Here is a 57,671-nt window from a genome sequence, read left to right on the forward strand (position 1 = left end):
CCTGAAGACCCCGCAGCGGCGGTTTTTCCACTTCGGAGGCTGAAGCCGTGCCCGCGGAAAGCGAAGTATTCTGCCGGAGCGAAATGCAAGCACTCAATCATCATTAGAACCAAAGAAAACGTCACGAAGAAAATTTTCACTATGTCGCATTTTATAGAAATAGCAACAAACTGTGTAAATAGAACAAAATAGCATCTATAACGATTGCGATGATATTTTGTTATTTAAATTGATATAAACGTTATTATACCAAAGAAAAAATGGGTACTAATCGATGTGCGATTGGTACCCTAATTCGTATGCAATTTATTATTTTCTATTCGATAACTGATCCTGTCGCAATAACACCAAGACTGGTTTTCGAAACTATTAAACTGGTACTGGTGGTGGAACATCACTTTCTTGGTAACGGTGGTCCAAGTCAACGAACTTGTTATATTGCTTCACAAACGCGAGCTCAACTGTTCCAACTGGGCCGTTACGCTGTTTGGAAATAATAATTTCAATAATATTTTGCTTCTCTGATTCCTGGTCATAATAATCATCACGATATAAAAATCCAACAATATCAGCATCTTGCTCAATACTTCCTGATTCACGTAAGTCAGACATCATTGGACGCTTGTCTTGGCGTTGCTCCACACCACGTGATAACTGTGATAAGGCAATAAGCGGGACATTTAACTCACGTGCTAAGCCTTTGAGTGAACGGGAAATTTCAGAAACCTCTTGCTGTCTGTTCTCTCTAGAGCCCGCACTTCCTTGAATGAGTTGTAAATAGTCAATTAAAATCATGCCAAGCCCATGTTCCTGCTTCAAGCGCCGGCATTTTGACCGAATTTCACTTACACGTATGCCTGGTGAATCATCGATGTAGATCCCTGCATTTGAAAGGCTCCCCATCGCCATTGTTAGTTTACTCCAGTCATCTGACTCCAAGCTTCCTGTACGTAAACGCTGGGCATCAATATTTCCTTCCGCACAGAGCATCCGTTGAACAAGTTGTTCGGCGCCCATTTCCAAACTAAATATCGCTACATTTTCATCCGTATTAATCGCCACGTTTTGCGCAATATTCAACGCAAATGCTGTTTTACCAACCGATGGACGGGCAGCAATAATGATTAAATCGTTACGTTGGAAGCCAGATGTAATATGATCAAGATCACGATAACCTGTTGGAACGCCTGTCACATCTTCTTTATGATTATGCAGTGTTTCAATATCATCGTAGACTTCAATTAACACATCTTTTATCGATTTGAATGCTCCAGAGTTTTGTCGATGGGAAACTTCTAGAATGTTTTTTTCCGCTTCATTTAGAACATCCTCAATCTCATCTTCCCTTGTAAAGCCAGTCGTCACAATATCAGTTGCTGTACGAATTAACCGACGTAATACTGATTTTTCCTCCACAATTTTACTATAATATCCTATATTAGCAGCGGTCGGTACACTTCCTGCCAAATCTGTTAAATAAGATACCCCTCCAACCTCGTCCAATGTCCTGGCATTTGATAAGGAGGTCGTTACGGTAACAAGATCAATCGGCTCACCAAGATCAGAAAGCTTCATCATCGTTTCATATATACGCTGATGGCTGGCACGATAGAAATCCTCGGGCATCAACAATTCTGATGCTTGTGAAAAAGCATCCGGTTCAAGGAAAATAGCACCGATTACCGCCTGTTCCGCTTCGATATTATGTGGTGGTGTACGATCATTCCAATTTTCATTCATTCTTTCTTCCTCCCAGAGAGGTTTATACTAAGAAAAGCGCAAGCGCCCTTACAGACTAAAAAGCGGTGTCCCGGGTCTGCAATTACTTGACCCACCGAATTTGCCATAAGCATAATAGCGCCTCAAATTTTATACGTTCTTATACTCGTAATTTAAAGAAATCGGCTTATCACCGATTTCCTTAAGAATTTTGTTTACTTTTCTGTTACATGTACTTTAATCGAACCAGAAACTTCCGGATGAAGCTTAACTGGAACTGTTGTATAGCCTAACGCCCGAATTGGTTCATCTAATTCAATTTTACGTTTATCAATCTTATATCCATGTGCCTTTTCAAGTGCCTCTGCGATTTGTTTACTTGTTATTGAGCCAAATAGCCGGCCACTATCCCCTGACTTTGCTGTTAACTCTACCGTTAGGTCTGCCAAGGTATCTTTTAATTCAATAGCATCTTCTTTTTCTTGTTGTTCTTCCTGCTCAGCTTTCTTTTTCTGTGCATCTAACGCCTTCATGTTTCCTTTAGTTGCTTCTTCGGCTAACTTATTTTTTAATAAATAGTTACGTGCATAACCGTCAGATACATTTTTCACATCGCCTTTTTTCCCTTTTCCTTTTACATCTTTTAAGAAAATAACCTTCATTCTGTTTCTCCTCCTCCGAAATATTCCTCTAGTATATCTTTTAATAATGCTTCTGCATCGTCAATTGTTGTGTCTTCAATTTGTGTAGCTGCATTTGTTAAATGACCGCCGCCATTCATTTTTTCCATGATAATTTGAACATTGACGTCACCTAGAGACCTGGCACTTATTCCAATTCTACCATCTTCCCGTTCAGAAATAACGAATGAGGCATTAATTCCACTCATCGTTAAAAGTGTATCAGCTGCTTGGGCAATTAGTACAGGACCATATATTTCCTCTGGTTTCCCCTTGGCAATCGCAACCGAATGATTATATGTCTGTGCACGTTCAATTAATTTACTCCGCTTAATATATAACTTCAAATCTTCTTTCATAAATTGTTGTACTAATACGGTGTCAGCACCCTTAGAACGTAAATATGAAGCAGCATCAAACGTTCGAGAACCTGTTCGCAATGTAAAGCTTTTCGTATCGACAATAATACCTGCGAGCAATGCTGTGGCTTCCAGCATTTTAAGTTTCAATGTTTTCGGCTGGTATTCCAATAGTTCTGTTACCAATTCAGCAGTTGATGACGCATATGGTTCCATATAAACAAGCGTTGGATTGTCAACAAAATCCTCAGCACGACGATGATGGTCAATAACTACCTTGAATTCCGTTTTATTCAATAAGCGCTCATCCGCTACCATAGAAGGTTTATGGGTATCAACAACAACTACCAGGCTCCTGCTTGATACAAGTGCCTCCGCTTCTTCCGGCTCAATAAAATGTTTCCATAGGCTTTCCTCTGCTTTAATGGCATCAACCATCCGATAAACACCTGTGTCCACATCGTCAGGATCAAAAACAATATAGCCTTCTACTTCATTTGCCTTTGCGATATTTAAAATACCAATAGCTGCGCCAAGTGAATCCATATCAGGGGATTTATGACCCATGATAATGACATTGTCACTCTCTTTCACAAGTTCTTTTAATGCGTGGGAGATAACACGTGCCCGTACCCTTGTGCGTTTTTCCATTGGATTTGTTTTACCACCATAGAAACGCACCTTACCGGAATCATCTTTAATTGCTACCTGGTCGCCTCCACGGCCCAATGCCAGGTCAAGACTTGATTGAGCAAGTTCGCCAAGAGTTGGAAGACCCATATTCCCATACCCAACTCCGATACTGATCGTAACAGGGATATTTTGTTCCGTATTCAATTCCCTTACTTCATCAAGAATATCAAACTTAGTCTTTTCTAATTTCTGTAGAATCTCTTTCGTCCCAACCGCTAAAAATCGTTCCTGTGATGTCCGTTTCAAATAGATTCCATATGCGTGTGACCAATTATTCAAAACAGATGTAACTTTTGAGTTTAACTGACTTTTGAAGGTATCATCCATATTTTGTGTGATTTCCTCATAATTGTCTAAAAAGATGATCGCCAACACGGTTTGCTCATTCTGATAAAGTGTTTGAATTTCATTTTGCTTCGTCCGATCAAAGAAATATAACAAACGCTCTTCTTTCCTAACAACTGTTTGGAATTTATAACCCTCTAACTCGAAGCCTATTTCATCTTTCGCTTCTTTAATCATCGGTACTAAATCCTCTGACAACAAGTTTAGTGATTTCCCGACCAGTGTATCTTCCTCAGCAAAATTGTTCATATATGGATTCGCCCATTCGATGAAAAAATCGTCATTGTAAAGGACAATTCCAATCGGCATTTCTAATAACGCCTCCTCACCAACTTTTTTAATTCGGTGGGATAGCGTCGAGATGTATTCTTCCGTCTCATTTATAATTGTTTTCTCTGTTTGGATACTGTAGTAAAACGATGCTGCTAGAAAAAGCGTCATTAACAGCCCCAATATCCATTGGTAATACCATATAACGCCTAGCAAAATGATTGATAATAAATAAATAATCCATAAATGTCTGCTAAGCGCGGGCTTTTTTTGTAAGTCTGGCATTGAATTCACTCCACAACCTAATCCGTTCTATTTTCCATTTTGTGAGATCCGGTCTCGTAGATTGAAACCTATATCAATTATACCTAAAATCCGCACAATATAAAGGAACAGAAATGGCATAAGTATTGTCAAAACAACACTACCTATTGGCAATGCCTTTGACTTGTTTTTCTGATATGCGTAGAAAAATATCAATGAAAATCCTTGGATCACCATTAACATCCCTACTAACATAAGGACATTATTTACTGCTAGATATAACATACCATTTTGATCTAATTCAAAAAATGTAAAAATCAATGCAAAAAAGTAGATCCAAACAAGCGATACCGGCAATTTTAGTTGACGAAACGGTGGAAAGTGAAAATTCTTATTTTCTAATCGATTAATAACTTTGTAACTAACCCATTGGCCAATAAGCGCCAGTAAAATACCAATAACTGCGATCCCAACCGGAATCAAATTTTTAAGCATTTCCATTTGTTCCTCGACAAGCGCCATTTGCTCCGCCACCTGATCGGCAAAACCAAATTGCTCCATCGTATTCTGACTCATTTGCATGGATTGGTCAATCATCACATCAATTTCTTCTAACAAATTCACGTCAAACACTAACTGACTAAGTAAAATGACAAATACCAATCCAACTACAAATCCGACTGCACCTCGCGCCCATGTTTCATAAGCAGATAGACCACTATACATTGCACTACCAATCATAATACCGCCGAGCCCCATTAGTATCGTAACTGGCAACGAAAAGATGGTGGCAAATAAAGAAGATAGTATAAGCGCTACCGCCAACATTAATAGTGACGGTTTCCAATCATATCTAGAAGCAAAGATAATAATTGGTACCGGCAAAAGAAATGTAGCGACAAATTCAATTAATGGAACAAACATTGCGATTAATAATAATACGATGTAAATGGCTATTAATAGTGCCCCATCGGTAAGTAATTTTGATCGATTCATTAACTGCACCTCTTATATTTTGTTGCAACAAAAGTAAAAAAGTATAAATTTAGTTTCTATTTAGCTAACAATACGTAAACCATGACTACCATCACGCAAGTCCCAAAACACGACCTGCTCATCGACCAGCAACCCAAATACTTCTTACAATAGGAATGTTCGATTATAGTTGCAGGCTTACGTCATATTTATCCTGTTATAATATGATAACATTTTTCATAAGCAATTTGGTGTTGAAAATTGTAGAAAAAGTATTTCCCGGGCAATTGTTAGTATGCTCAGATCTCTTCTCAAGTCACTTTTCGTAATGTTTGCTGCTTTTTAAATTTCGTAATTTCTATATTATGCGCAGTAACTTTTATGTGACTTCCTCTCATTCTTTAGAAGATGAGTGGAAATCGCGGCTTGGGGGAAATACTCGCTTTCCGCGGGGAACGCTTCAGCCTCCAGCCTCCTCGCGAGCAAAAACCGCTCACTGCGGGGTCTTCAGACAGTTCCTTTCCCACAGGAGTCTCGCATTTCCCCCAAGCCTAAGTCTGATTTTCTGTCCGTGGGAGAAGAAAGCCACTTAATATTAAAATCATTAACAACTACTCACAATCCAGAAAATTCTTATCAGCGGAGATAGAATACGAAGACTCCTGCGGGAACAGCACGAGCTGAAGACCCCGCAGAGTGGTTTTCTCGAGGAGGCTGAAGTCGTGCCCGCGGAAAGCGAAGTATTCTGGCGGAGCGTATTCAAGCACCTCTGTTAATTAGAACAATTGAAGTCCTTGTAATATTCACTATTGCACATAATATATCTATTGAGTAAGAAAACCACAATCCTTTTGAAGACAGCTTTTTAAATAGATAAAAGACAACTAGCGCATTTTCCGGCGTTTTTTATTATAATGGAAGAGATCGTATATTTTTACTCGAAGGATGAATATGCATGACTTTTTTTGAAGCATTTAAACATAGTATTAAATTGCCGACCAAAAACGCAATGTTTAAATTAAATAGGATTGGAATGGACGTTACAGTAGTCTATATGTTTATTCTACTGCTAATTGTCTCGCTTCCATCGTTAATTGATCAGCTGACAACCTCTAGTGGAGCTGGAGCCAATCTGCAATTGTTTTTCTTGCTGGTCTATTTTTTTATTTTTTATTATCTCCCATTAGTGATATTTGTATTTGTCATGCTCTCCGCAGTTGCCTATATTGGTACATGGATCAGTCGAACATTACATCGTAAAATTCGCTTTGCAATTCTTTGGAAAATGTGTGCCTATACGACAACAATTCCCTTCCTTCTCTATACACTTATCGCCTTCATTTTTCCAATAAGCGATAAGTGGCTATGGTTGTTTTTAGGATATACATTTATTTTAATGGTGAAAATTATTACGATATATCCTAGACGCAAAAAACGGCCGGGGAGGATTCGATAATGAAACGCATATTGCTTTTGTTAACCTGTTTACTTCTTCCGTTTCTTGCTAGTTGCGATCAGACAGATTCCGCTGATTCCGATACCGGTACGACAGAAATTTTTGTCTCAGCTGCAGCTAGTTTATCAGGTGCGATGAAAGAAATTAGTAAGGAATATGAGGAAAAGAACCCCAATGTGACGATTTCATTTAATTTCAGTGGATCAGGCAAACTGGCCCAGCAAATTCAACAAGGGGCTCCTGTTGATGTATTTCTATCAGCGAACCAAAAATGGATGGATGTTTTAGAAAATGAAAAACTTATTTTACAAGATACAAGAATAGATTTTGCCAAGAATACGCTCGTGATGATCGGAAAAAAGGATGCTCATTTGCAAATGGATTCATTCACATCTATCCAACCTACTATTGGTCAAATTGCAATTGGAGACCCTAAAAGTGTACCTGCTGGGAGCTACGCAAAAGAAGTTCTCCAACATATAGATAAGTGGGATACGCTTACCGATCAATTTGTTTATGCAAAAGATGTGACACAAGTTCTCTCCTATGTAGAATCAGGCAATACAGCGATTGGTTTTGTTTATGGTAGTGATATCTTGCGTTCAGACAATGTTAACATACTGGCAGAGGCTAAGGCTGACTGGTACACGCCTATTGTTTATCCAGGTGCTGTCACAAGTACAAGTAATAATACCGAGGCTGCAAAGGACTTTGTTACATTTTTAACAAGTGACCACGTTCAAAAAACATTAGCCGATTATGGATTTACAAATAACTAGTTATAAACGAGGTTGGTGTAAATGAATTATACTCCATTTCTATTATCCTTAAAGATAGCGGGTATAGCGACCTGCATTGTCCTTGTCTTCGGCATCGTATTTGCGAGGATCTTGGCACGCAGTCATTTCCCAGGTAAACGCATAATTGAATCGGTGTTAATGCTGCCATTAGTATTACCACCTACTGTTGTTGGCTTTGGCTTACTATATTTGTTTGGCAAAAATGGCCCGATTGGCAGTATTTTATTGCAATGGTTTGATTTCCAGATTGTGTTTACATGGGTAGGCGCAGTGGTTGCAGCAACGGTTGTCGCATTTCCATTAATGTATCAAAGTGCGTCTGCTGCTTTTCAAAACTATGATCAAAATATTGAAAATGCCGCATTGACGATGGGAGCTTCCAAATGGAAAGTATTCTGGACAATATCCTTTCCTTTAGCATGGCCCGGGCTTCTAGCAGGATTAGTATTAACCTTTGCCCGTGCATTAGGCGAGTTTGGTGCTACACTTATGATTGCGGGATACATACCAAATAAAACAGAAACCATTCCACTAGCAATCTACTTTGCGGTTGAAAGTGGAAACTCTGATACAGCGGTTTTTTGGGTGATCAGTATTATTATTATAGGATTTAGCGCTATATTATGGTTAAACTGGTGGAGTGGACGAAACATACTAAGATTAGACAAGTGATTGGCGGGATACATCATGCTTTCTGTAGCTATGACGAAAAAGCTGAAAAACTTTTCAATTGAGTTGGAATTTACTATTGGCGAGGAAATTGTTGTGCTATTCGGTCCATCTGGTGCCGGAAAAACAACGATTCTCAATTGTATCGCCGGACTCTCCCATCCAGATTCAGGTAAGATCATATTAAACAATCGATCTCTTTACGATGAAAAAAGGAAACCAATCCCCGTACAAAAGCGAAATATCGGCTATTTATTTCAGGATTATGCCTTATTTCCGCACATGACAGTTGAGAAAAACATTAAGTATGGCATGAAAGATGAAACATTACTTCATAAACTGGTGGACGTAATCGGTATTGAACGGCTATTAGATAGCTATCCACGGCAAATTTCAGGCGGAGAAAAACAACGTGTTGCTTTGATACGTGCACTAGCTACAAAACCAGAAGCTCTTTTACTGGACGAGCCATTTTCAGCACTGGATGATAAAACACGACAAGAATGCCAAAACGAATTACTCCGACTACACCAAATGTGGAAAATACCAATAATCATGGTTACACATGATTATGGAGAGGCTGAAAAGTTGGGTAATCGTATTTTACAGATTGAGCAAGGGAAACTAGTATGAGTAATTCAGAAACCATCCCATTCACAAACCTCACCTATTATGCAGGAAAACACTCTTGACGTATCGAAGTGTATACGTATCATAATATAAGCAGGTGAAAACATGAAGGCATTATTAGTTATTGATGTTCAGAATGGTATTGTTAATCAAGGCAATTTTCAAGAAGAACTAGCACGAATGGAGACTATTATTAAGGACTTTAAAGAAGACGGTAGCCCGGTAATTTTTATGAAGCATCTTGATGATATAGAAGAAAGTCCATTATACAACGGATCTAATGGTTCAAAGCTTCATCAATCATTAAAGGATTATGCGGACTATACATTAGAGAAGAATACACCAAGTTCTTTCTTCAATACGGAATTAGCAAATACATTACAAAATTTAGATGTAGATCACCTATTTATTACAGGATTTAATACCGAATTTTGCTGTATGTTTACCGCTATTTCAGCATTCGATCGTGGGTATAAAGTTACATTCATTGAAGATGCAACAGGCACAGTCAATACTGGTGAAACATATGAAATGAAAGGATTGGACATTAGGGATTTTGTCGGAACAGTTCTGCATTGGTCGGATGTTATTGAGGTATTGGACTTTGATGAATATGTGGAGATGTATAATCTTATTAAATAACAAGCAAAAATGCATTAATGATCATAATCCACCACATTATCACGTTATTAGGAGGTGTCAATTATGGTTCTAATCAAAAATGCAAAGGCTATACCCGGATTACAGGGATGGCTATTCATTACATTTGATAACAACGTCCAAAAACTAGTTAATATAAATGAGGAAATAGCGTATTAACAAAAAACCTTTTCGCATGTAAAAGCATACTGCGAAAAGGCTTTTTTAATTACTCTGATACATAAGGCAATAATGCCATTGTACGAGCACGTTTGATTGCTCTAGTCAATTTACGTTGATATTTTGCAGATGTTCCTGTAACACGACGAGGAAGAATTTTTCCACGCTCTGAAATGAAACGTCTTAGTAAATCAACATCTTTGTAGTCGATGTGTGTGATTCCGTTCGCTGTGAAATAACACACTTTACGACGTTTTGCACGTCCGCGACGAGCTGCCATAAATACCCCTCCTTATTCTCTAGAATGGTAAATCATCGTCTGATATATCGATGGGTTCTCCACTATTACCAAATGGGTTCCCTTGGTTTTGATTTTGATTCTGTTGGTTCTGATTTTGATTCTGATTCGGTTGGAAGCTAGGTGCCCCTTGACCTTTATTCTGAGAAGATCCTTTTGATTCTAAAAATTGTACACTATCTGCTACAATTTCTGTAACAAAAACTGTTTTTCCATCTTGTCCTTCAAATGTACGTGTTTGAACACGGCCGTCTACACCTACCATACTACCTTTTTTCATATAGTTGGCAAGATTCTCAGCTGGTCTACGCCATACAACACAATTAATGAAATCCGCTTCACGGTTTCCTTGTTGATTGGAAAATGGTCGATTAACAGCTAACGTAAAATTGGCTACTGCCACGCCGTTTGGTGTATAACGTAAATCCGGATCCTTCGTTAATCTGCCGACAAGTACGACACGATTCAACATCAGAACCACCCCTTATTATTGATCTTCTTCTCGAATTGCCATATGACGAATAATATCATCCGTGAATTTCGCTTGACGATCAAACTCATTAATTGCAGTTTCATCACCAGAGAAATTAATCACTACATAATATCCATCACGAAAGTCTTGAATTTCATATGCAAGGCGTTTTTTGCCTTTTTCATCAACTTTTGCAATCTCCGCGCCATTATCAGTTAGAATTTTGTTGAAACGCTCAATCAAAGCTGTTTGCGCTTCCTCTTCTATGTCTGGGCGGATGATGTACATGATTTCATATTTAGTCATCCGTTACACCTCCTTTTGGTCTTAGCGGCCCCTATTTATTGTAAAGCACAGACATTGATGCATGTACTTTTCTCAATAAGAGCAAGGAGTAATCCGTTAGTAATTACTCACAATAGTGTATTATACCAAACCTTCTATGAAAAAACAACTTTTCGAGAGAATCCAAATTATACGTTATACCGTTTATTACAGAACCAAAGCACACTTCCGCCTTTTACACATTAAACCGGAAATGAATAACATCCCCGTCTTGCACCAAATACTCCTTGCCTTCCAATCGAACTTTCCCATTTTCACGTGCATGTGCCATTGAACCAGCATCCATAAGATCACCATATGATACGGTTTCTGCACGAATAAATCCACGTTCAAAGTCTGTGTGAATAATCCCTGCTGCCTGTGGTGCTTTTATGCCTTTACGAAATGTCCATGCTTTCACTTCCTGCTCACCAGCTGTAAAGTACGTTGCTAAGCCTAGTAAGCTATAGGAAGCTTTAATGAGCTTGTCCAGACCTGATTCCGTAATCCCCAAATCTTCAAGAAACATTTCCTTTTCATCCTGATCTAACTCGGAAATTTCCTCCTCAATTTTCGCACAAACAACGATTACCTCCGCACCTTCTTTGGCAGCATAATCTTTAACCTTTTGGACATATTCATTTCCTTCAGTATCGGCAACTTCATCTTCACTGACGTTTGCTACATATAGCGTTGGCTTGCTTGTCAGCAAATGTAGACCTTTCACAATTTTCCATTGATCTTCCGTAAGTTCCAATGCGCGTGCAGGCTTTTCTTCTTCAAAACCCGCTTTTAATTTAGTAAGTACATCATACTCAAGTACAGCTTCCTTATCCTTTTGTCTAGCTAGTTTCTCCACTCGTTGATAGCGTTTATTGACTGTTTCTAAGTCAGCCAAAATTAATTCCAAGTTAATAATTTCAATATCAGAAATTGGATCAACCTTGCCAGATACATGAGTAATGTTCTCATCTTCAAAGCAACGAACAACTTGACAAATTGCATCAACTTGGCGAATGTGGGATAAAAATTGGTTCCCCAATCCCTCCCCCTTACTAGCGCCTTTCACAATACCAGCAATATCGGTGAACTCAAATGCTGTTGGTACGGTTTTTTTCGGGTTTACTAATTCAGTTAATTTATTTAAGCGATCGTCTGGAACTTCTACAATCCCTACGTTCGGGTCAATCGTTGCAAATGGGTAATTCGCCGCTTCTGCACCCGCTTGGGTAATTGCATTAAATAACGTGGATTTCCCAACGTTTGGAAGTCCGACAATTCCTGCTGTTAAAGACATTCAACTTTCACTCCTTAAGGATTCCATTCAATGAACGCGTTCCATACCAATTATAATACAAGCACGTATTTTGACAAGTAATCAAAAAGCAAAAATAAGCATTCCGATATGCTCATTTTTGCTAATAGTTAGACCAAATTTCCGTTTTCTAATCTAAACTACGGCACAAAGTTAAACTTTCAAGCAAAAAAATTAATTTTACTGTTTTATTCTTCAGCCTTTTCAAGTACCTTTTTAAGTTTCTTAGAAAATTGCTTGCGAGGGATAAGTACACTATGATCACAGCCTAAACATTTTATCCGAATGTCCATACCCATCCGAATAATTTTCCAGCGGTTTTCCCCACATGGATGTTGTTTCTTCATCTGAACAATATCATGCAAAGCAAACTCTTTATCTACCATACAATCAAAACCTTCTTTCTAATTTGTCTCTTGATCTCGTCTCATTTCTCCCTCTGCTTCTAATGCAGTCGGTGCTTCATTTCGTGAATACATAACTAATCTTGGTGAAGGAATTTCAATACCTTCTTTATAAAGTCGTTCTTTTACCTCTTTTCGGATGATTCGAGCTCCAGCCCATTGATATACCGGTAACGTCTCAGCAATAACACGAATCACGAAATGGGATAATTCTAATGTCTGTACACCGATAATTTCTGGAGTACCAACTATTTCTTCATATTTATCAGGTAATTCTAATGCCATGTCTTCAATAATTTTTTCAGCAGTACCTATATCACTCTCATATGGCACGTTTATATCTACAACAGCTAACCCATTATGAACAGAGTAATTGGTAACCTGTGTCACATTACCATTTGGAATCACATGTTGTTCGCCTGTCCAACTTATAATTTTCGTGGTTCTTATCCCAATTTCCTCTACTGTGCCTTCCACATTAGACGTATTGATATAATCACCTACCGAAAATTGATCTTCAAAAATAATAAAAAACCCAGAAATAATATCACGAACTAGGTTTTGAGCACCAAACCCAATCGCAAGCCCGGCTACACCAGCACCAGCTAATAGTGCTCCTACTCTAAACCCAAATACATTATCAAGTATCATAATTAGGGCAGCAAAATAAACGGTATATGTTAGTGTGTTTTGAACTAACTTTTTAAGCGTTGTTTCTCTTCGTTCTGTTATTCTAAAAGGACCGCGTTGTTTATTTTTGAATAATCGCTCAATAACATTTTTCCCGACCCGAACTACTAACATGGCCAACACAATTACAAGAACAATTTTAATAAAGCCTTCTGCTATGGTTAGCCATAAATCAGGACCCGTTATATACTCCCAAAATTTGTTAACTTCATCCAAATTAAGACCTCCAAAACCTATGAATTCGTAATGGATACCTTTCCATATATGAATAAAGTTTACAACAATATACGCTAATTTGAAAGAGAGAAGCAAACTCATGAGCATCACGACCTATTATCTATTTTTCCACATTGGATATAATAAAAGTCGGGTTAAAACATACAAGTTAAGCAGTCCATAAATTGGATAAACATACGTAATTAATGTAGAAAAACCCAACGTCGTTAACGGAACCATTACAATTAAAATTAATAAGACTAACAGCCATAAGGGGATATTTAAATAGCTCTGCAGCCTAGTAACTATCCCCAATACTCCTGAGGCTGCTGTTGTAAAAATAGCAAACCATAGCAAAATTGACATAAGGATGAGCATTCCAAATGGATAATGTTTTAAAATAGCAAACAACGGAATTTCATATAAAAGAAGCTCATCAGCAATTTGTATTAAACTATTATTATATACATACGAAATAACCCCTAAGATTAGACCGCTACCAATACATGCAATCCATATTTCCCCTTTTGTGCGAACCTTGTTACCGATCGCACCCAATACAGCAATTAATGGAAGGATATTTAAAGCTGTAAACGGAAAAGCAGCTGTCCAATTCCGCTGTTCATGCCAATGCGAGAAAAGTGCCAAGTCCTGGTCAAATGTAAACAAAAACAATATATATAACAAACCACCGAGTAAAAGCGGTAATATAAGTTGATTGATAGATAAAATACCACTGATATCTTTAAGGAACAAAAGAATAAGTGCAATTACAATGAAAAAGACACCCCACCAATAAGAAAAGTTAAATGCCTGTCCTGTTGCCCCACTTCCAGCAATCATCACAACAGTTGTCGTAAACAAATACAGAAATATCATGACATCGTAAACACCTGTCAGTTTACTTCCAACAATATCGCGAAGTATTGGCAAATAGTCGGTTGACTTCCGCTCATGACTTAAATTTAATATCACAAAGCATGACATTGAAAAAAACACTGCAAACAAGACAATAGCAAGTCCACTTTCATGTCCGAAAAATTGCCACAATTCCCTCCCGGATGCATATCCAGCACCAATTGTTGTTCCAATAATTAAAAACATCCACTTAAGTCCAGCTCTGAGCATTCGATTTCCTCCAATAAATTGTAGTGTGTATGTATACTTCAAACTTTTAATCCGTATACTAATACCAATATGTTTGTGGAGGATAAGCTATGAATCTAAAAAAGCGTTTTGCAGGAAAAAATGAGGATTTTAGGATGGCATACACAGACCCCGACTTACTTGAGACAATGTGTGAAAAAATTACCTCATGGCTCCCAGAACTTCCATTTGAGTATGTCGTTGTTTGTATCGGAACAGATCGTTCAACTGGTGATGCATTAGGTCCGTTTATTGGAACTTTTTTTTCGGAGTTAAAACCAAAACATATAACTGTATATGGTACTCTTAATGACCCGGTTCATGCCACAAATCTAAATAGTTATATCCAACATATTAACCAACAACATAAAAATCCTTATATCATTGCAGTAGATGCTTGTTTAGGAAAAAGCAATTCCGTTGGGTCACTAATCACCGGAATTGGGCCAATAAAGCCTGGAGCAGCATTGAACAAACCATTACCACCAGTCGGTGACATACACATAACCGGTGTTGTTAATGTTAGTGGATTTATGGAATACTCTATTTTACAAAATACTAGATTGTCAATTGTCGTTGCAATGGCCAAAAAGATCGTTGCTATTTTAGACCAGATCGATCAACAATTACACTGCAACCAACCAATGCCTGCCATTCTTTCACCACGAGAAATCACACAATCAACTGCGGATATTTAAGAGTTAACAATGCTTCATAAACAATGGGATTTTAATAAAAAGGTCCTTTCGCAATGTAAGTAGTTCAGATAACGTGGAGAAAATGTTAAATAACAACGTCGAATATCATATAAAAACTCAGCAGTATTAACACACTAAATAACACACAAAAACGCTTGGATTTTATACCAAGCGTTTTCGTTTATCCTTATTTTGTTATTCAGTTTTTTAATTAATTTTCTCATTATTTTTATCCCTTATAATTATTTCATAAGGAATTTCTTCAATAGATAATTCCTCTAATTTCAACTCAATTATTTTATCTACGTATTTTTCAATTTCCTTAACTTTTTCATCAGAATTCCCGAACCAGCTATTATTTATTTTTGTTTTGATAATAATTTGTAATGGTTGCGGATGGAATGAAGAAGCAAATCCTCTATATTCTTTAAACTTCTTATTTATTTCCTCTCTTATTGCAGTAAATATGGGATGCCATTCCTGATCTCTTATCTCACTTTCACTTTTCTTTGTTAATTGAACTGTAAAATTCATATTTGTATCTGACAAAATGGTATTAGAAATGAGTTTTTCAAGTTCAGCATTACCTACAAAATTATTATCTGTTCCTTCAATTATGATTTCCTTCTTCGGTTTAACTGATATTGAATAAGAATGGTTATTATATCCCTCATTCTTTAGTACATCCGACACTATATTTGAAACATTATGTATTGACTCATCCTCTTTATTTTGGGAAATATTCCTGTCTACTATCCTAAACCTTATATCAAAATCATTAAAACCTACCTCTTTTGTAGTATTAGATATTATATTTTCAATTTGGCTCTTATTTGACTCTAAAAAATCCTTATCCTTAACTTGAACGGTTAAAATACGATCTTCATTAGAATAACTTAGTCCTACCTCACCGTATCCTTTGTCCATTAATTCTTTTGAACTTCTTGTAAACAATTGTTCTAATTTGTCTTTTTCTTTTTTAGTTTCTTCCATACTTTTTACTAATTCACTTTCTATTTGTTCATCAGACTTAGCGTTTCCCGATTCACTTGAGTTGTTTGCAAATACCAAAGTAGCACAAAAAATAATTATTATTAAGGCAATACCAATAACAATTTTTTTGACCATAACCATGCCCTCCCTTAATTAGAGGATATGGTCAGTTTTTCACATTATTCTTATTGTTAGTCTTCTAAAGTTATTGATTAACTGTCCCTTTAATTGATCAAGGTGCAATTCTTTATTTAAGTAACGCACTCTTTTGTTCAATATCTTAATCAAACTTTGATTGGTTCTTTCTAAAGTAACAGCTCAACTTTCGCACCTCTAAAAAAGTAATGCACTTAGTTTAAGATTGTACTTAAAGTCACCTAAGATAGTATTTTTGACAATAAAATCCTTAAGAACCTACTGAAAAGGTTCAATTTTTATAGAAGTAGGTTGTCGAAATACCGCATCTTGAATATACTTCGCTTTCCGCGGGCGAGTGTCGAGCCTCCTCGGACTGTCGTCCTTGAAAAAGAAAATCGCTTTTTCTGCGTGCGGTGTAGTGCTGACGTAGCTTTCCTTGTCCTGCGGGGTCTCGCCGATCTCTTACTTCCCACTGGAGTCTACGTATATTCAAGATGCTAGCATAAGCGGTCATAATTTTTTTCAGCAACGAACTCTTTTCAGTACTATATTTATCTTAATGGTTGCTGGAGTATGTGCAGTTAATCATATGACTTTTCTTGCTTCGTCTTTATTCTTTATACATGTATGACTAATAAAGCATTCACTATTATAAAGCACTACACTAGTTGCCTGGAACGAAAGGTGACTGACTCCTGCGGGAAAAGCACGTGTCTGAAGACCCCGCAGGAAGTGGGTTTCTTCCGAGGAGGCTGAAGCCGTGCCCGCGGAAAGCTGTCACCTTTCGTGGAAGGCAACGGCCGCATAACTCTTATTACATTTGTACAATACTGAAGTCAAATACAGCAATGAATTCCGTACTAACCCAATTTTACAAAGGGTTATATCTTTATTTTGACCTGCGAAAGTTGAGTAACAGTTAATAAAATAGTGACATGAGTATGAAGTCATTTATTAACGACATTTTGCCATATAAAAACATTCATACTAGCTGATAAATATAATAAATAATTCCTACTGTTACTAGTGATGGTAATAGATTGCCAACCCGGATATTAGTTAGTTTTAGTAGATTTAAACCGATTGCCAAGATAAGAAGGCCCCCCACTGCAGTTATTTCAATAATAAATCCATCTAAAAACGCCTCGGGTAGCCAATTCTCTATTTGTGTTGCTAACAATGCAATTGATCCCTGATAGATTACTACTGGTAACACTGAGAAAATAACGCCATATCCTAATGTTGTTGTTAACACAAGCCCGACAAAGCCATCAATGATTCCTTTTGTGATTAATATCTCATGGTCGCCTCTTATCCCACTATCTAATGCCCCAATTACAGACATCGCACCAATACCAAAGATAAGTGATGCAGTTATAAATCCTTGAGCAACACTGAAATCATCATTTGTTGTCGTGAATTTACTACCTATCCAATTACCTAAGCGGTTTAATCCTTCTTCAAGGTGAATAAGCTCTCCCAAGATTGCACCACTTAATAGACTTAAAAGAACAACAACAATATAATCTGCTTGGAAGGCCATTTGTAACCCTATTAAAATAACTGCCAGTCCAATTCCGTGCATAACTGTTTCCTTATAACGTTCAGGTATTTTCGTAAAAAATAAACCAATTAAACTTCCGACTATTATACAAACCCCATTTACTAGTGTCCCGAATAAGACCATTGCCACATCCCCAACCTGTTAAAATTCACTATAAGCTGCTGCTATTTCTGCTATTGCTTCGAGAAAGCTATTAACTTCTTTTTCCGTATTATATATGCTTAGGCTTGCCCTTACAACACCCTGGCTCATCGTTTCCAACATTTCATGTGTCAATGGACTGCAATGTAGCCCAGCCCGTACTGCAATATTATAATGAGAATCTAGAATCATTGCTATTTCCTGTGAATCAACATTAGATACATTGAAAGCAACGATTGGCATTCGCTGTTCATTTTCATCCGGCCCATAACATGCTACACCTGCTATTTTTGTTAATCCTTGATACAGTTGTTTTGCTAAGATTGTTTCACGTGGAACATTTTCATTTTTTCTTCGTTCATAGATACATAACGCTTCGTAAAGTCCTGCTATACCAGGTGTGTTTAATGTTCCACTTTCCAATTTTTCTGGCCATTGTTCCGGCTGATTTGGACTTTCTGAAAAGCTCCCTGTGCCACCATGGTGAATGGGCGCTAATTCAATGTCACCTTCTACTAGCAACATCCCTGTTCCTTGTGGTCCTAACAATCCTTTATGACCTGGAATTGCCAACATATCGATCCCTTGTGTTTTCATGTTTATCGATAAATGTCCAGCTGTTTGTGAGGCATCCACTAATGTCAAAATACTATTCTGTTGCGCTAGTTCCATGACATCAGTAAGTGGCATAAGTGTACCCGTAACATTAGATGCGTGTGTCATAGCAATTAATTTTGTCTCTGGTTGTATTGCTTTTGCAACATCATGAATAAAGTCAGTTTCGTTTCCCCTCCACTCCAAATAGGTTACGTGAACCCCATATTTATTTTTTATGTATTCAAGTGGACGGCGAATGGAATTATGTTCAAATGACGTTGAAATAATATGGTCCCCTTTTCGCCATCGTAATCCTTTTATCGCTTGATTCAACGCTACAGTAGCATTCTGGTAAAATAGTGCTTTTTTCGGATCACTGCAGCCAAATAAGGAAGCAGCTTTCATTCTTGTTTGATCAATATATGTAGCAGCTTGCCTTGCTAGAGCATGTCCTCCCCTCCCAGGATTTGCCCCACATTCATTCATAACACGAACCATTGCCTCAGCCACTTCTGGCGGTTTTGGAAAAGACGATGCAGCCTGATCGAAATAAATCATACCAATCCCTCCTAACTATATTTGCATTAGGATATAGAAAAAGACTGACATTCGTATACTACACAAGTCAGTCTTTGTAATTTCCCTGATTAAACTTCCAATGACTCAATAATTCTTTCCAAGTCATCATCTGAATAAAACTCAATTTCAATCTTACCTTTTCGTTTTCCACGTTGTATTTTTACAGAGGTGCCAAATCGATCACGTAGCATTGACTCCCGTTCTTGTAAAAAGATATCCTTTTTTGGTTTCTCCTTTTTCTTCACGGGTTTGCTATTTAATTCCATAATTAGCTTTTCAACTTGACGGACATTTAGTTTTTCTTGACGTATTTTGTTCACGAATGGAATAACCTTGCTTTTATCCTTTAAACCAAGCAAAGCACGACCATGGCCCATCGAGAGTTCGCCATTGTTAATATAAGCAATGACTTGATCAGGTAACGAAAGCAGTCGAACGATATTAGCTATATGTGACCTACTCTTCCCTAGCCGCTGTGATAAAACTTCTTGGGTAATGTTTAATTCATTCATTAAATTAGCGTAGGCATGTGCCTCTTCAATTGGTGTTAAGTCTTCTCGCTGCAAATTTTCCAGTAAGGCTAGCTCCATCATTTTTTCATCTGTTAAATCTTTTACAATTACCGGAATACGCTCTAAGCCAGCTTCTTTTGCTGCACGAAATCGCCTTTCACCAACAACAATCTCATAGCCTTTAATACTTTCCCGTACTATTAATGGCTGAATAATGCCATATTGGAGAATTGACTCTTTTAACTCCTCTATTGCATCGGCATGAAATGTTTTTCTAGGTTGATAAGGATTTGGCCTACATTCACTAATCAATATCTCAATAATATTTGCTTCATCTTTTTCCTCTTCTATTTCTGGAAAAAGTGCATTAATACCTTTACCTAACCCTTTCGCCACTATTCATCACTTCCTTCGCTAATTCAAGATATACTTCAGCACCTCTTGATTTCGGATCATAAGTAATGATCGGTTGACCGTGACTAGGAGCCTCCCCTAATCGAATGTTTCTTGGAATGACTGTCTGATATACTTTGTCTTGAAAGTACTTTTTCACTTCTTCTATTACTTGTAATCCTAGATTGGTTCGTGCATCAAGCATCGTTAATAATACGCCTTCGATCATTAAATCCTTATTTAAATGTTTTTGAACTAAACGTATGGTATTTAACAGCTGGCTAAGACCTTCCAGCGCGTAATACTCACATTGTACTGGAATCAATACCGTATCAGAGGATGTGAGTGCATTTATCGTCAACAGTCCCAGTGATGGAGGACAATCAATAATAATATAGTCATATTTATCTTTTAGACTATCTAATGACTTTTTCAAACGAATTTCCCGAGAAATGGTTGGTACTAATTCTATTTCTGCTCCTGCTAATTGAATAGTAGCAGGAATGACATCCAAATTTTCTACGTTTGAGGAAACACAAACTTCTTCGGCAGGTAGATCCTCAACAAGTACATTATAAACGCATTGATCCATGTCTGCTTTATTGATTCCCACACCACTTGTGGCATTTCCTTGCGGGTCAATGTCAACAAGCAATACTTTTTTATTCATATACGCCAAACACGCACTTAAATTAACCGACGATGTTGTCTTTCCAACACCACCCTTTTGATTTGCTATGGCGATTGTTTTACCCATGTTGTCACCTACCTAAAATAACTCTATATCTATCATTTTATCATTCTTTTGCTAGGAAGAACTACTATTTTTAACTTTATTATGAAAAAGTAATTGAATTGTTGTTTTTGTAAACCTTGCTAGAATAAATCGTATGTTTATTTAGAAGGATGGTTTCGCATTGTTTGTTGCTTTTTAATTTCGTATTTGAACTGTGACACAACTAAGAAATTGCTTTCCCGCCGTTCCGGAAAGCGAAGTATTCTGCCGGAGCGGATTCCAAGCACTCAACATCATTAGAGCAAAAAACGTCCCGAAAGAGAATTTTCACTGTGTCGATAGCCATTTAGAAAAATAGATTCAAAAATACCCATCATGTAAAGATGGGTAGAATTAGTAGGAAGGAATTATTTCTTTTTTGGGATCTTGATGGTAATTTGATAGTATTCATCTAAGTCCTCTTCATCTGTTTCTACATCAATACCTGTATCAGACACCATGCTTAACGATTGTCGGATAGTATTCATGGCAATTCGGATATCCTTATTCACACCCTTTAATTTAGGACGCTTGCGTTTCTTATCCTCTTTCGCTCCATCCAATTTTGCAATTCGCTCTTCCGTCTGTTTTACATTCAAATCCTTTTCGAGAATCTCTTGTAAAATTTTTTCCTGCTTTGCATCATCTCTTAGCTTAATTAATGCACGGGCATGTCGTTCAGTTATTGACTTTTCCAGCAGTGCCATTTGAACACTTTCTGGTAACTTTAACAATCGCAGTTTGTTCGCAATTGTCGATTGATTTTTACCTAGTCGCTGTGCAAGCGCTTCTTGTGTTAATGAGTGAAGTTCCAATAACTTTGCATATGCAGTGGCTTCCTCAATTACCGTCAGCTCTTCACGTTGTAAGTTTTCGATCAATGCAACTGAGGCTGTTTCTGCATCAGTCATTTCACGAATAATTACAGGAGCCGTTTCCCATTCCAATAATTGAACAGCACGCCATCTTCGTTCACCAGCAATAAGCTCATAGGATTCCTCATCTAGTCTTCTGACAACGATTGGCTGAATCATCCCATGTGTATGTATGGTTTGCGCTAATTCCTTGATTTTCTCTTCATTAAATATGGATCTTGGTTGAAAACGGTTTGGTTCAATATTTTTTACAGCAATCTGAATAACTTCATCTGGATGATACGTTTCTTCTTCTCCTGCTTCAGAATCTGATTTTTCCCCTATACCAAATATGCGGTTAAAAGGTTGCAACACATCAGACACCACCTTTAATCTAAAAAAACTTTGCTCATCATGGATACAAAATAGAATTGTTTCACGTGGAACATTTTTCGTAGCATGATAGGTATAATACTAAAAATATCATATAAATGGAGTGTATACATAACTTCTAATCTATCATTATTTCATCCTTGGTCTTATTTTACCATATATAGAACTAGAAAAGTATGGGAAGATAAAATAAAACGACTTAAGCTAAAGGGTTTTTGTTCGGTACCCCTGCTTTTCGTGGGTACTTGCCTGGTGTTTTACGTTTCTTATCTATCAAAACAATGGATCGTTCACTGTGTTCCTCTGGTAGATAAAATGTATGTATATCGTTTATGGCACCACCCAATTGCTCAATTGCAGATTCCGCATCTGATAATTCTGCCTCCGTTTGTGCACCTTTCATGGCAATGAATACACCATCTTTTTTACAAAGTGGTAAACACAATTCACTTAAAACAGACATGCGAGCCACTGCACGCCCCATAACTATATCAAAGGTTCCTCTAAATTGTGGATTTTTCCCAAAGTTTTCAGCACGATCATGATAAAACGCAACATCCCTTATATTAAGTTCTGTTGCTAAATGATGAAGAAAACCGATTCGTTTCTTTAATGAATCAACGATTGTTACCTTTAAATTTGGAAAACATATTTTGAGTGGGATGCTTGGGAATCCAGCACCAGCACCCACATCACAAATATGCATATCTTTGGTGAAATCATAATAAAACGCTGCAGAAATGGAATCAAAAAAATGCTTTAAATAAACATCTTGCTCTGTTGTTAATGCTGTTAAGTTAATTTTTTCATTCCATTCTACTAATGTTTTGTAGTAAATAGAAAATTGGTTGACCTGTGTTTCATTAAGTTCAATACCATGTTTTTGTAATTCACGTACAAATTGTTCTGGATTCATATTGACGTCTCCTCAAAATTAGTTGGCTACCCGAGCTATTTTCCCCTGCTCAATATAGATGAGTAAAATAGATACATCAGATGGATTCACACCCGAAATTCTTGATGCTTGGCCGACGGAAAGTGGGCGTACCTTTTTAAGTTTTTCCCTTGCTTCTGTGGCAATACCACTAACATCATCATAATCAAGATTTTCCGGAATTTTTTTATCTTCCATTTTTAACATGCGTTCTACTTGGTCGTTTGCTTTCTTAATATATCCTTCATACATGATTTGTATTTCTACTTGTTCTTTTACATCAGTTGGTAAAGTGTTGTCTGGTTCGATTACCTGTTCTATCATTTCATACGACATCTCTGGTCGTTTTAATAAATCAGATGCCCTAACAGCCTCTTTTAGTGGTGTAGCATTTGCTTCACGCAGTAATGTTTGAACATTTTCATTCGGTTTAATGATGATCTTCCGTAATCGATCCTTCTCTTGCTCAACTAAACGATTTTTCTCAATAAATTTTTGATAGCGTTCCTCTTTAATCAAGCCAAGTTTATAGCCGATTTCTGTTAACCGTATATCTGCATTATCATGGCGCAATAACAAACGATATTCTGCACGTGACGTTAGTAAGCGGTATGGCTCTTTTGTTCCCTTTGTTACAAGGTCATCGATTAAAACACCAATATAAGCCTGTGAACGATCTAAAATTAATGGATCCTTGCCTAACACTTTAGCTGCAGCATTAATTCCTGCCATCATCCCCTGTGCTGCTGCCTCTTCATATCCTGACGTTCCGTTGATTTGACCAGCTGTAAAAAGTCCAGGGATTTTTTTTGTTTCTAGTGTTGGCCAAAGCTGTGTAGGGATAATCGCATCATATTCTATTGCATATCCGGCACGCATAATTTCCGCATTTTCTAGACCTGGAACCGATTTAACCATTTCATGTTGAACAGATTCCGGTAATGATGTTGATAAACCCTGCACATAAACTTCTTCCGTTTCCCGGCCTTCAGGTTCTAGGAATACTTGATGGCGTGGTTTATCATTAAAGCGAACAACTTTATCTTCAATTGACGGGCAATAACGTGGACCTGTTCCGCGTTTTGCTCCAGAATACATTGCTGAAAGTCCTAAATTATCATTAATAACTTGGTGTGTGAACTCATTTGTATACGTTAACCAGCAAGGAATTTGATCCGTAATAAATTCTGTCGTTTCATAAGAAAATCCTTGTAGTTTCTCATCACCCGGTTGAATCTCTGTTTTCGAGTAATCAATTGTATGACTATTTACCCGTGGTGGTGTTCCAGTTTTAAAACGCGTAATTTCAAATCCTAATTCCTCTAAATGCTGAGAAAGCTTGATGGATGGACGTTGATTATTTGGCCCACTCTCATATTCCAGATCTCCCATAAGCACCTTCCCACGCATAAACGTACCAGTTGTTATAATAACGTTCTCTGCATGATAGGCAGCTTTGGTTTCCGTTATTACCCCTTTACATACACCATCTTCAATGATTAGTTGATCAACCATTCCTTGACGGAGTGTAAGGTTTTCTTCATTTTCTAATGTTTGTTTCATTTCACGAATATATAAAGGCTTATCAGCTTGTGCGCGCAAAGCACGTACAGCCGGGCCTTTCCCAGTATTTAACATACGCATTTGAATATATGTCTTATCGATAACTTTAGCCATGACACCGCCAAGTGCATCGATTTCTCGTACAACAATACCCTTGGCTGGACCACCAAGTGATGGATTACAAGGCATAAAGGCGATCATATCTAAATTAAGGGTTAGCATTAACGTTTTCGCGCCCATTCTTGCGGCAGCAACCCCCGCCTCGCATCCAGCATGGCCAGCACCGATGACGATTGTATCATAATGTCCTGCATCATATACCATAATTTTTCATCCTTTCTATCTAAAAGTGCGTGTTCAAAAAGTTGCCAAATTAGAAGCAGGCACCACTTATTATTTGGTGACTTTTGAACAACCTCTAGAAATTAACTATTCCAATAGCCACGCTCGGTTCGTACTGCGCTACTACTTATTTTCCTAAACAAAATTGTGAGAACAACTGATCAATTAAACTGTCACTAGCAGTATCTCCAATTATCTCTCCTAAAAACTCCCATGTTCTTGTAACATCGATTTGAACGATATCTAAAGGCATTGCCATTTCTAAGCCTTGCATAGCATCCTCCAACGCTTGCTTCGCTTGTTTTAGCAATTGAATATGTCGAACGTTCGAGACATATGTTAAATCTCCTGTATCTATATCTCCAGCAAAAAATGTTTCCGCAATAGCGGCTTCTAATTCATCGATTCCTGCTTCATTGATCAAAGCCGTTGTTAGAACTGGATTCCCTTCAGCCAGACTTGTTACCTTGTTAAGATCAAGTTTTTGCGGTAAATCTGTTTTATTAATAATGACAATATAATCCAATCCTTGAACTGCTGTAAATAACTTCTCGTCTTCTTTTGTCAGCTCCTCATTATAATTTAACACAAATAAGATAAGATCTGACTCTGTTAATACTTTCCTTGATCGTTCAACACCTATTTTCTCGACAATATCTTCTGTTTCACGAATCCCAGCTGTATCAACTAATTTTAATGGAACACCACGAACATTTACATATTCCTCTATGATATCACGAGTTGTACCAGCCACTTCCGTAACAATTGCTTTATTCTCTTGAACAAGTGCATTCATTAATGATGACTTTCCTACATTCGGGCGGCCGATGATTGCTGTTGCTAAACCTTCACGTAAAATTTTCCCTTGTTTAGCTACCTGTAAGAGTTGTTCGATTTCATCATGCACTTTTTTCGTTTTCTCACGCATCATGTCATGAGACATCTCTTCTACGTCATCATATTCAGGATAATCGATATTCACTTCAACATGTGCCACTGTTTCAAGCAATTCCTGCCGTAAACGCTGGATTAACCCTGATAAGCGTCCATCCATTTGCTTTAGTGCGACAGACATTGCTTTATCTGTCTTAGCACGAATTAAATCCATTACCGCCTCAGCCTGTGATAAATCAATTCGTCCGTTTAGAAATGCGCGCTTAGTAAATTCACCTGGTTCTGCTAAACGTGCACCCTTACTAAGAATAATCTCCAACACGCGATTAACAGATACCATGCCACCATGACAATTAATTTCAACTACATCTTCACGAGTAAATGTTTTTGGTGCGCGCATTACCGACGCCATCACTTCTTCCGCAATTTCACCTGTTTGCGGATCAATTATTTTACCGTAATTCATTGTATGTGACGGGACATGAAGCAAATCATTACCCTGGAATAAATCATTCGTTATAGCAACTGCCATTGGACCACTTAACCTAACAATCGCAATTGCACCCTCACCAATCGGTGTCGAAATTGCCGTAATTGTATCTGTCTCCATCTCTTTCACCTCCATTAAAACCAACATTTTTCCATCTATAATAAAAAAATAATTTTTAGCGTCACTAACTTAATAGAATACCACAATTTTAATCAAAAATAAACTTATCCACAATAGTTTTCTGGTTTAATTTCGCTTACTAGTTATCCACATGTGCATAATCGACAAATTTTCAAATAAAATAATGTCAACAAGTGCATAAGAAAAGCACCCACCTTGGTCACATAATCAAAGTGGATGCTTTTCTTAAACTTCGGCCCTTTACGTAATGTTTGTTGCTTTTTTTATTTCGTAGTTGATGAAACTGCGCACAAATTACCGCTACGGAAATACACTTCGCTTTCCGGGGGCGGCTGTTGAGCCTCCTCAGGCCAACACGACGTTGGTCACGAAGGCGTTGCCACAGGACGTGGCGACCTTAGCCTTTGTTCCCCTTACGCACTGCGGGGTCTCACCGATGCCTCTCTTCCCCCAGGAGTCTCCGTGTATACGGGATGCTTGCGAGGAAATATATGCTTTATTTCCCTGTAATCAAGCATATATAATGGGAATAATATGATAAAGCCAACACCAGCGAAGGAAATACACGTAGACTCCTGCGGGAAAAGCAACAGCTGAAGATCCCGCAGGAAGTGCTTTTCTTCCGAGGAAGCTGAAGCGTTGCCCGCGGAAAGCGTAGTGTATTTTCCGTAGCGGCAATTTTGAACCCTTCTACGTCGCAGTTTATATCTATTGTGTAAAAAACATCAATATTTTAGAGCCACAAAAAAAGCGATAATCCTAAATTAAGGATCATCGCTCAGGTAAAATTTAAGGTTTAATAACGATATGCCGATGTGGCTCAACTCCATCAGAATATGTGGAGATGTTGTCATTTCCCTGTAGGGCACTATGAATAATTTTACGTTCATATGCTGGCATTGGCTCAAGTGCCACCTTTTTATTAAGTCGCATTGCTTTATCTGCCATTTTTCCTGCTAAAGAGTACAGTGTCTCTCTTCTCCGTTCACGGTAACCTTCTGCATCAACTGTAACATTATAAAATTGTCCTTCACCCTTATTTATTGCGAGTTGAACTAAATATTGCAAGGCATTCAATGTTTGACCGCGTTTTCCGATCAACATTGCAATTTTATCACCTGTTAAGTTATACGTTACATGGTTACCTTCAACTTTTGTAGTTACATCAGCAGAAACATTCATATTATCTATAACTTCTTTAAGGAATACTTCTGCCTGTTCGACTTGATTTTTTTTAATTGATACCTTGACGATTGCTCGTTTCGATCCAAAGACACCAAGAAGTCCTTTTTTTCCTTCGTCAATAATATCAATTTCAACATGGTCCCTTGTTGTGTTTAACTGCTCTAATGCTGACTGGACCGCTTCCTCAACCGTTTGTCCACTAGCAGTTATTTCTTTCACTTTTTCTCTCCTCCATTACCATTACTATTGTTCATCATTGGTTTCCGGATAAAAAGAGTCTGTGCAACCATAAAGATGTTACCAACTACCCAATATAATGCCAATGCAGATGGGAAGAACATTGCAAAAACTGTAATCATAATTGGCATAACATAAAGCATAACCATCATTTGTGGGTTTTGCCCAGCAGGATTACCTGCCATCATTAATTTTTGCTGCAGGAATGTTGCTGCACCAGCGACCAAAGGTAAAATATAGAATGGATCCGGTGACCCTAATTCAAACCATAAGAAGTGATGCGTTTGAATTTCTTCTGTTCTTCTTATCGCATGATAAAAGGCGATTAAAATCGGCATTTGTACAAAAATCGGCAAACACCCAGCAAGTGGATTAACGCCATGTTTCTGAAATAACGCCATTGTTTCTTGTTGCAATTTTTGTTGTGTATTTGCATCTTTTGAACTATATTTTTGTTGAATTTCCTTTAATTCTGGTTGGATATCCTGCATTGCCTTTGAGCTTTTTAATTGCTTCACGTTTAACGGCAAAAGGATCAAGCGAATAATAATCGTTACAATTACAATTGACAATCCATAATTTTCATTAAACATTTCCGCAAAATAAGTAATTACCCATGACATTGGATATACAAAATATGAATTCCAAAATCCTTCACTTTCAGGTGTGATTGGTTCATTAATTTCTGTACACCCTGAAAGCAATGCCAGCAAGCCGATTAAGGTTGCAAGCAGAAAAATCTTTTTACGCACTCTATTTCCTCCTAACTTTAAAAAGCGCGGGAACACTTTAGGGGCCTAACTAGTCGCTAGATATTAAATCCAGGTAGAAAAAACCTATGTAAACGTTCTTTTATAGTATTAGTTTATCATTAATGTTATATAAGATTCTATATAAAATCTACAATTAATTATATTTTTTTAACAATCGTTCTTTCGAGAGTAAATGAACTAAACTTTTTTTTATATGATGAAAATCCATTTCCTTTGTTGGCTGTCTGGCAATGATGATAATATCATAATTGGTATATACTTTTTTCTCCAATTCATGAAATGCTTGACGCAAATATCGTTTTATCCGATTTCTAGTAACCGCATTCCCGATTTTCTTCCCAACTGAAAGACCAATTCGGAAATGACTTTGGTTAGGTTTTTGCAGATAATAAATAACAAGTTGTCGATTAGCAAATGACTTCCCTTTTTTAAATACATGTTGAAATTCTTTATTATCTTTAATACGAAATGCCTTCTTCATCTTAATCACCTTTTAAATAAACTAACTGATCCATCTCATTTTAATAACAACGGTGAATTTTTTAACCTCAGAGTTTTTCCCTAATCTAAAGAAACGGATTTAAGCAGCTTCCATTAAAAAGGAATCACTGCCTAATCCTTTAAAACTTTCAAATAAGGTAGTTCTTTCTTTCTGAAAGTGGAAAAAAGACCACTGACTTTATTCAGTGGCCTATGCAGATAATACTTTTCTTCCTTTACGACGACGACGAGCTAAAACTTTACGTCCGTTTTTTGTACTCATACGCGTGCGAAAGCCATGTACCTTTTTACGTTTACGATTATTTGGTTGAAACGTTCTTTTCATCTATCATGCACCTCCCAAAGGAACTAAAAAATTCAATTTAAAAACATATCCTATCAGACAGTCTCGTTAATTATACGTAAAACACCAGGATTTTGTCAACTGTCATTCCATTCCAATTATCCACAGGCCTATGTTTAAATTTTTTCAACCTGTTTTTTTCATCCACAACAATAATCGACAAGATAATCACAAAATATAGTAGTGTGGATAAATTTTCTTCACAACGTGTAGAATATGTGGATAACTGTCGAAAGAACGTTGCACATCGCTGTTTTTTTTGGTATTATATTTGTGTTTTAACATGTGGAAAAAGTAAACAGCGATTTCAACTATCCACAGTTTGTGAATAACCTGTGGATAGTTGTTCACATCTCTGTTAATCAACTTATCAACAATCAGGTGGACAATGTATATAAATGCTGTTACAACTTTATATACAATACCTTTCTATTCACAGCATAAAATATATAATTTTTTCTATTCTCCTATTCCATTTGCTTATAGGTTAGTTTATTTTTTGCTTAAAAAGTGCCTTTCCATCTTTCGTATACACAGCAATAGAAAGATTGAGAGAGGCTTTTTCTATCATCAATTTTCCCTGAAAGGAGTGAAACCAACTTGGAAAACATCAATGAATTATGGATTGCCACGTTAGAAGTGATCGAAGAAAAAATTAGTAAGCCTAGCTTTGAAACATGGCTGAAAAATACAAAAGCAGATTCTTTAAAAGATGACACGTTAACTGTTTCCGCCCCAAATGAATTTTCAAAGGATTGGTTAGAAAGCAGATATACAGAATTAATTTCTGAAATATTATTTGATATTACTGGTGCAAAACTAACTGTAAAATTTGTGATTCCTGAAGGCCCTGAAACAAATGAAGTCGAAAAGGTCCCTAAAACTGTTCCTAACGTTGAAAATAACCAGGCTAAAGATATGCCAAAAACCATGCTTAACCCTAATTATATTTTTGATACATTTGTTATCGGATCAGGAAATCGTTTTGCCCATGCTGCATCACTTGCAGTTGCAGAAGCACCGGCTAAGGCATACAACCCCCTATTTATTTATGGTGGTGTTGGCCTAGGTAAAACACATCTAATGCATGCGATTGGACATTATGTTCGGGAGCATAACCCTAAGGCAAATGTTGTCTATATAACGTCAGAGAAATTTACCAATGAGTTTATCAACGCAATTATGGACAACAAAACAGCAAACTTCCGAAACAAATATCGTAATGTTGACATTCTATTGATTGATGATATTCAATTTATAGCTGGAAAAGAATCAACTCAAGAAGAATTTTTCCATACTTTTAATGCACTACATGAAGAAAGTAAACAAATCATCATTTCAAGTGATCGTCCACCTAAAGAAATTCCAACACTAGAAGATCGCTTACGTTCTCGTTTTGAGTGGGGATTAATTACAGATATTACGCCACCAGATCTAGAGACAAGAATTGCCATACTAAATAAAAAGGCAAAAGCAGAAGGATTGGATATTCCAAATGAAGCTATGAATTATATTGCGAATCAAATTGATACCAATATCCGTGAACTTGAAGGTGCATTAATTCGTGTAGTAGCCTATTCATCTTTAGTTAATCGAGACATTGATGCATCACTCACTGCTGACGCATTAAAAGACATAATCCCAAGCAGTAAACCAAAAGTCATCACCATCGCTAAAATTCAACAAGTCGTTGGAGAAAAATATGATGTCAAATTAGAAGATTTTGCGGCGAAAAAGCGAACAAAGCAGATTGCCTTCCCTAGACAAATCGCCATGTATTTATCAAGGGAACTAACTGATTTCTCACTGCCTAAAATTGGCGAAGAATTTGGTGGGCGTGATCATACAACTGTCATCCATGCACATGAAAAAATATCAAAAATGCTGGAAAATGATACATTGCTCGATAAGGATATCGAAAATATTAAAGAGCAATTGAAGTCATTTTAATTTATAAACATGTGAACAATGTGGATTGCGTTACAAAATTATCAACAATCTATCCACATGTGTATAACTAGTATCTTCAACTATAGAACTTGGTTATCCACATAATCACACAGCTTATTATTATTATTACTATATTTTTATAAAAAAATAATTATAAATAACTTCCACTAGGAGGATTTATTTCATGAAATTTATCATTCAACGCGAGCAATTAATTGCGAGTGTTCAAGATGTAATGAAAGCAATCTCGTCAAGAACAGCAATACCGATTCTGACAGGAATGAAAATAGATGCACGAAAACACGGAATAACATTAACTGGAAGTGACTCAGATATTTCAATTGAATCTTATATTCCAGCTGAAGAAGATGGAATCGTACATGTTGAAAACATTGAAGAAGGAAGCATTGTATTACAGGCACGTTACTTCCCAGATATTGTTCGTAAATTGCCGGAAAAAACAGTAGAAATTGAAGCTGACGCAAATTTAAAAGTAACCATTCGTTCCGGTAAAGCGGAATTTAATTTGAACGGTCAAGATGCTGAGGAATACCCTCAATTACCAAAGTTACAGACAGAAGATAGTTTTAATCTGCCAACAGATTTACTAAAAAGCTTAATTAAACAGACTGTATTCGCTGTTTCAACGATGGAGACACGGCCAATTCTAACTGGGGTTAGTCTTAAACTGAGTAATAATTTATTAAGTTTCACTGCGACAGATAGTCATCGCCTGGCATCCCGTGATATTCCAGTAAATGGAGCAACAGTTGAATTTTCTAATGTTGTTGTTCCGGGCAAAAGTTTAACAGAATTAAATAAAATATTAGATGACACGGAAGAGCCAGTGGAAATTAGTGTGACAAATAACCAAATTCTATTCAGTACGAAGCATTTATACTTTCTATCACGGTTATTAGACGGAAACTATCCAGAAACGTCACGATTAATTCCAGAACAAAGCAAAACCGTATTATTTGTTAAAACAAAAGATTTGATGCACACAATTGATCGTGCCTCTCTACTTGCCAAAGATGAACGAAATAATGTGGTAAAGCTATCAACAAAAGGTGACAATATTTTGGAAATCACAAGTAATTCTCCAGAGATAGGTAGGGTTGCTGAAGAAATTGCTGTCCAATCCATGGAAGGCGAAGAATTAAAAATCTCATTCAGTGCTAAATATATGTTAGATGCATTGAAGGCAATTGAATATGATGATGTGAAAATAGAATTCACTGGGGCAATGCGCCCATTCATCATCCGTCCAGTAAACGAAGAACCAATCTTGCAGCTCATCCTACCTGTACGAACTTACTAATTCAGTAAAGCCGTTTTCGCTTTGTTTGGAGAAAATCGTAAATAATAATGCAACTAGAGTGCTAATGGTTTAGCACTCTAGTTTTTGTTGCTTCAAGATAAGAGCTTTTGTCTTTTTTAACGTAATTTCCAGGGGCATTAAGGCCGTTTTAAACAATTATAGGGTCCTGCCTTTCCTTAACTGCAAAACTTTAGTAGAATAGATAATAGACATTATTTAATTGATCGCATTAAATTTGCAAAGAGTGTGGTGAGAAAATTGCATGAAAAAGTAGAAATAAAAACCGACTATATTCCATTAGGTCAATTCCTAAAATTGGCAAATATCTTTGAATCAGGTGGCATGATTAAAGCTTTTTTACAAGATCAAGGTGTTCTTGTCAATGGCCAATTAGAAAAACGACGTGGCAGAAAGCTTTATCAAAATGATGTAGTTGAAATTGACACTATCGGTTCCTATATCGTGGTAAAAAACGATTCATGAAGCATGAGCGATAAACACATCAATTTTTATATGGAAAAATGAGGAATTTTCATGCATATTCAGCAATTAACGTTAAAGAATTACCGGAACTATGATCAACAGGACATTAAATTTGATGATAAAATAAATCTCATTATCGGCGAAAATGCCCAGGGAAAGACAAATCTGATGGAGGCTATTTACGTTTTAGCATTTACAAAGTCACATCGAACGCCAAGAGAAAAAGAACTTATCCAGTGGGACAAAGAATATGCTAAAATAGAAGGTAGGATTACGAAACGAAATCAATCCTTTCCACTTGAAATTGTCGTCTCGTCAAAAGGCAAAAAAGCAAAGCTAAATCGTATTGAACAACAACGGTTAAGTGATTATATTGGAGCATTAAATGTCGTAATGTTTGCCCCCGAAGATTTAACCTTAGTAAAGGGCGCACCACAAATTCGCAGACGTTTCATTGATATGGAACTAGGTCAGATCCAGCCCCGCTATGTTTATCATCTTGGACAGTATCAAAAGGTATTAAAGCAACGAAATCATTTATTAAAGCAATTGCAACGAAATGGTACACAGGATCGGACAATGCTTCAAGTATTAACGGAGCAGTTAATTGAACATGCTGCAACACTATTGGAACGACGGTTTGTATTCATGGATCTACTTCGGAAATGGTCAGGTCCAATCCATTATGGCATCAGTCGCGAACTTGAACAGCTAGAAATCAAGTATTGTGCGACAATTGAGGTATCAGAAGAGGCAAATAAGGAGAAAATAGAATCTATATACCTAGATAAATTCCAAGAGATACAAGAAAAAGAGATTGAACGTGGGACAACATTAGTCGGGCCACATCGTGATGATTTGACTTTTTTAGTGAACAACAAGGATGTACAAACATTCGGATCACAAGGGCAACAACGGACAACTGCATTATCAATAAAGTTGGCTGAAATTGAGTTGATTTATAATGAAGTTGGTGAATATCCAGTCCTATTACTTGATGATGTGCTGAGTGAGTTAGATGATTACCGGCAATCTCACTTATTAAATACCATTCAAGGGAAAGTTCAAACCTTCGTATCCACGACCAGTATTGATGGGATCAACCACGATACATTGAGGGAGGCGGAGCTTTTTCGTGTCAAAGGTGGAACAGTAGAAATATAGGGAAACTCGTTTTTAGGGTGGTGACATGAGATGTTTATTCATATTGGGAATGACACAGTTATTCAGTCTAAAGATGTTGTAACAATTATTGATCGCAATGTTATTACATCCTCTTCTATTATGGAAGAAATGATGGATAATGCAAAAAAGAAAAATGTCATTGTTAGTGAGGCCGAACCAGCTGATACGAAATCAGTTGTGATTACAACAAACCAAATCTACTTTAGTACGTTATCAGTTCCGACACTGAAAAAACGTGCAAGTATGATTTCAACAATAAGTAAACTTGATGATTACTCAGAAGAGATTAGTAACGATGAATAAGACAACTTTTTAAGAGGAATGACCCTCTTTATGAAGAAATGTGGGTGAAAGAATGTCAATGGAAGATAAGGTAACGAATGAACAAGCTTATAATGCCGATCAGATTCAAGTACTTGAAGGGTTGGAAGCTGTAAGAAAAAGGCCTGGTATGTATATCGGGTCAACGAGCGCAAGAGGCCTGCACCACCTTGTATGGGAAATTGTCGATAATAGTATTGATGAAGCATTAGCAGGTTATTGTGATCATATTCAAGTGATTATTGAGAAAGACAATAGTATTACGGTAAAAGATAATGGACGGGGGATTCCTGTCGATATTCAAAAGAAAACAGGTAAACCGGCACTTGAAGTTATTATGACAGTACTTCACGCTGGAGGTAAATTCGGTGGTGGCGGATATAAGGTATCTGGTGGTTTGCACGGAGTTGGTGCTTCTGTTGTTAATGCCCTATCAAGTAATTTAGAGGTATACGTTCATCGTGATGGAAAGATATATTTCCTAGGTTTTGAAAAAGGTAAACCAATGGATGAAATTAAAGTAATTGGTGAAACAACAATAACTGGTACTGTTACACATTTTAAACCAGATATAGAGATTTTCACTGAAACAACAGCGTTTGAATTTGAAATACTGCAACAACGAGTACGTGAGTTAGCATTTTTAAATAAAGGGATCAAGATCTCAATTGAAGACAAGCGCACAGATGAGGAGCCGATTAGCTATCATTATGAGGGCGGAATCAGCTCCTATGTAGAATATATTAATCGAACAAAAGAAGTCCTTCATGCACCTTTTTATGCTGAAACTGAGGAACAGCAAATAACAGTAGAAGTTGCAATTCAGTATAATGACGGGTTTGCCAGCAATATTTATTCGTTTGCCAACAATATTCATACCTATGAAGGTGGAACACACGAATCAGGCTTTAAAACAGGTTTGACACGGGTAATCAATGATTATGCGCGGAAAAATAATTTGTTTAAAGAAAATGATCCAAACTTAACTGGCGATGATGTGCGTGAAGGACTGACAGCAATTGTCTCGATTAAACATCCAGACCCACAATTCGAGGGACAAACAAAGACGAAATTAGGAAACAGTGAGGTTCGTACCGTTACAGATGCTGCGTTTAGTGATTCCTTTTCAACATTCTTATTTGAAAATCCTTCTACAGCTAAGATCATCGTGGAAAAGGGATTAATGGCTTCACGAGCACGTATGGCGGCGAAAAAAGCTCGTGAATTAACAAGACGAAAGAGTGCATTGGAAGTTTCCAATCTACCAGGTAAGCTTGCTGATTGTTCATCAAGAGATGCGGAAATTAGTGAATTGTACATTGTTGAGGGGGACTCTGCTGGTGGTTCTGCTAAGCAAGGCCGTGACAGGCACTTTCAGGCAATTCTCCCATTACGAGGTAAAATTTTAAACGTCGAAAAGGCGCGGCTTGATAGAATTTTATCAAATAATGAAGTTCGAATGATGATTACAGCACTTGGAACCGGTATTGGAGAGGACTTTGATATTACAAAAGCGCGTTACCATAAAGTTGTCATCATGACGGATGCTGATGTTGATGGTGCTCATATTAGAACATTATTGTTAACATTTTTCTATCGGTATATGCGCCCATTAATTGAACATGGTTATATTTATATCGCACAACCACCACTTTATAAAGTACAGCAAGGAAAAGCGGCCCATTATGCATATGACGATAAAGAATTAGATCGTATATTGGCAGAGCTTCCAAAAACACCTAAACCAGGATTACAGCGTTATAAAGGTCTAGGTGAAATGAATGCAACACAGCTTTGGGAAACAACGATGGATCCTGAGACGCGTACATTATTACAGGTAGAGCCTTCTGATGCAATTGATGCAGATCAGGTTTTTGATATCTTAATGGGTGACAAGGTAGAACCTAGACGTAATTTTATCCAGGAGAACGCTCAATATGTTAAGAATCTCGATGTTTAAGCGGGAGGCGTACGCTTAGGGCCTAATGAAGTAAAAATGTGGTAAAAGGATTTATAAAGAAGTCAGATGAAAAGCCCAAGTAAATGCGTTTTTCATCATGAACGGAGTGATTAATATATGGCGGATCAACAACGTCCGAACGTTCGAGAAGTGAATTTAAGCCAGGAGATGCGCACATCATTTCTCGACTATGCTATGAGTGTAATTGTGTCACGTGCACTCCCTGATGTACGTGACGGAATGAAACCTGTCCATCGCAGAATATTATATGCGATGAATGATTTAGGTATGCATGCAGATAAGGCATATAAAAAGTCTGCCCGAATTGTTGGTGAAGTAATCGGTAAATATCACCCACATGGTGACTCTGCTGTCTATGAAGCAATGGTAAGAATGGCACAGGATTTCAGTTATCGTTATATGCTTGTTGATGGCCATGGAAACTTTGGTTCAGTTGATGGTGACTCCGCTGCGGCAATGCGTTATACCGAAGCCCGTATGTCAAAAATATCAATGGAATTATTGCGTGACATTAATAAAGATACGATTGATTATCAGGATAACTATGACGGAACAGAGCGGGAACCTGCTGTATTTCCTTCACGATTTCCAAATCTACTTGTTAATGGTGCTTCAGGAATCGCAGTTGGAATGGCAACGAATATTCCACCGCACAATTTGGGTGAAACAATTGATGCTGTTTTAGCAGTAAGTAAAGACCCGGAAATTACAATTGATGAACTAATGGAAAATTATATTCATGGCCCTGATTTCCCAACTGCCGGTCAAATTCTTGGTCGCAGTGGGATTCGTAAAGCTTATGAAACGGGTAAAGGTTCGGTAACCATTCGTGCTAAAGTTGATATTGAAGAACAAGCAAATGGTAAGTCAACCATTATTGCAACTGAATTGCCATATCAGGTAAATAAAGCAAAATTAGTTGAGAAAATTGCGGAGTTAGTCCGTGATAAACGGATTGACGGAATTACTGATTTGCGTGATGAATCCGATCGAAACGGTTTGCGAGTTGTTATTGAACTGCGCCGTGATGTGAATGCGAATGTTGTATTAAATAATTTATACAAGTATACAGCTCTGCAAACGACATTTGGAATTAATATGCTGGCGTTAGTTGACGGTCATCCGAAGGTTTTGACTATAAAGCAATGTTTGCAGCACTATTTAGACCATCAAATCGTAATTATTAAACGTCGTACTGCATTTGAACTAAGAAAAGCAGAAGCACGTGCCCATATTCTCGAAGGTTTACGGATTGCCTTGGATCATCTTGATGAAGTGATCACACTGATTCGCAATTCGAAAACAGCAGATATCGCACGTGACGGTTTAATGGAACGCTTTCAACTGTCTGAAAAACAAGCACAGGCTATACTAGATATGCGTCTTCAGCGCCTAACAGGTTTGGAACGGGACAAAATTGAAAATGAATATAATGAACTTAAAAAATTAATTGATGAATTAAAGGCGATCTTGGCGGATGAAGAAAAAGTATTAGAGATTATTCGAGATGAATTAACAGAGATAAAAGAGCGTTATGGTGATAATCGTCGTACCGAAATTGTTGTTGGCGGTGCTGACTTTTTTGAAGATGAAGACCTAATTCCTGAAGAAAATATTGTCGTCACCTTAACACATAAAGGTTATATTAAACGTTTACCGTCTTCTACGTATCGTACACAAAAACGTGGTGGTCGTGGAATTCAAGGAATGGGAACAAATGAAGACGACTTTGTAGAGCATTTAATATCTACATCAACACATGATACCGTGCTCTTCTTTACCAATAAGGGAAAGGTTTATAAAGCGAAGGGCTATGAAATTCCTGAATTTAGTCGTACAGCAAAAGGAATTCCACTTATTAACCTCTTGCAAGTAGAAAAGGATGAGTGGGTAAACGCGGTTATTACGGTCGAGGAATTTGCTGATGACTGGTATTTCTTCTTTACAACGAAATACGGTATTTCTAAGCGTACAAAGCTATCGCAATTTGCTAATATCCGTAAAGGTGGACTAATTGCCTTAAATTTACGTGATGAGGATGAATTAATTTCTGTTCGGTTAACAGATGGAACGAAGCATATTATGATTGGCACGAAAAACGGCTACCTTATCCGTTTTCCAGAGGACCAAATTCGTTCGATGGGAAGAACTGCTGCAGGTGTAAAAGGTATTTCATTACGTGATGATGATGAAGTTATTTCAATGGAAATTCTAGAGGAAGGCATGAAAATATTAAACGTTACCAATAAAGGATACGGAAAACAAACGCCGGAATCAGAATATCGGATAACGAATCGTGGCGGTAAAGGTATTTTCACCTGTAATTTAACGGAAAAAACCGGACATGTTGTGGCGGTAAAGGCAGTTACAGGCGACGAAGATATCATGCTCATTACAGTTGCCGGTGTATTAATTCGAATCCCGGTTAAAGATATTTCGGAAACAGGGAGAAATACACAAGGTGTTCGATTGATCCGCTTGCAGGAAAATGAAGAAGTTGCTACAGTAGCAAAAATTGAGGAAGACGATGAAGAAGAAACAGATGAAAACCCGGAAGCTCCAATAGATGAAACAGAAGGACAAGAAGTAGAACAAGAGGAACAGGAAGATGAATAACTAGTAAATTAGAAGGTGACTCAGAAGTAAACCGTAAAACCTGGGTCACCTTGTTATATCTAGATAGGGGGAAAAATGCATGCATGTAAATCCATCACAATTAATACCTGGCTGTGTTCTAATTCGTGATGTAATGGGTAAAACCAGTCGACCAATTATACCCAAAAATACCGTATTGACGGAGCAGCATATTACTATCCTACATAAATTTTTAATTGAATCGGTCGATGTTGCTGCTAAACTTGAGGACGGAGAACTTTTTAAACCAACGCACGTACATAAAGAGCAAAAACAAAATACGTCCACAGATAAAGAGATAAATCATACAGCAGAATCCTTTCTTGATCATTATATGCACGTAGTAAAACGTTATAAAAAATTATTTAACAGCTGGCAAAATCATGGCGCAATTAATATGCCCATGGTACGTAAGCTAGTAATTCCATTAATAGAACGCATCAGTGAAATAGGGTCAGATATTTTTAGATTGAATCATTATGTGCAAAAACAAGATTACTTTTATCATCACAGTGTTTCATTAGGGATACTCTCTGCTTATATAGCCCGGAAAATGGGGTATCAAAAAGGAGAATGGCTACAAATTGGTTTAGCTGGTTTTCTATGTGACTGTGGAATGTCCAGGGTCAACCCTAATATTGTCATGAAAGAAGACGATTTATCTTCAGTTGAACTTGATGAAATTAAAAAGCATCCTACTTATTCTTACAGGCTGATTGAACAGAAACCAACCATTACCAATGCCGTTAAACTTGCGGTTGTACAGCATCACGAACGTATGGATGGAAGCGGCTACCCATTAGGTTTATCTAAAGAAAAAATCCACTCATACGCTAGAATAATAGCTGTTTGTGATTTATACCATGCAATGACATGTGAACGGCTTTATCGGGAACGGCAATCACCTTTTAAAGCAATTGAACAGTTGCAAAATGATCAGTTCTCTCAACTTGACCATCAAGTGGTTCAGGCATTTATTAAAAATCTTACTAATTTCTCGACTGGCACTAAAGTTAGGCTTTCTAATCATCATATTGGCGAAATTGTTTTCATTGAAGAGAAAGATCCAACAAGGCCAATAGTGCGGCTGGATGAAACGAATGAAATTATTACATTAAAAAGCGAACCTTCTTTGTATATTGATGAAATTCTTTAAGTGAACGTTATTCATCAGCATCTAACTGTCCGAAAACATGGCGTAGAAAAAGTCGGTGTGAAAGCCGATTTCTTCTACTCATGTGCCAATGCTACTAACTCATTCCCAAGTAACATCGGCATTTTCCAAGCAGTGATAGCTAGAAACTGCTTGATAAATGGATAATCTCGTTCCGCCTTAAGTGCTAACAACTCTCCCCACCATTCTGTTTCATAGCGACTCACCATACTTAAATTGTATAGTAGTAAATAATGGACTAGGACTTCTGGTATCGCCAAAAAGTGTTCTCTATTCTTTGGAAAGTAGACCTTCCCATGCCTCAGTTCTACAAAAAATGGGCCTGTTGTCTGTTCGATTGGTTTTGTGAGTTGTAATTGAATCGTTGATGATCCGACTTTTGTAGTTATTATTGATGGTAGATGGTTGGAAATACGCTTCACAAATGCCTTTTCTGTTAAATGAAAGGTATCTAATAAGGATAGGGGGAAATGAAGTATAGTAGAGTCTATATTACCAATCGCTACTAACTTTTCTTCACCCGACAACAAAAATAAATCATTCATTTCTGGAATTAACGAGAATAAATCCTCCATGTTAATCTTTTCAAATGGAAAATTCCTTATGTTGTATACATGTTGAGCAGCATAAGAAAACAATCCATTGTGCTGAATTTTCACCTCATCGCGGATAAAGGTGTATTGCTTCTTTTTTCGCTTTCTTGTGGAAACTCCGTGTGCCAGGATAGAGGTTGATTCAGGGTAGTTGGGCCGTTTTGTTAATATACATGCTTTCAATAAGTGGGTTGCGCCGTAAAAAAGCAAAATTGGCTGCATTAATTCAGGTGATTTTACACCAGCGGATAAGAACTGTCTTCCATGGTCAAGGTAATACATAAACGCATTACAGTTCTCATAACTTTTTGCCTCTGCATCGACACCGTTTAGTTTTTTATAGCATTGTTGCAAATACTGTCGCGCAGTCTCCTGTGATTGTAAATGAGTGTAGAATAATGTTGTATCATAATTCAGCATAATATACCCCAACTATTAAAAGATTTTGAATCCATTTTCTTTTTTTACAAACTTAATCTTTTGTTGAAAAAGTGTTTTGGATATCGTATTGTAAATAACAATAATAGTTTATCCAGTTGATTAAAAATTTACACTGATATATCCATTAAAGGAGGATGACCATGCGAGAAGATAAATTTTCTAAGGAAGGGTTAACGTTTGATGATGTGTTATTGGTCCCGGCCAAGTCGGAAGTGTTACCTAGAGATGTCAAATTGGAAACCGAGCTGTCACCTAACCTAAAGCTTAAAGCACCAATTATTAGTGCTGGCATGGATACAGTTACAGAGTCTACAATGGCGATCGCAATGGCACGTCAAGGTGGATTAGGAGTTATTCATAAAAATATGTCGATTGAAGCCCAAGCTGAGCAGGTTGATCGCGTCAAACGTTCGGAAAGTGGCGTTATTACAGATCCATTCTTTTTAACCCCAGAACATCAAGTTTATGATGCAGAACATCTGATGGGAAAATTCCGCATTTCTGGTGTACCAGTCGTCAATAATGAAAATGACCGGAAATTAATTGGTATTTTGACGAATCGTGACTTACGCTTTATTCAGGATTATTCAACATTGATCAATGATGTGATGACAAGTGAAAATCTGATAACAGCACCTGTTGGCACAACACTTGAAGAGGCAGAAAAATTGCTGCAAAGCCATAAAATAGAAAAACTACCTTTAATTAATGAAAATGGTGTTTTAAAAGGCCTGATCACAATTAAAGATATTGAAAAAGTAATCGAATTCCCAAACGCTGCAAAAGACAAGCAAGGGAGGTTACTGGTTGGCGCAGCTGTCGGGGTGACAGCAGATGGAATGAAGCGAATTGAAAAACTTGTTGAAGCTGGCGTTGATGTGATTGTTATTGATACGGCACACGGTCATTCAAAAGGGGTATTGGATCAAGTTCGTGCAGTTAGACAAGCTTATCCTGACTTAGATATTATTGCTGGAAATGTGGCTACACCTGAAGCAACAAAGGAATTAATTGAAGCAGGTGCAACAATCGTTAAAGTTGGGATTGGTCCAGGATCAATTTGTACAACAAGGGTCGTTGCTGGTGTCGGTGTACCACAAATCACTGCAGTTAATGATTGTGCGACTGCAGCACAAGATTATGGTGTAGCAGTTATTGCGGATGGTGGTATTAAGTATTCTGGTGATATCGTCAAAGCACTTGCTGCAGGCGCACATGCTGTCATGCTTGGTAGTATGTTTGCTGGTGTTTCTGAAAGCCCAGGAGAAACGGAAATCTTCCAAGGTAGACGTTATAAAGTTTATCGTGGTATGGGTTCTGTCGGTGCGATGAAGGCAGGGTCAAAAGATCGCTATTTTCAGGAATCTGAGGAAACGAAAAAGCTTGTCCCAGAGGGTATCGAAGGTCGGGTAGCATATAAAGGACCACTTGCAGATACCTTCCACCAATTATTAGGTGGATTACGTGCAGGTATGGGATATTGTGGTACCCCAACCATTAACGCTTTGCGAGAAGAAGCACGCTTTATTCGGATCACCAATGCAGGCTTACGCGAAAGCCATCCACACGACGTTCAAATTACGAAAGAAGCACCTAATTATTCAGTATAACTTTAAAAGTAAGTGGGATTGTTAGGTATCTTATACGGACATCTTTTTTAAGGCCCTTTTCGTAAATTTAGTTGCTTTTTAGAAACGCGACACAGTGGAAATTCTCTTTCGTTATGTTTTCTCTGGCTCTAATGATGATAGAGTGCTTGGATTCCGCTCCAGCAGAATACTTCGCTTTCCGCGGGCACGGCTTCAGCCTCCTCGCGGAAAAACCGCCGCTGCGGGGTCTTCAGACACGTGCTGTTCCCGCAGGAGTCTACGTATTCTGCCTACGCTGGTAGTAGTGTTCTAATTATTGAAAGGGGAAAACCATGGAATCTATGTTACACGGATTTTTACTCCCTTGAACAGAAAGCTATTCTAAGCTGCGGGAAAATGCGAGACTCCAATGGGAAAAGGAACAGTCTGAAGACCCCGCAGGAAGTGGTTTTCTTCCGAGGAGGCTGAAGCGTTCCCCATGGAAAGCGAGTATTTTTCCGCAGCGCTGGATTAGCACTCATCTTATATAGGGATGAGAGGAAGTCACACTAAAGTTATGTCGCAGTTTACATCCTTTGTGTCAAAAAACACAATCTATTAGAAAACAGCCTTGATGAAAGTTATCATATATATAATGTAGTAGTGTTTTCCTATATAAGTTTTAAATAGATAGGGACTATTCCCTGTCTATTTTTTTGTCGATTCTTGTGGTAAAATAACAAAGATGCATACTATTTATCGGTGGAGGTAGAGAAAGTTGAAACACAAATTAAAAAGAAAAATGTCACTATTACTGGTCATGCTTGTAGTAATGGCATCGTTAAGTTTACAACCGTTTTCAGTAAATGCTGCAGAAACAGTAGATATTGAAGCTGAATCAACCATTTTAGTTGATGCAGACACAGGTAAAGTTTTATATGAAAAAAATGCAGACTTTGCACTCCCTCCAGCTAGTATGACCAAAATGATGACCGAATACCTAGTATGGGAAGCTATCGAAAAAGGTCAAGTCAGCTGGGACACAACAACACAGATTAGTGACTATCCATACAGTATATCAGCAGACTCTACATTTTCAGGTGTAGGATTAACGCAGGATCAAGATTATACTGTACGTCAGCTTTATGAAGCAATGGCAATTAACTCTGACAATGGTACGACAATCGCTCTTGCGGAACTAGTTGCAGGTTCTGAAGGTGAATTTGTTAAGTTAATGAATAAAAAGGCGGAGGAAATGGGACTTCCTGATTATAAGTTTGTTAATGCAACTGGATTATCAAATTCGGACCTTGGCGAAAATTATCCAGAAGGAACAGAAGCTGATGCTAACAATTTATTATCAGCCAGATCAGCAGCATTACTTGCATATAACCTAATTAAGGATTATCCGGAAGCATTAGAGATTTCCAGTATCCCTGAGGCAAAATTTGAAGATCAAACTATTCGTAATTGGAACTGGATGCTGCCACATGATAAAAAAGCTGCTAGTTCTTTAACACAATTTTATTATGAAGGTGTAGATGGTTTAAAAACCGGATATACCGATGCTGCTGGATATTGTTTTACAGGTACGGCAGAACGTGATGGACAGCGCTTGATTTCTGTTGTTATGAAGACAAAAAGTGATGAAGCTCGTTTTAAAGAGACAGCAAAATTACTTGATTATGGTTTCTCCAATTTCCAAACAAAAGAATTGTTTGCTAAAGGATACCAATTAAAAGACAAAGAGACACTTCCAGTAGCAAAAGGTAAAGAAGATAAGGTAGAGATTGCAACAAATAAGGCAATCAAAGCACCTGTGAAAAAAGGACAGGAAAAGAAATATAACATTACGTATAAAATTGATAAAGATAAATTGAATAAAGATGGTGAACTAAAGGCACCAATTAAAAAAGGCGAGAAAATAGGTACGGCTGAAGTTACATTTGGCGGGGAAAATGATTATGGTTATATTGATGGTGCAAAGTCCAATGATACCGTTGATATTGTAACAACAGAGGATGTTGAAAAAGATAACTGGTTTATGCTTTTGCTAGGAGCAATCGGTAGCTTTTTCAGTAATTTATTCTCAACGATTGTTGATACTGTAAAAGGTTGGTTTTAAGTAGTAAAATGAAATAGTTAGAAAAGTTTTATTACAGGGGGAAACAACATGGGAAATACTGGTACAGATCGAGTGAAACGTGGAATGGCAGAAATGCAAAAAGGCGGCGTTATCATGGATGTTGTTAACGCTGAACAGGCAAAAATTGCAGAACAAGCAGGGGCCGTTGCTGTAATGGCATTAGAACGTGTTCCATCCGACATTCGTGCTGCAGGTGGTGTAGCTCGAATGGCAGACCCGACCATTACGGAAGAAGTATTAAATGCAGTATCCATTCCAGTTATGGCAAAAGCACGTATTGGTCATATTGTTGAAGCACGCGTTTTAGAAGCAATGGGCGTTGATTATATTGATGAGAGTGAAGTTCTAACGCCGGCAGATGAAGTTTTCCATCTGAGAAAGTCAGATTATACGGTGCCATTTGTTTGCGGTTGTCGTAATTTAGGTGAAGCTGCACGTCGTATCGGTGAAGGTGCATCTATGCTTCGGACAAAGGGAGAACCTGGTACAGGAAACATTGTCGAAGCAGTACGTCATATGCGTCAGGTACAATCGGAAATCCGCAAGCTTTCAGCAATGTCTGCAGATGAAGTGATGACATTTGCAAAAGAAATTGGTGCGCCATATGAGCTTTTATTGCAAATTCGTGAAGAAGGCCGTTTGCCAGTTGTGAACTTTGCAGCAGGTGGAATTGCAACACCAAGTGATGCTGCGTTAATGATGGAATTAGGTGCAGATGGTGTGTTTGTAGGTTCTGGTATTTTTAAATCAGACAACCCTGAGAAATTTGCGAAGGCAATTGTTGAAGCAACAACACATTATACAGATTATCAATTAATCGGTGAACTTTCAAAAGGCTTGGGTACTGCCATGAAAGGGATTGAAATGAGTACACTCACAGCTGCAGATCGTATGCAGGATCGCAGCGAGTAGAAAGAGGGAATTGCTATGACCACAATTGGTGTACTTGCATTACAAGGTGCAGTTCGTGAACATATTCGTTCCATAGAGGCGTCTGGGGCAAAAGCAGTTGAAATAAAGCGTAGAGAACAACTAGAGGAAATTGATGGTCTGATTCTTCCCGGTGGAGAAAGCACAACAATGCGCCGATTGATGGATAGCTATGATTTTTTTACTGCTATACAGGAGTTTGGCAGCAGAAAACCGATATTCGGTACATGTGCTGGCATGATTTTAATGGCAAGTGTGATTGATGGACAGGATCAGGCACATCTTGGCTTAATTGGCATGAAGGTTGCCCGAAATGCATTTGGCCGTCAGGTTGCAAGTTTTGAAGCGGAACTTTCGATTGCACATGTTGCTGATGATTTTAATGCTGTGTTTATTCGCGCTCCATATGTACTAGAAGTTGGCCCTGATGTTGAGGTTCTTGCAAGCTATGGAGAAAAAATTGTAGCAGTAAAACAGGGGCATCATGTATGTACTGCCTTTCACCCTGAATTGACCGATGACAATCGATTTATGGAATATTTTGTTGAGATGGTGGAACAATCTAAGAAAAAGCTTGCATCCTAATTGGAAATTAGCTATGATGTTAATTAAATGAACACCCTAAAAAGTATAGATAGGAATTAGTAATAGTAGCTCTTTCTTTAGAGAGTCGATGGTTGGTGTGAATCGATGAAAGAGTACTGTGAATCCACCCTTGAACTGGTTTATTGAAATTAATAGTAGGTAAACCCGGTTAAGTGCCGTTATCACTGTGAGCCGGAAGATGTATGCTTCAATAAGGGTGGCAACGCGGGAATAAACTCTCGTCCCTAGTTATAGGGATGGGAGTTTTTTGTATGTACTGATAAATAGGAGGAAAACAATTATGCTTGATATGAAGTATTTACGTAATAATTTTCAAGAAGTAAAAGAAAAGCTAAATCATCGCGGTGAAGATTTATCAGAACTAGAAAAGTTTGAGGACCTTGATGCAAGACGCCGTAAGTTGATTTCTGAAACAGAACAGTTAAAAGCAAAGCGAAATGAAGTATCTCAGCAGATTTCTGTATTAAAAAAAGAGAAAAAAGATGCTGACTCCGTTATTAAAGAAATGCGTGAGGTTGGCGAACAAATTAAAGCATATGATACAGAACTAAAGGAAATTGAGGAAAAATTAGACTATATTATGCTTTCTATCCCGAATATTCCGCATGAAAGTGTGCCAGTAGGTGAAGATGAAGATGATAATGTGGAGGCGCGCAAATGGGGAGAGCTTCCTGAATTTCGCTTTGAAACAAAACCGCATTGGGATATTGCGACAGATTTAAATATCCTAGATTTTGAGGCAGCTGCAAAAGTTACGGGTAGCCGGTTTGTCTTTTATAAAGGGTTGGGTGCTCGTCTGGAGCGTGCACTTATGAATTTCATGATGGATCTACACGCTGATGAACATGGCTATGAAGAAATGTTACCACCGTATATTGTTAACCGAACAAGCATGACTGGGACAGGACAATTGCCGAAGTTTGAAGAAGATGCCTTTAAACTTGAAGATTGGGATTACTTCTTAGTCCCAACTGCTGAGGTTCCTGTAACCAATTATCACCGTGACGATATTTTAAAAGGCGATGACTTGCCAAGAAAATATGTCGCATTTAGTGCAAGCTTCCGTTCAGAGGCAGGATCTGCAGGAAGAGATACAAGAGGACTAATCAGACAGCATCAATTTAATAAAGTGGAGCTTGTTCATTTTGTGAAACCTGAGGACTCGTATGAAACATTAGAAACGTTAACAGGTCACGCGGAAAAAGTATTGCAATTACTAAATTTGCCATACCGTGTCATGAGCATGTGTACAGGTGATCTAGGATTCACTGCGGCGAAAAAGTATGATATTGAAGTATGGATTCCAAGCCAGGATACGTACCGTGAAATATCTTCTTGTTCAAACTTTGAAGATTTCCAAGCGAGACGTGCAGGAATTCGCTTCCGCCGTGAGGAAAAGGGTAAACCGGAATTCGTTCATACACTAAATGGATCTGGTTTAGCACTTGGTCGAACGGTTGCAGCTATTTTAGAAAATTATCAGCAAGAGGATGGCTCTGTTGTTGTGCCAGAAGTATTACGACCTTATATGGGTGGAAAAGACGTTATTAGCTAACCCAAATAAAAATCCCAGGCTTACTAATAGCCTGGGATTTAACATTAAAACCCACGTGAGCTTAATCCCTTTCGCATGACGCCACTGCGTGCAAACATCATTAGTGTAATCGCCACTATTCCTTCCGCTACTGGTAATGCAAGCCAAACCCCAGTAGTTCCGAACCAAAGTGGTAGAATTAATAGCATTCCTATTAACAGAATAAATCCACGGAAGACGGTAATACCGACAGAAGGACGGACATAACCGATTGATTGATAATAGGTCATGTAGATGAAATTTGTCCCCATGAATAGATAACCAAGGAAAAACAATTTGATTCCTTTGGCGGCAAGTTCAGCAATTTCTGGGGATGCAACACCAAAAATCGACACAAGGAAGTCAGCTCCAAAATAACCAATGCCTAAAAATAATATACCAAGCGAAAGTCCTGATATTTCGGCAGTTTTCACGGTTTCTTTAATGGAATTAAATTGTTTGGCACCATAATAGAAGCTAATCATTGGTTGAATGGATTGACCAATGCCGATAAATGCTAAAAACATAAATGTATGCAAATAATTAATAACGGAAAAGGCAGCAAGTCCAGTTGTACCGGCATAATAGGCTATTGCAATATTGTATCCCATTACAAAAATACCTGTCCCTGCTTCAGACAAAAAACTAGGGAGACCAATCGAGCAAATTCGCTTTACATCTTTTACTTTCCATTTTGCTTTAACAAATACCAAACCGGAATCTTTTTTAAAGAAATGAAACAAATAAATGATAAGACCTGCAAAAGTTGCAATCACCGTTGCCAACGCTGCGCCCGTTACCTCCAAATTAAGGATAAAGATCATCCAATAATCTAGCAAAATATTGAGTAGTGCAGAAACAACTAAACCAATCATGGCCAGTTGTGGGTCACCGTCATTTCGTACAAAAATACTGAAAAAATTTTCCCAGGCTAGAATTAATGAAAAAATCAACAATATTCTCATGTAATCAACCGTATAAGGAAGCGTTTCTTTATTTGCTCCAAATAATTTAGCAAGACCATCCATATTCAAATAACTGATCAAGCAGATAATTATCGTTACAAGTGTTAGAAAGGCAAATGAAATAGTAAATAGTCCTTGTGCATGTTTTTTATTCCCCTCTCCCATTGCCATTGAGTACAGTGTCCCGCCACCTACTCCAATAAGCAAAGAAATGGAAATGATAATAGAAAAGACGGGTACCGCAATATTCACACTGGCTAAAGCAACAGGGCCAACCCCATTTCCAACAAATATACCATCCACGACAACATTCACAGACATCAGCATCATACCAAGTAGTGTCGGAATAAAGTATTGAAAAAAACTTTTGGTTGCAGATTGTGTCGCTAAACGCTGGTTTAAAGTGCTCATATCGGTTCACCTCTGAGAATACAAATTACCATCTATTTTAATCTCCCCGTTATGGATAGTCCATTAAACTGAATCAAAATTACACTGCCTGACCGGATCGATATATTTCGACATTCTTTTTGTACATACGCTATTATGATATACTAATTTCCAACAAAAATAAGTTTACAAGGAGCTATATAATGAAAGCAGTTGCAGTTAATAACCCTGGTGGCGCAGAACAATTACAATTTGAGGAATTTCCGAAACCAACAATAGGTAGTGGGGAACTGTTAATTCAAGTAAAAGCATTTGCAGTTAATCGTACTGATATCATGACGCGTGAAGGTAAATCTGGATATATGCAAAATCCAATTTTAGGTATTGAGATTGCTGGAGAAGTGGTAGAGGCTGCAGAGGGAACAGATATAGAAACTGGAACTCGAGTGATGGGCCTGGTAAATGGCGGGGGTTATGCAGAATATACTATTATGCCGGCTGATCGAGTAATACAGATTCCGGAAAGTTTATCGTTTGAAGAGGCGGCAGCGATCCCAGAGGTATTTCTCACCGCATATCAAACATTATTTTGGTTGGGTAATCTAACGGATCAAGATACGGTTCTAATCCATGCAGGTGGAAGTGGGGTTGGTACAGCGGCTATCCAATTAACCAAGCAAATGACAAACGCAAAAATTATTACAACGGCAGGCTCACAAGAAAAATTAGGTTTTTGTCAGTCGCTTGGCGCAGATGTTGGAATTAACTATAAAGAACAGAACTTTGCGGAGGAAGTTTTAAAAACCACCGATCAAGAAGGGGTAAACGTCATACTCGACTTCATTGGTGCTTCCTATTGGGAGAAAAACTTACGAAGCATTGCAATCGATGGACGCTGGGTGCTGATTGGTGTACTTGGTGGAACAGAGGTTGAAAAAGTAGATTTAATGTCAATTCTTGCAAAGCGAATCCATCTGAAAGGGACATTATTAACGCCAAGAAGTGATGCCTATAAAAAAGCTTTGACAGAGGAATTTATTCAAAAGGCAATCCCCCTATTCAATCAGAAAAAGCTGAAGCCAATTGTTGACCATACCTTTGCATTCAAAGACATTCAAGAAGCACATCGATATATGGAAGCAAATAAAAATATTGGTAAGATAGTCATTTCTGTTAACTAATCATTGTTACAATACCACCTTTTGAAATTTTTAAAAAATGCATTGACAAAGCTTCATAACGGTAGTATTGTATTAAACAATATCAAATGAATATTTTGTAACTTCTTATTCAGAGAGGTGGAGGGAATTGGCCCTATGAAACCTCGGCAACGGACTTTTTTATAAAGAACTGTGCCAAATCCAACAAGCATTCGCTTGAAAAATAAGAAGAGTGAGCGGAATTAAAATGCAAATCTCTTCTTATGAATATCATAAGGAGGGATTTTTTATTTCCATATGCAAATAAACAACTAAATAGCAAGACTTCTTATCCAGAGAGGTGGAGGGGCTGGCCCTATGATACCTCGGCAGCGGACTTGTAAAAGTACTGTGCCAATTCCAGCAAGCAATAGGCTTGAAAGATAAGGAGAGGGAAACCCGTAAATGCCTCTTCTTGTTTTTCAAGAAGGGGTATTTTTTCATTTTAAAGAGGAGGGGAATAATGATTACTTTTGAGAACGTAACGAAGATATACCAAAGTGGCGAACAACAGATAGAGGCACTGGATGATGTTGATTTACAGATCGAAAAAGGCGAAATATATGGTGTTATTGGATTTAGTGGCGCCGGAAAAAGTTCATTGATACGTTGTGTGAATTTACTTGAACGACCGACTTCTGGAAAAGTAGTTGTAAATAATCAGGATCTACTCAGTCTTTCTCCAAAGGAACTAAGGGAAGCAAAACGAAGCATCGGAATGATTTTTCAACACTTTAATCTACTAAATTCAAAAACGGTTTTTACGAATGTGGCAATGCCGTTATTACTAATGAAGACACCTAAGGAAGAAATTAAAAAAAGAGTTAATGAACTGTTGGAGTTTGTCGGACTGAGTGATAAGGCTGATAATTACCCAGATCAGCTTTCAGGTGGCCAGAAACAACGAGTAGGTATTGCGCGAGCCTTGGCAACACAGCCATCCGTTCTATTGTGTGACGAGGCAACATCGGCACTTGATCCGCAGACAACGAATTCAATCTTGAGGCTTTTGAAGAAAGTTAATCAGGAATATAACATTACCATTCTAATCATTACTCATGAAATGGGGGTTATCCGTGAAATATGCGATAAGGTGGCAGTGCTTAACCAGGGTAAAGTGATTGAATCAGGATCTGTATTTGATGTATTTGCCCAGCCCAAAACGGAAATTGCCCATAATTTTGTAAGTACAGTCATGCACGATGAAATACCGAAATCAGTCCATCAATTAATTGAATCCCAAGAATCTACCAATCAAATTTATCGAATTGTTTTTGTTGGGGAATCAGCAGGTTATCCGCTGTTATCGCAAATAGCTAAACGATTTGATGTAGAGGTAAATGTTTTGTTTGGTAGTATTACGGAATTGCAAGGGACACCATTTGGTAACTTAATTGTGAAGTTTGCAGGTGAAACGAAAGAAGTGAGTAGAGTTATTATGCATATTAACCAACAAAAAGTAACGGTTAAGGAGGTATTAGAGGATGTTAGTTGATTGGGATCAAATTCTCGCGGCCCTATGGGAAACAGTTTCGATGGTTGCATTTTCATTATTATTCGCTACGATCATTGGCTTACCATTGGGAATCCTGCTCGTTGTAACACGTAAAGGACATTTATGGGAAAATGCTCCAGTATTTAACGTCCTAAATGCAATTGTAAATGTGTTTCGATCGATACCATTCATTATTTTGATGGTTGCAGTTATTCCATTTACCCGACTAGTTGTAGGAACATCAATTGGAACCGCAGCAGCAATTGTTCCAATGGTACTATTTTCAGGTCCGTATATTGCTAGGTTGATTGAAAACTCACTATTAGAGGTTGATCCTGGTGTCATGGAGGCCGCTCAAGCAATGGGGGCAACGCCTAGACAAATAGTAATTCGCTTTTTAATTCCAGAAGCATTAAGTTCACTTTTATTAGGGTTAACGATTGCAACGATTGGATTAATCGGTGCATCAGCGATGGCTGGTGCGATCGGTGGTGGTGGACTTGGGGATTTAGCAATTACATATGGGTATCAGCGCTTTGACACGGTAGTTATGGTTATTACAGTGGCGATACTTGTTGTCATGGTTCAAGGTCTACAATCTACTGGAAATATACTATCAAGAAAAATTAGACGACGATAGGGAGAGAGGATTATGAAAAAAGTTTGTTTTCTATTATTATTTATGATTTTATCAATGGCCATCAGTGCTTGCTCAAGTGGTGATGCGGCATCAAGTGTAAAAGTAGGAATTAGTGGTTCTGACACAACGATTTGGGATTATGTTGCAGAAAAGGCAAAAAAGGAGGGAATTGACGTTGAGATTGTTCGCTTTTCCGACTATGTTCAACCAAACTTGGCATTAGCGGAAGGGGAGATTGATGTGAATGCCTTTCAAACTGTCTCCTATTTTGACGCATTTATTAAAGAACATGATTTAGATCTTACTCCAATTGCAACAACAGTCATTGCACCAATGGGGTTGTACTCTGAAAAATATGATTCAGTAGATTATTTACCCGATGGTGCGACAATTGCTTTACCAAAAGAGGCAACGAATATGGGCCGAGGATTGTTATTACTTCAAGAAGCGGGCCTAATTAAGCTAGTAGATGATTTTGATGGGAATGGGTCAATTGATAAAATTGCCGAAAATCCAAAGAACATACAGATTGAAACATTGGTGGCGGCTCAAACCCCGCGTGTTTTGCCGGATGTTGATGCATCAATTATTAATAATGGAATTGCTGTAGACGCTGGCTTTAGTCCTTTAGAGGATTCCATTTATCACGAGGATGAAACGGCAACACCATACATTAATATCATTGCTGTCCAGTCAAAAGACAAAGATGATGAGGTGTTAAACAAGTTGGCAGAGATTTATCAATCAGACGATGTTGCAGATTTTATTATTGAAGAACGTAATGGAAACTCAATACCAACATTTGTACCGTTAAGTAAAATTGGTTACTAAAAAAATATAGAGGAGCGGATGATAATGACTGTTATTACACAGGGATTGGATCAAATCAAACAACGTATTATTGAAAATATAGAGGAAAATGAAGAGAAATATATTCATACAAGTCACGCGATACATGATAAGCCAGAGATTGGCAATGAGGAGTTTTTTGCCTCTGGGTTATTAACAGATATTCTTAGTCATGAAGGATTTGTTATTGAAAAGGGAATAGCAGGACATGAGACAGCGTTTTTAGCTAAAAGAAGAGGAACAAAAGAAGGATTGCGAATTGGGTTTTTAGCTGAGTATGATGCCCTTCCAGAAATAGGCCATGCGTGCGGACATAATATTATCGGAACAACAAGTGTTGCGGCGGCTGTAGCCTTAAGTAAAATAATTGATGAAATTGGGGGAGAACTAATTGTGCTTGGAACACCTGCAGAGGAAGGTGGTCTAAATGGTAGTGCAAAAGGAAGCTTTGTAAAGGCAGGCTTATTAAAAGATATTGATGCAACAATTATGCTCCACCCTGGCAATGAAACAAATTTAACTGGACCAACCTTAGGTGTTGATCCACTAGACTTTGAATTTTTCGGCAAGCCGGCACATGCTTCGGCAAAACCAGAAAAAGGAATCAATGCACTGGATGGTGTTATACAACTATTCAATGGGATCAATGCTTTGCGCCAACACTTGCCGTCTGATGTTCGGATTCATGGCATCATTACGGATGGAGGTGCTGCACCAAATATTGTACCTGAATATGCGAAAGCACGATTCTTTATAAGAGCTCAGACTAGAACGGTGTTAAATGAGGTTACAGAAAAGGTAAAAGGTATTGCAAATGGAGCAGCATTGGCATCTGGGGCAACGGTAAAAGTCTCTGCATTTCAAAATGAAGTAGATAATTTTATTATTAATCGTACCTTTGACAATGTATTTAAAGAAGTAATTGAGGACTTAGGGGAGACAGTTCATACAGAGGAGAAATCTGCTTTAGGCTCTACCGACGCAGGCAACGTTAGTCAAGTTGTGCCTACTATTCATCCACATATCAAGATAGGTTCAAGTGATTTAGTAGGTCATACGGTTGAATTTAGGGAAGCGGCTAGATCTGAAAAAGGGGATCAGGCACTTATCTTGGGTGCAAAGGCAATTGCTTTAACCATTCTAGAGATCCTAATCAATAAATCGTTATATGACAAAATATATCAAGAGTTTCTGGAGAAAACTGTGGAGGTATAGTTTAATGTATTTTTCCGTTTGACAAGGTACTGTCTACATGATATATTAGTTCTTGTCGAAACGGAGGAATACCCAAGTCTGGCTGAAGGGATCGGTCTTGAAAACCGACAGGGGTGTCAAAGCCCGCGGGGGTTCGAATCCCTCTTCCTCCTCCATTCATTAAAAAGCGCATAAATTTGGAGATAAAAAATAAAGCCGTTACAATTGTAGCGGCTTTATTTTTATTAATTGTTGTTGTTAAGAAGGGAACTCAACATGTCAGTAGGGAAATGAAACTTCTCATTGTTAACTTGTAATAGACTCAATTCACTCTCTGGTACATCCTGATTCTTAATGGTATTTACTTGCCTTTGAAGCTGCTCCATTCGTTTATCCAATTCATTAGCTACGGTTGCGGCATCCTTTAATTCCTTTGTCAAATTTTCTGGTATTGATTTATCGTATTTGTAATAGATTTTATGTTCGAGACTAGCCCAGAAATCCATTGCAACGGTACGGATTTGAATTTCGACAAAAACCTGTTCTTCACGATCAGACATAAAAACAGGTACAGATAAAATAAGATGAAGACTTTTGTAGCCATTTGGTTTTGGATTCTGTATATAATCTTTACATTCGATAACGGTAACATCGTTTTGCTGCTGAATCATCTCACTTATTTTATAAATATCGGAAATAAATGAGCAGACAACACGAATACCTGCGATATCATGAATATTTTGCTTGATTGATTCAAGCGTAATTTCATGGTTTTTGCGATACATTTTCTTTAAAATACTTTCAGGAGATTTTAAGCGTGATTTTATATGTTCAATCGGATTATAGTCATGAATGTGTTGGAATTCCTCTTTTAAGATCCTGAATTTAGTGTTCATCTCATCTAAACCAAACTTATATGTCATCATGAAACGTGTTAATTCATTTTTTATTTGTTTCATTTGTTGTAATTGCTTTGTGTCATCGTCCATTCGTATACCTTCCCTCTTACTGGTCTTATGTTTATTATAACGAACTTATACTCCGGCTTAAAATAACGCAACTATTAAAATATTTTAACAAATGATCTTGACATTTATCTTATAACAGCGTATATTACGTTAAAATATCAATATAGAAAAATGAAGAACAGGCCAGTAACGATTTGTTAGTTCGATAGAGATTGGAATTCACCGGCTGAAAGGTTCCATCGATAGCTAAGGTCGTGAACCTACCTGGGAGTTGTTAGGCAAATACTAACCGCAGTCTACTGCGTTACCAATTCAAGCTGGGCATAGATATTAATGTCAAAATAGGTGGTACCGCGGATGTAAACCTCACTCCGTCCTTTTCAATTAGGACGGAGTGGGTTTTTTTAGTTAAAAACTGTTTTCTAAAAGATTGGGACTGCGATTACTCGCCCCATCGAAAATATTTTTTGTTTTTACAAAATAGATATAAAGTGTGACGTAACTTTTAACGTGACTTTCTCCCATCCTTTACAAGATGAGTGGTAAATAGCGGCTTGGGGGAAATAATTGCTTTCCATGGGGAATGCTTCAGCCTCCTCGGAAAGCGAAGTATTCTGCCGGAGCAGATTCAAGCACTCACCCCCTATTAGAATGAGAGAAAACATCATAAAAAAGAATTGTCACTGTGTCGCATTTTTTTATCAACTACGAAAATAAAAAGCAACAAGCATTACGAAAAAGTCTAATTAATAGAGGAGTGTTGTGCAAATGGTTAACAAGGTTTGTTTTGTTGGAGCGGGGTCGATGGCTGAATCGATTATATCTGGGATCCTGAAAAATGGATTTTTAACGAATCATCAGATCTTTGTAACGAACAAAAGTAATCAAGAACGTTTAGCAAAACTTCAGCAACAATATGACATTAATGAAACAACAGATAAATCGCAAGCTATAGAAGATGCTGATATTATTATATTTGCTACAAAACCATATGATATTGAAGAAGCCATAAACCAAGTTAAAACACACATTCAATCAGGTCAATTGATTATTTCTGTTGTAGCAGGAATTTCAACTGCCTATATTCATGAGAAAATCGGCAAAACCGCTCCAATAGTTCGCGCAATGCCTAATACATCTGCATCAATTGGGTTTTCAGCAACTGCAATTACAGCAGGGAAAAGTACAGGACAGGAACACCTTGAATTGGCTGAAATACTATTTAATACAATTGGTTATACGACGATTGTCGATGAAGCAGATATGCATGCAGTTACAAGTATTTCTGGAAGTGGCCCAGCATATTTTTACTATGTAGTAGAGGCAATGGAAAAGGCGGCTATTGAAGCGGGTCTGGATAAAGATATAGCAAAGGCTTTAATCACTCAAACCATTGTGGGTGCCGGCGAAATGCTTCAGAATGCTGGGGAGACTGCCAATATATTAAGAGAAAAGATAACAAGTCCAGGGGGAACAACTCA

Annotated in this window: 52 protein-coding genes, 1 tRNA gene, 2 riboswitches and 1 other annotated feature (1 of these 56 running past the window's edge); of the genes, 26 read left to right on the forward strand and 27 right to left on the reverse strand. The window is 37.7% G+C overall.

All coding sequences use genetic code 11. From position 1 onward, the window contains the following. Positions 1-369 precede the first annotated feature (369 nt). The 4 genes from dnaB to ACW2QC_RS15365 all read right to left on the reverse strand — a co-directional run bounded on the left by dnaB (position 370) and on the right by ACW2QC_RS15365 (position 5,326). Positions 370-1,740: a replicative DNA helicase gene (gene dnaB, locus ACW2QC_RS15350; protein ID WP_457544826.1), complete on the reverse strand. Its 1,371-nt coding sequence runs from the start codon at positions 1,738-1,740 to the stop codon at positions 370-372. Between the two features lie 194 nt (positions 1,741-1,934). Then, positions 1,935-2,381 (reverse strand): 50S ribosomal protein L9, encoded by a 447-nt coding sequence (gene rplI, locus ACW2QC_RS15355; RefSeq protein WP_457544827.1) that lies wholly within the window; start codon positions 2,379-2,381, stop codon positions 1,935-1,937. Further along, entirely contained in the window at positions 2,378-4,351 is a 1,974-nt protein-coding gene (locus ACW2QC_RS15360) for a DHH family phosphoesterase (protein WP_457544828.1), read from the reverse strand. Before ACW2QC_RS15360 ends, rplI begins: the two co-directional genes overlap by 4 nt. A gap of 27 nt (positions 4,352-4,378) precedes the next feature. Further along, complete coding sequence (locus ACW2QC_RS15365) at positions 4,379-5,326, reverse strand: YybS family protein (protein ID WP_457544829.1); 948 nt, start codon at positions 5,324-5,326, stop codon at positions 4,379-4,381. 934 nt (positions 5,327-6,260) lie between these two features. Between ACW2QC_RS15365 and ACW2QC_RS15370 the strand changes: the two genes are divergently transcribed. From ACW2QC_RS15370 to ACW2QC_RS15390, 5 genes are all read left to right on the forward strand, one after another. Further along, entirely contained in the window at positions 6,261-6,761 is a 501-nt protein-coding gene (locus ACW2QC_RS15370) for a DUF1189 family protein (protein WP_457544830.1), read from the forward strand. Continuing rightward, the gene (gene modA, locus ACW2QC_RS15375; protein WP_457544831.1) at positions 6,761-7,540 is read left to right on the forward strand and encodes a molybdate ABC transporter substrate-binding protein; all 780 of its coding nucleotides are present in this window, start codon (positions 6,761-6,763) and stop codon (positions 7,538-7,540) included. Before ACW2QC_RS15370 ends, modA begins: the two co-directional genes overlap by 1 nt. 21 nt (positions 7,541-7,561) lie before the next feature. Next, entirely contained in the window at positions 7,562-8,233 is a 672-nt protein-coding gene (gene modB, locus ACW2QC_RS15380; protein ID WP_457544832.1) for a molybdate ABC transporter permease subunit, read from the forward strand. Between the two features lie 15 nt (positions 8,234-8,248). Continuing rightward, positions 8,249-8,863 (forward strand): ATP-binding cassette domain-containing protein, encoded by a 615-nt coding sequence (locus tag ACW2QC_RS15385; protein ID WP_457544833.1) that lies wholly within the window; start codon positions 8,249-8,251, stop codon positions 8,861-8,863. A gap of 102 nt (positions 8,864-8,965) precedes the next feature. Beyond that, complete coding sequence (locus ACW2QC_RS15390) at positions 8,966-9,502, forward strand: cysteine hydrolase family protein (RefSeq protein WP_457544834.1); 537 nt, start codon at positions 8,966-8,968, stop codon at positions 9,500-9,502. A 226-nt stretch (positions 9,503-9,728) separates the two neighbouring features. On the opposite strand, the gene rpsR is transcribed toward ACW2QC_RS15390, so the two are convergent. The 7 genes from rpsR to ACW2QC_RS15425 all read right to left on the reverse strand — a co-directional run bounded on the left by rpsR (position 9,729) and on the right by ACW2QC_RS15425 (position 14,526). Then, positions 9,729-9,959, reverse strand: a complete 231-nt coding sequence (rpsR, locus tag ACW2QC_RS15395) for a 30S ribosomal protein S18 (protein ID WP_457544835.1) — start codon at positions 9,957-9,959, stop codon at positions 9,729-9,731. Positions 9,960-9,978: 19 nt separating this feature from the next. Further along, a complete protein-coding gene (ssb, locus tag ACW2QC_RS15400; RefSeq protein WP_106495703.1) occupies positions 9,979-10,449 on the reverse strand; it encodes a single-stranded DNA-binding protein in 471 nt (156 codons plus the stop codon). Between the two features lie 15 nt (positions 10,450-10,464). Continuing rightward, positions 10,465-10,755 (reverse strand): 30S ribosomal protein S6, encoded by a 291-nt coding sequence (gene rpsF, locus ACW2QC_RS15405; RefSeq protein ID WP_457544836.1) that lies wholly within the window; start codon positions 10,753-10,755, stop codon positions 10,465-10,467. 214 nt (positions 10,756-10,969) lie between these two features. After that, the gene (gene ychF, locus ACW2QC_RS15410; protein ID WP_457544837.1) at positions 10,970-12,070 is read right to left on the reverse strand and encodes a redox-regulated ATPase YchF; all 1,101 of its coding nucleotides are present in this window, start codon (positions 12,068-12,070) and stop codon (positions 10,970-10,972) included. A 206-nt stretch (positions 12,071-12,276) separates the two neighbouring features. Next, complete coding sequence (locus tag ACW2QC_RS15415) at positions 12,277-12,474, reverse strand: DUF951 domain-containing protein (RefSeq protein WP_106495700.1); 198 nt, start codon at positions 12,472-12,474, stop codon at positions 12,277-12,279. 18 nt (positions 12,475-12,492) lie between these two features. After that, positions 12,493-13,398 (reverse strand): mechanosensitive ion channel family protein, encoded by a 906-nt coding sequence (locus ACW2QC_RS15420; protein WP_457544838.1) that lies wholly within the window; start codon positions 13,396-13,398, stop codon positions 12,493-12,495. Between the two features lie 117 nt (positions 13,399-13,515). Then, positions 13,516-14,526: a YkvI family membrane protein gene (locus ACW2QC_RS15425; protein ID WP_457544839.1), complete on the reverse strand. Its 1,011-nt coding sequence runs from the start codon at positions 14,524-14,526 to the stop codon at positions 13,516-13,518. Between the two features lie 89 nt (positions 14,527-14,615). Between ACW2QC_RS15425 and yyaC the strand changes: the two genes are divergently transcribed. Beyond that, entirely contained in the window at positions 14,616-15,242 is a 627-nt protein-coding gene (gene yyaC, locus ACW2QC_RS15430; protein WP_457544840.1) for a spore protease YyaC, read from the forward strand. A gap of 207 nt (positions 15,243-15,449) precedes the next feature. Here the strand turns inward: yyaC and ACW2QC_RS15435 are convergent, their stop codons facing one another. The 13 genes from ACW2QC_RS15435 to rpmH all read right to left on the reverse strand — a co-directional run bounded on the left by ACW2QC_RS15435 (position 15,450) and on the right by rpmH (position 29,566). Continuing rightward, positions 15,450-16,370, reverse strand: coding sequence for a hypothetical protein (locus tag ACW2QC_RS15435; protein ID WP_457544841.1), 921 nt, complete (start codon positions 16,368-16,370; stop codon positions 15,450-15,452). Between the two features lie 985 nt (positions 16,371-17,355). Further along, the gene (locus ACW2QC_RS15440; RefSeq protein ID WP_457544842.1) at positions 17,356-18,060 is read right to left on the reverse strand and encodes a DUF554 domain-containing protein; all 705 of its coding nucleotides are present in this window, start codon (positions 18,058-18,060) and stop codon (positions 17,356-17,358) included. Positions 18,061-18,078: 18 nt separating this feature from the next. Beyond that, the gene (locus ACW2QC_RS15445) at positions 18,079-19,233 is read right to left on the reverse strand and encodes an aminotransferase class V-fold PLP-dependent enzyme (protein WP_457544843.1); all 1,155 of its coding nucleotides are present in this window, start codon (positions 19,231-19,233) and stop codon (positions 18,079-18,081) included. 89 nt (positions 19,234-19,322) lie between these two features. Beyond that, the gene (locus tag ACW2QC_RS15450) at positions 19,323-20,162 is read right to left on the reverse strand and encodes a ParB/RepB/Spo0J family partition protein (RefSeq protein ID WP_457544844.1); all 840 of its coding nucleotides are present in this window, start codon (positions 20,160-20,162) and stop codon (positions 19,323-19,325) included. Then, positions 20,143-20,916: a ParA family protein gene (locus ACW2QC_RS15455; RefSeq protein WP_106495694.1), complete on the reverse strand. Its 774-nt coding sequence runs from the start codon at positions 20,914-20,916 to the stop codon at positions 20,143-20,145. Before ACW2QC_RS15455 ends, ACW2QC_RS15450 begins: the two co-directional genes overlap by 20 nt. A gap of 386 nt (positions 20,917-21,302) precedes the next feature. Continuing rightward, the gene (noc, locus tag ACW2QC_RS15460) at positions 21,303-22,163 is read right to left on the reverse strand and encodes a nucleoid occlusion protein (RefSeq protein WP_457544845.1); all 861 of its coding nucleotides are present in this window, start codon (positions 22,161-22,163) and stop codon (positions 21,303-21,305) included. 217 nt (positions 22,164-22,380) lie between these two features. Continuing rightward, the gene (gene rsmG / locus ACW2QC_RS15465; protein ID WP_457544846.1) at positions 22,381-23,097 is read right to left on the reverse strand and encodes a 16S rRNA (guanine(527)-N(7))-methyltransferase RsmG; all 717 of its coding nucleotides are present in this window, start codon (positions 23,095-23,097) and stop codon (positions 22,381-22,383) included. Between the two features lie 18 nt (positions 23,098-23,115). Further along, positions 23,116-25,002 (reverse strand): tRNA uridine-5-carboxymethylaminomethyl(34) synthesis enzyme MnmG, encoded by a 1,887-nt coding sequence (gene mnmG, locus ACW2QC_RS15470; protein ID WP_457544847.1) that lies wholly within the window; start codon positions 25,000-25,002, stop codon positions 23,116-23,118. 145 nt (positions 25,003-25,147) lie between these two features. Then, positions 25,148-26,524 (reverse strand): tRNA uridine-5-carboxymethylaminomethyl(34) synthesis GTPase MnmE, encoded by a 1,377-nt coding sequence (gene mnmE / locus ACW2QC_RS15475; protein ID WP_457544848.1) that lies wholly within the window; start codon positions 26,522-26,524, stop codon positions 25,148-25,150. A gap of 810 nt (positions 26,525-27,334) precedes the next feature. After that, on the reverse strand, positions 27,335-27,949 hold the full coding sequence (gene jag, locus ACW2QC_RS15480) for an RNA-binding cell elongation regulator Jag/EloR (RefSeq protein WP_457544849.1): 615 nt from the start codon (positions 27,947-27,949) through the stop codon (positions 27,335-27,337). After that, positions 27,946-28,719, reverse strand: a complete 774-nt coding sequence (gene spoIIIJ, locus ACW2QC_RS15485) for a YidC family membrane integrase SpoIIIJ (RefSeq protein WP_457544850.1) — start codon at positions 28,717-28,719, stop codon at positions 27,946-27,948. The genes jag and spoIIIJ overlap by 4 nt, the downstream gene beginning before the upstream one ends. Positions 28,720-28,873: 154 nt before the next feature. Beyond that, a complete protein-coding gene (gene rnpA, locus ACW2QC_RS15490) occupies positions 28,874-29,221 on the reverse strand; it encodes a ribonuclease P protein component (RefSeq protein WP_457544851.1) in 348 nt (115 codons plus the stop codon). A 210-nt stretch (positions 29,222-29,431) separates the two neighbouring features. Then, positions 29,432-29,566 carry a 50S ribosomal protein L34 gene (rpmH, locus tag ACW2QC_RS15495; protein WP_019377820.1) on the reverse strand — a complete coding sequence of 45 codons (135 nt, stop codon included), beginning with the start codon at positions 29,564-29,566 and terminating at the stop codon, positions 29,432-29,434. Between the two features lie 618 nt (positions 29,567-30,184). On the opposite strand from rpmH, the gene dnaA reads away from it, so the two are divergent. The 8 genes from dnaA to ACW2QC_RS15535 all read left to right on the forward strand — a co-directional run bounded on the left by dnaA (position 30,185) and on the right by ACW2QC_RS15535 (position 40,615). Beyond that, positions 30,185-31,534, forward strand: a complete 1,350-nt coding sequence (dnaA, locus tag ACW2QC_RS15500) for a chromosomal replication initiator protein DnaA (RefSeq protein WP_457544852.1) — start codon at positions 30,185-30,187, stop codon at positions 31,532-31,534. A gap of 184 nt (positions 31,535-31,718) precedes the next feature. Then, positions 31,719-32,855 carry a DNA polymerase III subunit beta gene (dnaN, locus tag ACW2QC_RS15505; RefSeq protein WP_457544853.1) on the forward strand — a complete coding sequence of 379 codons (1,137 nt, stop codon included), beginning with the start codon at positions 31,719-31,721 and terminating at the stop codon, positions 32,853-32,855. Positions 32,856-33,113: 258 nt separating this feature from the next. Then, positions 33,114-33,338, forward strand: a complete 225-nt coding sequence (yaaA, locus tag ACW2QC_RS15510) for a S4 domain-containing protein YaaA (protein ID WP_457544854.1) — start codon at positions 33,114-33,116, stop codon at positions 33,336-33,338. A gap of 51 nt (positions 33,339-33,389) precedes the next feature. After that, complete coding sequence (recF, locus tag ACW2QC_RS15515; RefSeq protein WP_457544855.1) at positions 33,390-34,502, forward strand: DNA replication/repair protein RecF; 1,113 nt, start codon at positions 33,390-33,392, stop codon at positions 34,500-34,502. A gap of 30 nt (positions 34,503-34,532) precedes the next feature. Further along, positions 34,533-34,826: an extracellular matrix regulator RemB gene (remB, locus tag ACW2QC_RS15520; protein ID WP_457544856.1), complete on the forward strand. Its 294-nt coding sequence runs from the start codon at positions 34,533-34,535 to the stop codon at positions 34,824-34,826. A gap of 52 nt (positions 34,827-34,878) precedes the next feature. After that, positions 34,879-36,804, forward strand: a complete 1,926-nt coding sequence (gyrB, locus tag ACW2QC_RS15525) for a DNA topoisomerase (ATP-hydrolyzing) subunit B (RefSeq protein ID WP_457544857.1) — start codon at positions 34,879-34,881, stop codon at positions 36,802-36,804. 117 nt (positions 36,805-36,921) lie between these two features. Then, positions 36,922-39,441, forward strand: a complete 2,520-nt coding sequence (gene gyrA, locus ACW2QC_RS15530) for a DNA gyrase subunit A (protein ID WP_457544858.1) — start codon at positions 36,922-36,924, stop codon at positions 39,439-39,441. Between the two features lie 79 nt (positions 39,442-39,520). After that, positions 39,521-40,615: an HD-GYP domain-containing protein gene (locus ACW2QC_RS15535; protein WP_457544859.1), complete on the forward strand. Its 1,095-nt coding sequence runs from the start codon at positions 39,521-39,523 to the stop codon at positions 40,613-40,615. Between the two features lie 74 nt (positions 40,616-40,689). Here the strand turns inward: ACW2QC_RS15535 and ACW2QC_RS15540 are convergent, their stop codons facing one another. Further along, entirely contained in the window at positions 40,690-41,646 is a 957-nt protein-coding gene (locus ACW2QC_RS15540) for a YaaC family protein (RefSeq protein ID WP_457544860.1), read from the reverse strand. 161 nt (positions 41,647-41,807) lie between these two features. On the opposite strand from ACW2QC_RS15540, the gene guaB reads away from it, so the two are divergent. The 5 genes from guaB (at position 41,808) to serS (ending at position 48,472) form a co-directional block, all read left to right on the forward strand. Continuing rightward, positions 41,808-43,277 (forward strand): IMP dehydrogenase, encoded by a 1,470-nt coding sequence (gene guaB, locus ACW2QC_RS15545; RefSeq protein WP_457544861.1) that lies wholly within the window; start codon positions 41,808-41,810, stop codon positions 43,275-43,277. A 736-nt stretch (positions 43,278-44,013) separates the two neighbouring features. Then, positions 44,014-45,360 carry a serine hydrolase gene (locus ACW2QC_RS15550; RefSeq protein ID WP_457544862.1) on the forward strand — a complete coding sequence of 449 codons (1,347 nt, stop codon included), beginning with the start codon at positions 44,014-44,016 and terminating at the stop codon, positions 45,358-45,360. Between the two features lie 48 nt (positions 45,361-45,408). Next, positions 45,409-46,293: a pyridoxal 5'-phosphate synthase lyase subunit PdxS gene (gene pdxS, locus ACW2QC_RS15555; RefSeq protein WP_457544863.1), complete on the forward strand. Its 885-nt coding sequence runs from the start codon at positions 45,409-45,411 to the stop codon at positions 46,291-46,293. A gap of 15 nt (positions 46,294-46,308) precedes the next feature. Then, the gene (gene pdxT, locus ACW2QC_RS15560) at positions 46,309-46,896 is read left to right on the forward strand and encodes a pyridoxal 5'-phosphate synthase glutaminase subunit PdxT (protein WP_457544864.1); all 588 of its coding nucleotides are present in this window, start codon (positions 46,309-46,311) and stop codon (positions 46,894-46,896) included. A gap of 37 nt (positions 46,897-46,933) precedes the next feature. Next, positions 46,934-47,146, forward strand: a binding site (T-box leader). A gap of 51 nt (positions 47,147-47,197) precedes the next feature. After that, entirely contained in the window at positions 47,198-48,472 is a 1,275-nt protein-coding gene (gene serS, locus ACW2QC_RS15565) for a serine--tRNA ligase (RefSeq protein ID WP_457544865.1), read from the forward strand. 44 nt (positions 48,473-48,516) lie between these two features. Here the strand turns inward: serS and ACW2QC_RS15570 are convergent, their stop codons facing one another. Then, positions 48,517-49,866: an MATE family efflux transporter gene (locus tag ACW2QC_RS15570; protein ID WP_457544866.1), complete on the reverse strand. Its 1,350-nt coding sequence runs from the start codon at positions 49,864-49,866 to the stop codon at positions 48,517-48,519. Positions 49,867-50,048: 182 nt separating this feature from the next. On the opposite strand from ACW2QC_RS15570, the gene ACW2QC_RS15575 reads away from it, so the two are divergent. From ACW2QC_RS15575 to ACW2QC_RS15600, 6 genes are all read left to right on the forward strand, one after another. Next, positions 50,049-51,026 carry an NAD(P)H-quinone oxidoreductase gene (locus ACW2QC_RS15575; RefSeq protein WP_457544867.1) on the forward strand — a complete coding sequence of 326 codons (978 nt, stop codon included), beginning with the start codon at positions 50,049-50,051 and terminating at the stop codon, positions 51,024-51,026. Positions 51,027-51,128: 102 nt separating this feature from the next. Beyond that, positions 51,129-51,235: riboswitch (SAM riboswitch) on the forward strand. A gap of 95 nt (positions 51,236-51,330) precedes the next feature. After that, positions 51,331-51,434, forward strand: a riboswitch (SAM riboswitch). Positions 51,435-51,507: 73 nt separating this feature from the next. After that, positions 51,508-52,539, forward strand: a complete 1,032-nt coding sequence (locus ACW2QC_RS15580; RefSeq protein ID WP_457544868.1) for a methionine ABC transporter ATP-binding protein — start codon at positions 51,508-51,510, stop codon at positions 52,537-52,539. Beyond that, a complete protein-coding gene (locus tag ACW2QC_RS15585; protein WP_457544869.1) occupies positions 52,529-53,179 on the forward strand; it encodes a methionine ABC transporter permease in 651 nt (216 codons plus the stop codon). The genes ACW2QC_RS15580 and ACW2QC_RS15585 overlap by 11 nt, the downstream gene beginning before the upstream one ends. Before the next feature lie 12 nt (positions 53,180-53,191). After that, entirely contained in the window at positions 53,192-54,010 is an 819-nt protein-coding gene (locus tag ACW2QC_RS15590) for a MetQ/NlpA family ABC transporter substrate-binding protein (RefSeq protein ID WP_457544870.1), read from the forward strand. A 24-nt stretch (positions 54,011-54,034) separates the two neighbouring features. Then, the gene (locus ACW2QC_RS15595; RefSeq protein ID WP_457544871.1) at positions 54,035-55,243 is read left to right on the forward strand and encodes a M20 family metallopeptidase; all 1,209 of its coding nucleotides are present in this window, start codon (positions 54,035-54,037) and stop codon (positions 55,241-55,243) included. 62 nt (positions 55,244-55,305) lie between these two features. Beyond that, positions 55,306-55,398, forward strand: a tRNA-Ser gene (locus ACW2QC_RS15600). Between the two features lie 69 nt (positions 55,399-55,467). Here ACW2QC_RS15600 and ACW2QC_RS15605 read toward each other — a convergent pair. Then, positions 55,468-56,211, reverse strand: a complete 744-nt coding sequence (locus ACW2QC_RS15605) for a GTP pyrophosphokinase (protein ID WP_457544872.1) — start codon at positions 56,209-56,211, stop codon at positions 55,468-55,470. A gap of 747 nt (positions 56,212-56,958) precedes the next feature. Here ACW2QC_RS15605 and proC point away from each other — a divergent pair. Next, a protein-coding gene (gene proC / locus ACW2QC_RS15610) for a pyrroline-5-carboxylate reductase (RefSeq protein WP_457544873.1) crosses the window boundary here: on the forward strand, positions 56,959-57,671 show its 5' portion. It continues 106 nt past the right edge of the window; the window shows 713 of its 819 coding nt (coding positions 1-713); it begins with the start codon at positions 56,959-56,961; the stop codon falls past the right edge of the window.

Source organism: Virgibacillus sp. FSP13 (assembly GCF_054048505.1).

What these genes read in the sequence shown, in the direction of transcription:
- dnaB (WP_457544826.1), bottom strand. Translation starts at nt 1,740, where the DNA reads ATGAATGAAAATTGGAATGATCGTACACCACCACATAATATCGAAGCG.
- rplI (WP_457544827.1), bottom strand. Translation starts at nt 2,381, where the DNA reads ATGAAGGTTATTTTCTTAAAAGATGTAAAAGGAAAAGGGAAAAAAGGC.
- ACW2QC_RS15360 (WP_457544828.1), bottom strand. Translation starts at nt 4,351, where the DNA reads ATGCCAGACTTACAAAAAAAGCCCGCGCTTAGCAGACATTTATGGATT.
- ACW2QC_RS15365 (WP_457544829.1), bottom strand. Translation starts at nt 5,326, where the DNA reads ATGAATCGATCAAAATTACTTACCGATGGGGCACTATTAATAGCCATT.
- ACW2QC_RS15370 (WP_457544830.1), top strand. Translation starts at nt 6,261, where the DNA reads ATGACTTTTTTTGAAGCATTTAAACATAGTATTAAATTGCCGACCAAA.
- modA (WP_457544831.1), top strand. Translation starts at nt 6,761, where the DNA reads ATGAAACGCATATTGCTTTTGTTAACCTGTTTACTTCTTCCGTTTCTT.
- modB (WP_457544832.1), top strand. Translation starts at nt 7,562, where the DNA reads ATGAATTATACTCCATTTCTATTATCCTTAAAGATAGCGGGTATAGCG.
- ACW2QC_RS15385 (WP_457544833.1), top strand. Translation starts at nt 8,249, where the DNA reads ATGCTTTCTGTAGCTATGACGAAAAAGCTGAAAAACTTTTCAATTGAG.
- ACW2QC_RS15390 (WP_457544834.1), top strand. Translation starts at nt 8,966, where the DNA reads ATGAAGGCATTATTAGTTATTGATGTTCAGAATGGTATTGTTAATCAA.
- rpsR (WP_457544835.1), bottom strand. Translation starts at nt 9,959, where the DNA reads ATGGCAGCTCGTCGCGGACGTGCAAAACGTCGTAAAGTGTGTTATTTC.
- ssb (WP_106495703.1), bottom strand. Translation starts at nt 10,449, where the DNA reads ATGTTGAATCGTGTCGTACTTGTCGGCAGATTAACGAAGGATCCGGAT.
- rpsF (WP_457544836.1), bottom strand. Translation starts at nt 10,755, where the DNA reads ATGACTAAATATGAAATCATGTACATCATCCGCCCAGACATAGAAGAG.
- ychF (WP_457544837.1), bottom strand. Translation starts at nt 12,070, where the DNA reads ATGTCTTTAACAGCAGGAATTGTCGGACTTCCAAACGTTGGGAAATCC.
- ACW2QC_RS15415 (WP_106495700.1), bottom strand. Translation starts at nt 12,474, where the DNA reads ATGGTAGATAAAGAGTTTGCTTTGCATGATATTGTTCAGATGAAGAAA.
- ACW2QC_RS15425 (WP_457544839.1), bottom strand. Translation starts at nt 14,526, where the DNA reads ATGCTCAGAGCTGGACTTAAGTGGATGTTTTTAATTATTGGAACAACA.
- yyaC (WP_457544840.1), top strand. Translation starts at nt 14,616, where the DNA reads ATGAATCTAAAAAAGCGTTTTGCAGGAAAAAATGAGGATTTTAGGATG.
- ACW2QC_RS15435 (WP_457544841.1), bottom strand. Translation starts at nt 16,370, where the DNA reads ATGGTCAAAAAAATTGTTATTGGTATTGCCTTAATAATAATTATTTTT.
- ACW2QC_RS15440 (WP_457544842.1), bottom strand. Translation starts at nt 18,060, where the DNA reads ATGGTCTTATTCGGGACACTAGTAAATGGGGTTTGTATAATAGTCGGA.
- ACW2QC_RS15445 (WP_457544843.1), bottom strand. Translation starts at nt 19,233, where the DNA reads ATGATTTATTTCGATCAGGCTGCATCGTCTTTTCCAAAACCGCCAGAA.
- ACW2QC_RS15455 (WP_106495694.1), bottom strand. Translation starts at nt 20,916, where the DNA reads ATGGGTAAAACAATCGCCATAGCAAATCAAAAGGGTGGTGTTGGAAAG.
- rsmG (WP_457544846.1), bottom strand. Translation starts at nt 23,097, where the DNA reads ATGAATCCAGAACAATTTGTACGTGAATTACAAAAACATGGTATTGAA.
- mnmG (WP_457544847.1), bottom strand. Translation starts at nt 25,002, where the DNA reads ATGGTATATGATGCAGGACATTATGATACAATCGTCATCGGTGCTGGC.
- mnmE (WP_457544848.1), bottom strand. Translation starts at nt 26,524, where the DNA reads ATGGAGACAGATACAATTACGGCAATTTCGACACCGATTGGTGAGGGT.
- rnpA (WP_457544851.1), bottom strand. Translation starts at nt 29,221, where the DNA reads ATGAAGAAGGCATTTCGTATTAAAGATAATAAAGAATTTCAACATGTA.
- rpmH (WP_019377820.1), bottom strand. Translation starts at nt 29,566, where the DNA reads ATGAAAAGAACGTTTCAACCAAATAATCGTAAACGTAAAAAGGTACAT.
- dnaN (WP_457544853.1), top strand. Translation starts at nt 31,719, where the DNA reads ATGAAATTTATCATTCAACGCGAGCAATTAATTGCGAGTGTTCAAGAT.
- recF (WP_457544855.1), top strand. Translation starts at nt 33,390, where the DNA reads ATGCATATTCAGCAATTAACGTTAAAGAATTACCGGAACTATGATCAA.
- remB (WP_457544856.1), top strand. Translation starts at nt 34,533, where the DNA reads ATGTTTATTCATATTGGGAATGACACAGTTATTCAGTCTAAAGATGTT.
- gyrB (WP_457544857.1), top strand. Translation starts at nt 34,879, where the DNA reads ATGTCAATGGAAGATAAGGTAACGAATGAACAAGCTTATAATGCCGAT.
- gyrA (WP_457544858.1), top strand. Translation starts at nt 36,922, where the DNA reads ATGGCGGATCAACAACGTCCGAACGTTCGAGAAGTGAATTTAAGCCAG.
- ACW2QC_RS15535 (WP_457544859.1), top strand. Translation starts at nt 39,521, where the DNA reads ATGCATGTAAATCCATCACAATTAATACCTGGCTGTGTTCTAATTCGT.
- ACW2QC_RS15540 (WP_457544860.1), bottom strand. Translation starts at nt 41,646, where the DNA reads ATGCTGAATTATGATACAACATTATTCTACACTCATTTACAATCACAG.
- guaB (WP_457544861.1), top strand. Translation starts at nt 41,808, where the DNA reads ATGCGAGAAGATAAATTTTCTAAGGAAGGGTTAACGTTTGATGATGTG.
- pdxS (WP_457544863.1), top strand. Translation starts at nt 45,409, where the DNA reads ATGGGAAATACTGGTACAGATCGAGTGAAACGTGGAATGGCAGAAATG.
- pdxT (WP_457544864.1), top strand. Translation starts at nt 46,309, where the DNA reads ATGACCACAATTGGTGTACTTGCATTACAAGGTGCAGTTCGTGAACAT.
- serS (WP_457544865.1), top strand. Translation starts at nt 47,198, where the DNA reads ATGCTTGATATGAAGTATTTACGTAATAATTTTCAAGAAGTAAAAGAA.
- ACW2QC_RS15570 (WP_457544866.1), bottom strand. Translation starts at nt 49,866, where the DNA reads ATGAGCACTTTAAACCAGCGTTTAGCGACACAATCTGCAACCAAAAGT.
- ACW2QC_RS15575 (WP_457544867.1), top strand. Translation starts at nt 50,049, where the DNA reads ATGAAAGCAGTTGCAGTTAATAACCCTGGTGGCGCAGAACAATTACAA.
- ACW2QC_RS15580 (WP_457544868.1), top strand. Translation starts at nt 51,508, where the DNA reads ATGATTACTTTTGAGAACGTAACGAAGATATACCAAAGTGGCGAACAA.
- ACW2QC_RS15585 (WP_457544869.1), top strand. Translation starts at nt 52,529, where the DNA reads ATGTTAGTTGATTGGGATCAAATTCTCGCGGCCCTATGGGAAACAGTT.
- ACW2QC_RS15590 (WP_457544870.1), top strand. Translation starts at nt 53,192, where the DNA reads ATGAAAAAAGTTTGTTTTCTATTATTATTTATGATTTTATCAATGGCC.
- ACW2QC_RS15595 (WP_457544871.1), top strand. Translation starts at nt 54,035, where the DNA reads ATGACTGTTATTACACAGGGATTGGATCAAATCAAACAACGTATTATT.
- ACW2QC_RS15605 (WP_457544872.1), bottom strand. Translation starts at nt 56,211, where the DNA reads ATGGACGATGACACAAAGCAATTACAACAAATGAAACAAATAAAAAAT.